Genomic DNA, 57,671 nt, shown 5'->3' on the forward strand with positions numbered 1-57,671 from the left:
GCTGTATGGTGACAAGGTAATTGAGCATACTCTTTTGGGAATTCAAAGTGACCGTAACAGTAGAGGACACCGTTTCCATCATCCACAACACGTCGTAATTAACTCGGCACAAAGTTATGAATCACAAATGAAGGAAGCTTTTGTTATTGCTGATTTTGCAACCAGAAAGCAAATGATTAAAAAACAAATTGAAGAGTTAGCAGCGTCCATTCAGGCTACAGTAATCATGCCCGAAGATTTGCTTGATGAAGTGACTTCAATTGTCGAATGGCCTCAGGCTTTAATGGCTGATTTTGAAAAAGAATTTCTTGAGGTTCCTGCTGAATCTTTAATTGCTTCAATGCAATCACATCAAAAATGTTTTGCTTTAAAGGATAACCAAGGGAAATTGCTACCCCATTTTATTACGGTTTCGAACATTGTCAGTAGCAATCCAAAACAAGTTATTTTAGGGAATGAAAAAGTGATGCGAGCGCGTTTAAGTGATGCAGCATTCTTTTTTCGACAAGATAAAAAACTGCCTTTAAGTCAGCGTATTTCGGGTACAGAACACGTTGTTTTTCAAGCCAAACTAGGAAGTTTACAGGATAAAGCGTTACGGATTGAGGCGTTAATGACTTATTTAAGCCCTGCTATGCATTTGAACATACAACAGGCACAACGTGCAGCGCAGTTAAGCAAATGTGATTTGTTGACAGGAATGGTTGGTGAATTTCCTGAGTTGCAGGGATTAATGGGATATTATTACGCCCTCAATGATGGCGAGGATCAAATTGTTGCCCAAGCTTTAAATGAACAATATATGCCGCGTTTTGCTGCGGACAGTTTACCTGAGTCTGATTTGGGGTTGGCATTATCTTTAGCAGACCGGATCGATACTTTGGTTGGTATTTTTGGTATAGGGCAAAAGCCTTCAGGGGTAAAAGATCCGTTTAAGTTACGTCGTCATGCTTTAGCTGTTGTCCGTTTACTTATTGCAACACCAGCACAACTCAATTTAAGCACATTAATTGAACAAGCAATTATTCATTATGGCAACCTGATAACTATTGAGCCTAATTTACAGAGTGAATTGAAATCTTTTATTCTGGAGCGTTTGCAATCTCATTACCAAAGCCAAGGACTGAGTATTGATTTGGTACATGCGGTACGAGCTCGCCAAGAGGATTGGCTGTATGATTTGGACAAGCGTTTGAGTGCGCTGCAATTGTTTGTGAAACTGCCGGAAGCAGCTTCTCTTTCTGCTGCATGCAAGCGCGTGAATAATCTGCTTTCTCAAGCAGGCAGACAAAGTTTGTCAGCTGTTAATGAACAACTTTTTGAAGAGGAACCGGAGAAGTTTTTATATGTTCATATTAATCAAATTGCACGAGCGGTAGAACCTTTGTATCGCTCTGCTGATTATGGACTACTACTTAAATTACTTGCCAGCCTGAAAGAACCGGTAGATCTTTTCTTTGATAAAGTAATGGTCATGGTGGAGAATCCAGCAATAAAAGCTAATCGTTTAGCACTTCTGGCACGATTGCAGGAGTTGTTGCAAGGAGTTGCGGATATTTCTTTATTACAGATTGGGTAATACAGTACGTAGCCTGGGTGCAGCGCAGCGGAACCCGGGATTTATGGGGATGGATAAAACGCTCAACCCCGGGTTCCGCTGCGCTGCACCCAGGCTACAATTCTACAATTTTATATTTTTTGTGGTTTAAATATGTTGAATATTTCAGCTGTAGGTTATGAGCATGAAGACCTACACGATAAAGCAAAGGCAATTGCAAAACAATTGAATTTTATTTTAGACAAAAATGCAAGTGCTTGTCTCTTTGTTACTGAAAATCAACTGTCATTAAAAATAGCTGGTTTTTCCCCAATCTCTGCTGAGTTCGGTGCCGCTTTTTGGAGTAAAAGAAAATCTGAGGGGAAAAAGCAAGGATTAGTCCGTGCCTGCAAACCTTCTCCCGGCCTTAAAATTATTGATGCAACTGCGGGTTGGGGGCGCGATTCCGCCATTTTAGCCAGTTTTGGTGCTGAAGTATTAATGTTTGAACGTCATCCTGTTATGGCTTCTTTATTGTCAGATGCTTTAATTCGCAGAAATGAGTTAGAGCAACATCCACTGCATTTGATACTTCATGCTGGGGATGCTTATTCCTATTTGAGCTCCTTAGCAGAACAAGACTACCCTGACGTTATTTACATTGATCCCATGCACCCGGAACGTAGTAAATCGGCATTGGTAAAAAAAGAAATGCAAGCATTACAACAAATAATCGGTGCTGATGAAGACGCACTCGAACTCATTCAATTGGCGATAACTCGGACGAAGCAAAAAGTAGTAGTAAAATGGCCGCAAAAAATAAAACCTTTATTGCCTGAAAATGCAGCTATAGAGGGAAAAACAGTACGGTTTGATATTTATTTTTCTAATTTGCGGCAATTGTAGCCTGGGTGCAGCGCAGCGAAACCCGGGATTCAGGACTATTTCTCCCGGGTTTCGCTGCGCTGCACCCAGGCTACAATACTAACCAAATTCCGCGAGTTCTTCTCGGAGGCGTTTTTCTTCAAATAAGTCTTCTATTCTTCTTCTTCGTTCCAATTTAGTTGAAGGATTTGTTTCCGAAGGTAGGAGTGTATCAACACCCAACTCTTCCATGTCGTTCACGTCTTCTTCAAATTCACGAGTATCCATAGCTATCTCCTTAGCCTAACCCGTAGTTAATCTTATAAAATAACAGAAATTAAGTTGGGGGAATAGTGGAATTTTTTGACCATGTTTTGAGAAGTGATCGAAGCGTGAATACCTGGTTTAATTTAAAAAATCAAAAAACCAGGATTTGTAGTTAACCGGTAATACCCTTTACCACTTGTTCGTGCTCAGCTTCTTGTTTATGTACTTTTTCTTGTTCATCTTCTATTTCTTTCTGCGTTTTACCTGCCATTCTTGCCAGAACCCTGCCATCATCGATTTCTTTGCGATATTGCTGAGTGAGTTTTTCTGAAGGTTCTTGTCGAGGCGCATCTTTAAGTAAGTTACTAATTTTTTGACGTTTTTCAGCTGCTTTTTCATGAAGTAACCTCAACTCGCTAGCAGAGAAGATTTCTTCGGGCTTAATTTCCTTGCCAGATCCATCTTTTAGATGAATACCTCTTACTTGCTCTTTTTCATCTTTCTTTTCTTCTCCAGGTAGTGGACCTGGCTCAAAGCCTGCTTCGAGTGCCGCTTCATAAGCTTGTCTTGCTCTTTGTTTTCGAGTCTTCTCATCTTCGAAATTAATAGTCATGGTGATTGAATCAAAGCCAGAGGCTCTTACTGCTTGAGCCATAGTCAACATGTCTACCTTGGGCAATTCTTTATTACTTAAATAGTAAAAGGGAGATAAGATGCGGGATGGCATAGTTGCAGTCCAAAGACCGGGTTCGCCATCTTTCCCTTTGGTATGGTGCAGCTTTTTACCTGATAAGGAAATGATAAAATTTAAATCTTCTGGATTTATGGCGGAGATTGTACCTTTTTCACAATCTACATAAGCGCGTGTATTTCTAGTTGGCGCTTCCATACCTCGTCTTTTAAGACTCTCCGCCCTTGCCAGTGCCATTTCCCGCTCCATTTCATCTCTTTGGGAGGAGCTGAGTTGATCTTGCCAACTTTCCAATTGACCAGTGAAGATAAGACGTTTTTTTTCAAGAGCAGAGGCTTTATCGAGTATAGTCAGGTTTGCTTTTGCCGAGTCGTTAAATGCAGTAAGTTGATCTGTATGGTTTTTTTCCATCTCTGCTATTAAATCTTTTTTTATTTTTTCTACTTCATCAGGAGTTTTGCCTAAGGCTTTTTCGATTTTTTTTGAAAATTCAGGGGTATTAAGTTCAGCTTTAAAATCTTCTAGTTCTTTTTTTTGCTGAGCTTCTATCGCTTTTCTACCCCTCTGATTAATTTGTTCAAGATAGCCTCGAATTTGCTCTACGGAAAGCTCAGGGATTTGGTTGACCCGTTTTTTAAAGAACTCCATTGAATCTTTATATGTTTCTTGAGCGTCTGTATAAAACTTTTGAGGTTTCAATAGTCCTTCGAGTTTTGTTCTAACTTCTTTTTTCTCAGCAGGATCATCTCCTTGGATTAGTTTTGCAAAGGTATCTTCCTTTTCTGAACCTACTTGTGTTTTAAAACCTGAAAAATCTTGGATTCGCTTATCAGCATGAGCCTTAAAAGCCCCAGCCCCCATGTCTTTAGCTACGTCTTGAGTTAACCCAATAGAGTCGCGGTATTTTTGATAAATTCTTTCCTGTTCTTCGGGACTAAATTGATCCAAAAATCTTCTAGATTTTAATATATTATAAAATGCTTGTCTAAATGAAGGCATAGAATGGTACCTCAGGAGCTCTTTTTTATAAAGTATAACACTTTTATGAAGTATAACACTTATTCATTAAGATAGGATTAGGCCTAAATGGTAAGGATTGTTAAGATTGGGTAAACAAATCGCTCTTTTTTACCGCTTATTGTGCTTTATGCATGACATGAACAGATAAATGCTCGGCTAATCTTGCTTAAAACAAGCGCAGGCTGAGCTGTATGCTATGGCTGTCAAGCTAAGAGCATTTACTATTTCATTTTACTCAATTTGCAAGTAATTCTGTCATCCTCGAGTAGGGGATCCGTTTTTATATTGGCAATGTGCTTCATCATGGATGAGTTCTTGCCCTCACAGGAATGACAATGTCTTCTTTCTGTTAATTTGATGGTCACCCAATATATGTTGATGTTCGCGAGAGCGGTACGATGAGGATTGGAACAAAGGAAACCTATTTTAAAACCCCGGGTGACGGCTTTGCCTTCACCCGGGTTATATAAAAAATCTAAATAGATTCTACCAGGCAGGAATAGCGGAGTCTCCAAATAAAGTTTTAGCTTTTTCTTTAACCTCTTCAGAGTTTAATGCCTTAACAAAAAGCTCCAGTTGTTCTTTTTTAGGAGTGTTACTGCGAATGACGATGATATTGGCATAAGGTGAGTTCTTATCTTCAGTAAATAAAGCATCACGTGAAGGATTCAGACCTGCAGGCAAGGCAAAGGTTGTATTGATTACTGCTGCATCCACATCGGGTAAAACTCTTGGCAATTGTGCGGCATCCATTTCCTTGAATTGCAGGTGATGTGGATTTGTTGCAATATCTTTTAGACCCGTATTTTCAGTCGGTTTTAAGGTAATCAATTGTGCTTTTTCCAATAATTGCAGTGCTCGCATTTCATTGCTGGGGTCATTGGGGAGGGCGATTACTGCCTTTTCCGGCAATTGTTGTAGCGAAGTATATTTTTTGGAATAAATTCCCATGGGGTAAACAAATGTTCTACCTATCGCCTCTAAAGTATATCCATGGGCTTTAATAGCTGCATTAAGATAAGGCAAGTGTTGGTAGACATTCGCATCCAAGCTTCCATCTTGTAATGCTTCATTGGGTAAATTGTAATCATTGAAGGTTACAATTTTTATATTTAAGTCGTATTTGTTCTTTGCTACTTCTTTTGCTGTTTCAACCAGTTCAGTTTCAGGACCTGCAATGGTTCCTATTACCAAAGTATTTGGTGAGGGTTTGTTGCATGCAACAAGACTCAATAATAAGACGCAATAAGCTAAAATACGCATTTAATACTCCAAAAAATAATACAGGGTCTGTTTCCATTTCTACTATCTTGGCCAAACTGTTCTGATTTTCTGCGTTTCGATGCTCACATACTCTGTGTATGCTGCGCATCAGTACTCGAAAATCAGACCATTTTAGCTCAAGCTAGCGAAATGGAAACAGACCGACCCTAGTTATGTAAAAAACGTTTTGCTAAATAATCTCCGGCCATTTGAATCAGTTGTACCATCACAATCAAAATAATTACTGTGGATATCATGACTCCGGCATCAAAACGTTGGTAACCATAGTTAATTGCTAAAGTACCCAAGCCGCCAGCACCGACGGTTCCTGCCATTGCTGAATAATTGACTAAAGTAATCGCTGTAACAGTAATAGCATGAATTAACCCGGGCTTCGCTTCGGGTAATAAAATGTGCATGATAATTTGTTGGGTGTTTGCACCCATTGCATAACCCGTTTCGATAAGGCCTGAAGGCAAGCTACGATAAACATTATCTACCAATCTAGCAAAAAAGGGTGTTGCACCTAGAGTAAGAGGTACTATCGCTGCATTCATTCCAATTGAAGTACCCACTATAAGCCGGGTGAATGGAATAATTGCTACTAATAAAATAATAAAAGGTATGGAGCGTGCCATGTTAATGAAGGCAGATAATGCCTTATACACTTTAGGCATTGGTTTAATATGACTGGACGAATAAAGCCAGGTTCCTAAAGGTAAGCCGAGTATAATTGCAAATAAAGTACTGATGGCTACCATATACAGTGTTTCGTATGTTGCAATGAATAAATCATATGCCATTGGGAAGGACATAACCTAAAACCTCCACAGTTAAATTGGCTTGTTCACAGCGTTCAATGAATGCTTCAAGTAAAAATTGATGTGCAGTTAACTCAACAACTACAACGCCACAGGTTACTGTATCATAACGATCTATATTGGCGAGCAAGATGTTAATGTCTAGATTTAACTCACGACTTGTTTGACTAATAAACGGTACTGTTGCTTCTTCACCCTGGAAGAATAAGCGCAGTAAAGGTTTATCAGTTATGTAATCTGCGAGTCTTTTAGTAAGACATTCAGGTAATTGTGGACTGAGCTGCGCATAAAGCATATTTCGAGCCAGACTATCTTTTTTATTAAATACATTAGCAAGGGCGGTAGTTTCAACCAACTCGCCATCAACCATTACCGCCAACCGGTTACAAATTCGTTTCACTACATCCATTTCATGAGTGATAAGGATTATAGTGATGCCATAAAGCGCATTAATTTTTTTTAGCAGCGCTAAAATAGAATCGGTTGTTTCGGGGTCTAATGCTGAGGTTGCCTCATCGCAAAGCAGAATTTTAGGAGAGCAGCTTAAGGCACGAGCAATAGCAACTCTTTGTTTTTGTCCCCCGCTGAGTTGTGCGGGGTATGCCAGCTTTTTATCGGTTAATTCGACAATTGGCAGTAATTCTTCAATTTTATTCCGAATGGCTTCTTCATCAATTCCTTGAATGCGCATGGGAAGGGCAATGTTGTCATAAACATTTTTCGAGTTGAGTAAATTGAACTGTTGAAAAATCATTGCCATTTTGTGCCGGGCTAAAGCCAAATCTTTTCTTGAAAGACTTGTCAAATATTGGTTATCAATGATGACATGACCTTCATCAGGCCGTTCTAGAAGATTAATACATCTTAATAAGGTTGATTTACCTGCACCACTTTTACCAATGATTCCGAAAATTTCACCTTCTTGGATAAATAGATTAATGTCACGCAGAACAGATTTACCCGAAAAGGATTTGGATAATCCACTTAATTCAATCATTATTATAACCTGAGATTATGCGTGCGGGCGGAGACTTAGAGGAATGTAATCATATCCGCTTTAGCCGTATTTTCAAAAAAGAGCCCCTTTTTTGAGCGTCCGCAAGCTGAATTTCAAATCGACGCCATTGCAACATTATACACAAATTGTTGGCATAAACAACGTAACGTCTTCTGATTTTAGTGATATTTTGATGTTTTTAAGGAATAAAGTAGTCTGGGTGCAGCGCAGCGGAACCCGGGTTTCTAAATCTGAATAAAATTTCTAAACACGGGTTCCGCTGCACCCAGATTATTTTTTATTTTTGTAATTCTTCGCGATTTTTAAAATAATCTAATGCCTTAGGGTTTGCCAGAGATTGCAAATTATTTACAGGTAAACCATGAACAACTTGTCTGACCGCTACCTCTACTATTTTGCCGCTAATTGTTCTTGGAATATCTTCAACTTGCAGTATTTTCGCTGGTACGTGTCTTGGTGAGGCGTTCTGACGAATCGTTAAACGTATTTTATTGATTAACTCTTCCGTAAGCTGCATGTTGTCACGCAGTTTAACAAACAAAACGATACGCACATCATCTTGCCAATCTTGACCAATTACAATGCTGTCGACCACTTCATCTATTTTTTCTACTTGTCTATAAATTTCAGCGGTACCAATACGCACACCTCCAGGATTTAAAACAGCATCGGAGCGCCCATAAATGATTAATCCATTGTGAGCGGTAATTTCTGCAAAATCACCATGAGCCCATACTCCAGGAAACCGTTCGAAATAAGCGCGTTGATATGTGGTTCTTTCGGGATCATTCCAAAAACCTACAGGCATGGACGGGAAGGGAGCTGTACAGACTAATTCTCCGCGCTCTTCACGAACGGGATGTCCTTCCTCATCAAATACATCAACAGCCATACCAAGACCAAGGCATTGCAATTCGCCTCTGTAAATTGGAAGCATTGGATTACCTAAGGCAAAACAAGAAATGATGTCTGTACCGCCTGAAATAGAACAAAGCTGCACATCCTCTTTGATTTGTTCGTACACGTAATCATAGTTTTTAGGTAGAAGTGGTGAGCCTGTAGAGAGAATGCAGCGTAAGTGAGTTAAATCAAACTCTTCTTTGGGTTTAACTCCTGCTTTTTCTACAGAAGAGATAAATTTGGCACTGGTGCCAAAAACAGTGACCTGTTCTTCCTCAATTAATTCGAATAAACGATTACTTTCAGGGTAAGTCGGGGAGCCTTCATATAAAGTAAGTGTTGCTCCTAAGGCAAGTGCAGAAACAGTCCAGTTCCACATCATCCATCCACAAGTAGTATAAAAGCATAAGTTGTCCTTAGCTTGCAGATCGGTATGTAATCCTAATTCTTTAATGTGCTGTAATAGGGTTCCACCTGCTCCATGAACGATGCATTTAGGTTTGCCAGTAGTTCCTGATGAGAACATAATGTAAACTGGATGTTCAAAAGGCATGGCAACAAATTCACAGTGATTTGCTGGACGAAGAAAATCCTTCCAATATTGTGCCTTAGGCAGCGCAGAACTATCTATGGACTCGTTTATATTAGGACAAATTACAATTTGGATGAGCGAGCTAATGGCATCATTCAATTGTTTGATTTTTTCCGTCCCGCTATGTTTTTTTCCTTGATATTGATGTCCATCACAGATAAACAATACTTTGGGATCAATTTGTCCTAATCGATCGATTGCAGCTTGAGCGCCAAAATCAGGTGAACAAGAAGACCAGATCGCCCCTAATGAGGTAGTAGCGAGCATAGCAATAATTGTATATGCGGTATTTGGCATCAAAGCAGCTACTCTATCGCCGGCAGTAACTCCAATTGCTTTTAAACCCGCAGCGCATTGTGCGACCAAATCATGTAATTGTTCGTAGCTAATTACTTGTTTTTGGTTGTCTTCATTAAGACTAATTAAAGCTGGATGCTTATCTTTGCGTGATAATAGTTTTTCAGCGAAATTAAATTGCGCCCCAGCAAACCAATGTGCATTTATCATTTCATCATTATGATAGTGATTCAGGATTTGGTATGGTGCAGTATCAAACTGGACATGAAAGAAATCGCAAAGTGTTGGCCAAAATGAGTCAGGATGTTTAATAGACCAGGTATGCAAATCTTGATAATTTTCAAAAACCTGACCGTTTTGTTTGGCAGCGAATTCCATAAATTGCCACATTTTACTTTTTTTAGGATTTTTGGGTTTCCATAAGATGTCATTCATTTCATTCTCTCTTATTTATTACTTTATTTCAGCCAGACTCTATGTAATAGAGGCAGTCTGGGAGAAGACACTTGATAAATGTTCTAATTACAGGGATTTGCTAACATGGCATTCGCGACTTTTGATTGATTTTTACGCCCTAAAATTTTACAGATCATGTCGCCAGCCGTCACAATTTTAAATATATCTACACCTGTATTTATTCCTAAACCATGCATTAAGTATAGGACGTCTTCGGTAGCTACATTACCACTTGCTCCACGTGCATAAGGACAACCACCAAGCCCAGCAACTGAACTATCAAAACGGTGGACACCGTGTTGTAAGGAGGTATAGATATTTGCTATGGCCTGACCATAAGTATCATGAAAATGCATTGCTAATTGGTTCAGTGGCAATAGTTTAAGTACTTGTTCGAGTAATAGATGGGTTTGATATGGCGTCCCAACACCGATAGTATCTCCTAATGAAATTTCATCTACACCCAAATCCAATAGCTTTTTAGTTACTTCAACTACTTTTTCGGGAGCTACACTTCCTTCATAAGGACACCCAAGGACACAGGAAATATATCCTCGCACCTTAATGTTTTTTTCTTTTGCTAAAATGAGGACGGGTTTAAAACGAGAAATACTTTCATCGATGGAACACTTTATGTTTCGTTGGTTAAATTGTTCACTTGCTGCAGTAAATACGGCAATTTCTTTAACTCCAGCCTCCAATGCTTTGAGCATGCCGTGCTCATTAGGAACTAATGCAGAATAGTGTATGGATGGGACTTTATCTATGGTACGGAATACTTCATTATGGTCTGCCAGTTGTGGAATTGCTTTTGCAGATACAAAACTCGTTACTTCGATATATTGCAAGCCAGATTCACTGAGTAAATTAATTAATTCAATTTTGTGTTTGCTGGATACAAAAGAAGACTCATTTTGCAAGCCATCACGCGGGCCTACTTCTATAATGGTTACGTTTTGCGGATAGTCCATAATTATCTCTTTTAATTTTCCAGGGTGGCCATATTTTGTTGGTAAAGTGAAAACATGCAATCATGTCCTCTTCTAGGTTAGTTTCGCTTCACACAGCAATTTACTCTAATGACCAAACCTATATTTTAAGAATCTTCTTCACTTAATGACAGTAGTTCTTCTCCTTCATTCACTTGTGCGCCCACAGTATAGAATATATCCAATAAAGTGCCGTCAGTGGGGGCATGAATGGTATGTTCCATTTTCATTGCTTCTAAAATAATTAAACGTTCCCCCGCTTTTACCTTTTCACCGATGTTTTTTAAAATTGCGACTACAGTGGCTGGCATTGGTGCTGTAAGCTGTCCCTTATGGACGTTGGTTTGTGCCCCAATGGTTCCCCAGTTAAACCGTTCAATAGTAATTTGCCCTTGATTCGTATACAAGGTCAACGATTGTTTTTTATTTTCAACTGTAGCATGATGTTTTTGTATCTTTGTTTCAACATAGATTTTATTACCAGTTAAATGAGCATAAATCAAATGCTCCTCTGTGTTGAGTCGAACCTTAAAGTAATTTTTATCAATTGGAGTGATAAATGCTTCAATCAATTCATTTTGATCCTTATAGCGCCATATCCAATGGCTTGATATTTGAGATTGCCAGGCAAAAGCTTCTTGCAATAAGGGATCTCGAAGTGTATTGATGTTGTTTAAATAATCAAAACTCACAGCCATGACTAAAGCTATTTCTTTGTCTGCTGTAGGGAGTTTGATTTCTTCCTGGCTTAAAAAATCGGTACTGATTTTTGCCTGCCTGAATTTAGGATGACGACAAATAGCTTGTAAAAATGGAATGTTCGTCTTGACTCCGCCGATAAAATAGTTGGATAAAGCATGCTCTAATCTGGATAAGGCTTCATTGCGATTATCCCCCCATACGATAAGCTTGGCGATCATGGGGTCATAATACATCGTTATTTGCGATGAAAGTTGCACCCCTGTATCAATGCGTACTCCATCACCAGAAGGTTCTTGCAAAAAGTGAATTTGTCCTATTGATGGAATAAAATCATGATGCGGATCCTCTGCATAGATACGACATTCGATTGCATGACCATGTGCTTGAATTCTATCTTGTGCCATGGGTAACGTTTCATTAGCAGCAATTTTCAACTGCCATGCGACTAAATCAAGTCCAGTGATCATTTCAGTCACTGGATGTTCTACCTGCAATCGAGTGTTCATTTCCATAAAATAGAAGTGTTCTGCATCATCTACTAAAAACTCAACAGTACCTGCGCCACTGTATTTTATAGATCGGGCTACTTCACACGCTGCCTCAGCAAGTTTTTGTCGTAAAGAAACAGATAAATTGGGTGCTGGAGCTTCTTCAATAATTTTTTGGTGTCGCCGTTGAATAGAGCAATCGCGTTCAAATAAATGAACAACATTGCCATGATTGTCTGCCATGATTTGTAATTCAACATGACGCGGATGCAGTACCAGCTTTTCTATAATCATTGTGTCATCGGCAAAACTTGCCATTGATTCACGTTTTGCTCCTGCTAGGGCAGCACTAAACTCTGATTCTTGATGAACAGCACGCATCCCTTTCCCACCGCCTCCATTGGCCGCTTTGAGTAGGACAGGAAATCCTATTTTTTTTGCTTCAGCCAGTAATTTATCTTCCGCTTGTTCGCTGCCATGATAGCCTGGGGTTAATGGAACTTTGGTTTTTTCCAGTAATTGTTTGGCTATTTGTTTGGAGGCCATTGCTTCCATTGCTTCAACTGAAGGACCAATAAAAACAATATCCGCCTCTTTACATGCCTTGGCAAATTCAGGGTTTTCAGATAAAAATCCATAACCGGGATGAATGGCTTGTGCTCCACACTCCTTGGCAATATGAATAATGTTAGCGATATTCAGATAGCTGTCTTTAGCAGGCGCATCGCCAACAAAATATGCACTGTCAGCACTGCGTACATGCAGACTGTCTTTATCAACCGAGGAATAAATAGCCACCGTATGGATGCCCATTGAGCGAGCAGTTTTGATAATTCTGCATGCAATTTCACCGCGGTTGGCAATAAGAATTTTATTAAACATTAGTGCCTCATTAATTTTTACTTTTATAACCACTTATACTCATCTAATGGAGCCCAAGTGCTTTGTAGCCTGGGTGCAGCGCAGCGGAACCCGGGTTTTCCTATCAAAAATTCCCCGGGTTCCGCTGTGCTGCACCCAGGCTACTATTACTCAGGGGGGTAAAAGCTTTAATCCCAGTTTGGTGTTTCTTTCTTTAAAAATGCATTAAGCCCTTGTTGGCCTTCAGCCGATACTCTTTTTTGAGCGATTAAGGAAGCAGTGTAATAAACAAGCTCTTCATTTATTTTTTTATTTACTACATAGCTTGCCAGTTGTTTTGATGCTCTGACTGCGTTGGGTGCGTTGTTACTGATTTGTTTTGCATAATTCAGTGTAAATTCCAACAAGCTTTCTTCAGGGACACAGTGTTGTACTAAATGTAATGACAATGCCTTAGCTGCATCAAAAACCTCAGCACTCATAAATAACGCTTTAGCACTGCGTTCGCCAATGGCTTGCACCACGTATGGGCTAATTACTGCCGGTATAAGGCCCAATTTAACTTCTGAAAAACAAAAACGTGCTGATTGGGAAGCTATAGTAATATCACATGCTGCTGCAAGTCCTGCTCCACCACCAAAAGCAGAGCCATGCACCATAGCTACAGTGGGTTTAGGGCTTTTATTGAGAGCGTACATCAGATTACCAAGCACCATGGCATCCTTTAAATTTTCTTCTTCATTATAATGCGCCATGCTTTGCATCCAGGCTAAATCAGCGCCTGCAGAAAAATGTTTGCCATTTGCTTTGAGCACTATGACACGAACATTAGAATTGGCAATAGCAGCATCAAGCTGATGGTGTATCTCACTTAAAAGCTGATTGTCAAAAGCATTGTGTTTACTCACACGATTTAAAGTGAGTAAGCACAAGTGATCCTGAATTTCATACAACAAATCACTCACTGCGTGCTCCTTACATGCGAAATACGCCAAAGCGCGTTGATTCAATAGGGGCATTTAATGCGGCTGATAACCCTAGTCCTAATACTTTACGTGTATCCTGAGGGGCAATAACTCCATCATCCCACAATCGGGCACTGGCATAATAAGGATTTCCTTGCGCTTCATATTGGGAACGTAATTGCTCTTTAAAACGCTCTTCCTCTTCCACAGGCCAATCACTTCCTTGCTTTGCCAGTTTCTCTCTATTAACTTGTGCCAAAACATTAGCAGCCTGTTCTCCTCCCATGACTGAAATGCGCGCGTTAGGCCAAGACCAGAGAAAATTAGGATTATAGGCACGCCCGCACATAGCATAGTTCCCTGCACCAAAACTACCACCAACGATCACTGTAAATTTAGGAACATTGGCATTGGCAACAGCGGTTACCATTTTGGCACCATTTTTGGCAATGCCGGAGGCTTCATATTTAGAACCAACCATAAAACCAGTAATATTTTGCAGAAACAACAAAGGAATTTTACGTTGGCAACAAAGTTCTATAAAGTGGGTTCCTTTCAAGGCACTTTCGCTAAATAAAATGCCATTATTTGCAATAATTCCTATGGGATAACCGTATAAACGTGCGAAGCCACAAACCAATGTTGTGCCAAAGAGTGCTTTAAACTCATCAAACTCAGAACCGTCAACGATGCGTGCAATAATTTCTCGAATATCAAAAGGTTTCCGGTGGTCAGTAGGTACTATGCCATTTAATTCTTTACTGTCGTAGAGTGGTTCTACAGTTTCAATCCGGGTTAATTGCTGCGGTTTTTTACGATTTAAATTACTAATAGTGGTTCGTGCTATATGAAGTGCATGAGCATCATGTTCGGCATAGTGATCTGCTACGCCTGAATGCCGGCAATGGACCTCTGCACCGCCTAATTCTTCAGCGCTGATGACTTCACCTGTTGCCGCTTTGACAAGAGGTGGGCCACCAAGAAAAATCGTGGCTTGATTTTTAACCATAATGGATTCGTCGGCCATTGCCGGAACATAAGCACCACCAGCAGTGCAAGAGCCCATAACTACTGCAATTTGTGGAATATTTTGCGCAGATAATCGCGCTTGATTGTAAAAGACGCGTCCAAAATGATTGTGATCAGGAAATACTTCATCCTGAAGGGGCAAGAAGGCTCCTCCGGAATCTACGAGGTAAATGCAGGGCAAATGATTTATTAGTGCGATTTCTTGTGCTCTTAGGTGTTTTTTTACGGTTAATGGATAGTAAGTCCCACCTTTTACTGTAGCATCATTTACAACAATAACACACTCAATACCCGAAACCCAGCCGATCCCTGTAATAATCCCTGCGGCAGGGACTACATCATCATATACTTGATACGCTGCAAGTTGTGATAACTCAAGGAAAGGACTTCCAGGATCAAGTAATTGCTGCAATCGTTCTCTTGGCAATAATTTACCATGTTTTAAATGACGGACACGTGCTTTTTCATCGCCACCTAAAGCAATGCATTGAATTCGATTGTGTAACTCATCCACTAAGGCTTGCATGGCTGTTTGGTTTTCTTTGAATTCTTGACTACTTGTATTGATTTGACTAATTAATTTTGCCATGCCTGTTCCTTATCGTAGTACTAAAATATCGCTTAAAACAATGATTGTCCAAATAATCCAAGTAATGGCAATAAAGTGAGGCATATTGCCTCCTTTGATGAACTTGTAAATAAGCGCTGGGACAGCAGTAATCATTACAGGTAATATGACAAGAACCAAAATTTTGCGAACTACAAGCCCCCAGCCCGTTTGGCTGAATATAGGGGTCAATTTTAAATTAACGTAGGTGAAAAACATATCAACATAAACAATAACAAGATGCGCGTATTTTGCGAATAATACTACCAAAATACTCAGTAACAGGTAGATAAGACTGTGTCGTAGCATGAACTTCCTTTTTTGTAAGTGCTCAGCCCCTCAGGGAACGGCTGTATTTGGCACAACTTGCGCTCAAACCCAACCGTTCGAGTAAACATTAGCATAAGGACCTGAGCTATTACCTTTATTTATATGAAGATCCCCTATTCTATTTATGGAAGAGGGGGGCTTTGTGTTTTAAATTAATTCAATTGCCATAGCAGTTGCTTCACCACCACCAATACACAATGAAGCGACACCGCGTTTTTTTCCTTGATGCTTTAGAGCGTGTATTAAAGTTACTAAAATACGCGCACCGGATGCACCAATTGGATGGCCCAAAGCACAAGCTCCGCCGTGAATATTAACTTGTTCCGGGTTTAATTCAAGTTGTGTCATAGCTGCCATTGTTACTACAGCAAATGCTTCATTTATTTCATAAAGATCCACATCATTTTGTTTCCAGGATGCTTTATTCATGACTTTGCGAATGGCATCTACTGGCGCTGTAGTAAACCACTCTGGCGCTTGTGAATGACTTGCATGAGCAACAATGCGGGCAATAGGTTGAATACCGCGTTTTTCAGCCTGGCCAGCACTCATTAAAATCAAACTTGCTGCACCATCAGATATAGAGCTTGAATTGGCTGCAGTAACGGTTCCGTCTGCTTTAAAAGCGGGTTTTAATTGGGATATTTTAGCGATTTTTGCAGCATCAGGACCTTCATCCACATTCACTGTAATATCACCCTTACGTGTATTAATCGTTACCGGAGTAATTTCTTCTTTAAAAGCCCCATTTTCTATTGCTTCAAGTGCTCTGCTCATGGAGCGAGTAGCAAATTCATCCTGCTGATCCCTGCTAAAATGAAAGTGATTCGCTGTGGCTTCTGCGAAAACCCCCATTAATTTTCCTCTATCATAGGCATCTTCTAATCCATCAAGGAACATATGATCCTTCAATTCACCATGTCCTAGTCGGTACCCTGAGCGTGCCTTACTCAATAGATAAGGTGCATTACTCATGCTTTCCATACCACTTGCAAGGATAATATTTGCAGTGCCTGCTCGAATTAAGTCATGGGCTAACATAACCGCTTTCATTCCTGAACCACACATTTTATTTATTGTGGTTGCTCCAGAAGAGCTGGGCAATCCTGCCTTAATTGCTGCTTGTCGTGCTGGAGCTTGACCAATTCCTGCTTGCAAGACACAACCACTGATTACTTCATCTATTTCTGCGGGGCTAATTCCTGCTTGAGATAGGGCAGCCATATGTGCAATTGCACCTAACTCTGGAGCTGAAAGAGTTGATAAATTTCCCAACATGGCTCCCATAGGAGTTCTTTTTGCCGCAACGATTACTATGTCATTCTGTTCCATTTTCATTTTTCCTTATGCTGTTTCTTTAAAAAGTTCTCGTCCAATAAGCATTCTTCTGATTTCAGAAGTACCAGCCCCTATTTCATATAATTTTGCATCTCGCAGTAAACGTCCTGTGGGATACTCATTAATATATCCATTACCACCAAGAATTTGAATTGCTTGTAATGCCATTTGTGTTGCTCTTTCAGCCGTATATAAAATGACGCTTGCAGCATCTTTACGACTTACTATACCTTGATCACAAGCTCTGGCAATAGCATATAAATATGCTCTTGAGGCGCCCAGATCAGTGTACATATCTGCTAATTTACCCTGGATGAATTGAAATTCACCTATGGGTTGTTCAAATTGTTTTCGTTCATGTACATAAGGTAAAACAACATCCATACACGCTTGCATAATTCCTACTGGGCCTGACGCCAGAATGGTCCGTTCATAATCCAGTCCACTCATTAATACTTTAACACCTCGATTAACTTCACCCAAAACCTGTTCTGCTGGAACCTCACATTGTTCAAATACCAATTCGCAGGTATTTGAGCCACGCATTCCTAGCTTGTCGAGTTTTTGAGCTGTCTTGAAGCCTGGCATTCCTTTTTCAATTAGAAAGGCAGTGATTCCCTTGCTTGCAGCGTGTTTGTCTGTTTTGGCGTAAACAACCAGGACATCCGCATCAGGTCCATTGGTGATCCACATTTTGGTGCCGTTGAGAATATATTTGTTGCCTTCTGGACGAGCATGTAATTGCATACTGACTACATCGGATCCTGAATTGGACTCACTCATAGCCAGAGCTCCAACATATTCTCCACTAATAAGTTTAGGCAGATATTTTTGTTTTTGCGAATGCGTACCATTTAAATAAATCTGGTTGACACATAAATTGGAGTGAGCACCATAACTTAGGCCTACAGAGGCAGATGCTCGAGAAATTTCTTCCATCGCAATGACATGGGCAAGGTACCCCATATTGGCACCGCCATACTCTTCACTTACTGTAATTCCCAGTAAACCCATTGCCCCTAATTTTTTCCATAAATGATTGGGAAAACTATTGCTTTCGTCGATTTGAGCAGCAAGTGGAGCAATTTCAGCACGAGCAAATTGGTGGACACTGTCGCGCAACATGTCGTAAGTTTCCCCGAGTTGATAGTTCGGTCCTGTGTACATAGCTGGCTTCCTGTTGTTATAGCTACTTACCTGAACAAGAATTCTGAAGGCGCTTGAATTTAGCGTATCGTGATGTAGGGTAAGTAGTCTGTTGATTTTTACAAATGTGTTAGACTATACCCAATCAAATTAAAGATGCAAATAGAATTTCTCAGATCTTTTTTCGTATCAGGAAAATTAGGGGAATGATTTTATAATACTTCTTGACGGCAGAGTTCATAATTCGATTTTTAGTGAAGGCTAATTTTTATTCAATGGCGCTCAAATAGATAGATCTTTGTTTAATTTGAAAATATTTATTCCGTTTTTTTATATGGATCAACATTCGGCATCCAAAAAAACTCTTCTAAACTACTTATAATTAAGTTGATTGACTCATATGCTTTATTTATTTCATAATTCTTAAATCCTAATGCTATGCTCTTCTGAGCTTTTTTATTCATTTTAAACCCATAGGTAAGTGATCCAAAATTATTAATGTTTTTTTCAATTATTCGAAGATATTGTTGAATGCACGGCTGATGAAGTGGCCGATTTTATTAATTACATTGATCATAAAAGATGGTTAGATAAAGTCGTTATTGTTGTAACTGGGCATCATTTGGTTATGGGGAATCCGCTCTGTAACCAATTAAATGCAGAGCTGTCTTGCTCTATATAACACTCTATGGACAAGTCGCCGCACTACCTCTTAATTGAGTATTGCTCAACTATATTTTGCAAAAATACGTCCACTATTTCAAAGTGATTATTCCAGGTGGGAATTTTAAATGATTTCATACGTTCTAATTGCGCAACTCTCATCATGCTATGAGTTTGACTGTATTCTTCAATTAACTCCATCCATTTGAGAGTATCTAAAGGATCTATATATTCTGGAATATCCCCGGCAATTTCGCGAAAAACCGGAATATCGCTGGCAATGACCGGTGTTGCATAGGAAAGTGCCTCGATAAGGGGTAAACCGTAACCTTCAGTGAAGGATGGAAAAAGTAACGCTTGTGCATGATAAAGATAGGTTACCAACTTTTGATCTGGACAAGAGGGTTCCTCGATAATAAAAGGCTTTATTTGTTTACAGTGATCTAATAAATCAAGCACTTGCCCACATCTCCAGCCTCTTTTCCCAAGAATGACGAGTTTTGGGGTGCGTATTGAAAAACGTTCTACTAAACGTCGCCAAATATGTAACAGTGCTAAATGATTTTTTCTGCCTTCTATAGTTGAAATCACTACAAAATAAGGTTCATGAATAAATCGAGCTTCAGGTGAAATATTGAGTGGTAAACCTGAAGCAAGAGGCGCAGCAATGGTTGGAGGTATCTGTTTTTGCATACCTAAATAGTAGGAGCATAAATTATCTAATGTATTTTTAGAGTTGGTAATGATGCCAGCACTCTGCATGGAATTGTGTAGGTACTGAACATGTCTATTTATTTTTTTGGTATCACTATACTCTGCATAGTAGAGGGGAATAAGGTCATGTACCATAGATACAATAGGTATGTTTAAATGGTGAAAAAGATTAAAATTGTGAGGATATTGGTCTATATGTAAGAAAATACTTCCGTCCAAGTCCTGATGTTTGCGTTGAAAAAGCATAAATTTTGTTATGATTGACTGCTTGATTGTCGATGAATGTTCAGCGCAATGAAGCAAATAATCAAATAAAAAATTTGAAGCTTTTTGAGAATAAATACAATTAATACCTGGATATCGCACAAATGCCCGAGCGCTCTCTTTATAATATTTCATATAGGCTAACAGAACACGATCTACTCCAGTCCCTGAGTAGCGTCCAGTTATTAATGTGCCCAACATTCTTGTTATATCGAGAATTAATTTCATCTATATCTGCAATAAATTAAGATTGGCTCGCAAGAAATCGAGAGTATTTTGCCCATTTTTCTTGATTTCCATGTTCATCGAGTATTTGGTCATAGTACTTTTTTCTAATACGAATAAAATTATCCAAAGTGGATAATCCCATCCCGTTACAGACTTCAATTCGAATATCAAATAGGTTATAAATTTTATCCCACGAGAGGTCAAATGGATTCAGCGGATAATAACTTACTGCGTATTCCGAATCGCAAGCGGATTTCATGAGATTTAACGTATGCTGAGAGGGAATATTATTGCCAATAAATAATAGGCGTTTGCAATCCCGCTTATGATATCTAGAAATTATCATGCTGTTAGAAGTAAAGCGTGCAAAGTTAGATGAATGAGTTAATGTTTGGAGCCAAGCTTTATGCTTTTTATGAAATAGGATAATATTTTTTTCATATAAGGTGCGGGCGTATCCTTTTTTAGTTGCGCTGCCTCCTTCAATGTGACCAACAACGATTCGTGGCTCATAGATTACTTTGAATCCGGCCTGATTTACCATTAAACCATAATCACAGTCTTCGCAGTAAGCGGGTGAATAGATTACATCAAACCCCCCTAGACTTTGAAATAAATGTCTTGGAGTGAGTAAAAATAAACCGGAACAGTAGTCCACATGTCTTTGAAAGTTAACCTCAAAAATATCAGGTTTTTTACCACGCCCATATTGCAGAATCCCTTTTTGCGTTATAACCACGCCTGCTTCTTGGAGTAACCCATCGGGAAGAATGATTTTACCTCCGACAACTCCAATTTTTTTGTCACGATTCAGTGTCTTTAATGCAATAGCAAAAGCATCTGTATTTAATTGCCAGATGTCATTGTTAAGAAATAACAAGTTCTTGCCCTTTGCGATTTGGGCTCCTTGATTAGCGGCCTGGAGAAATCCAAGATTTTGAGAGTTTTTTACAACTAAAACATTACTACAACACTCTAAAAGTTGATGGGTTGAATCACTGGAAGCATTATCAATAATAATCACTTCAAACGTTATATTTTTTTGCTGTTGCAATAAACGCAGACACTCCAGAGTAAATTGCGCTTGATTGTAAAGGACTAAAATAACGGAAATTTCGGGTTCGTTAGCTAATGGAAATTCGATTTTTTCGTTTCTTAAAAAGAATAGGTTTAAATGATCATGTAATTTTGAGATTAATTTTTTTCTTTTATAGGAGTCAACATACTTTTGAGAAATTTTTTTAAAAATAAAATTTTTTTCTATAAATTTTAAAAATCGTTCCATGTGATTGGTCTTATCCTTTAATCACTATATAGTGATATTTCTTAAAAATATAATCTTTTAAAATTATAAAGCATTTTGCTTCCAGCGAATATATGTTAGTTAATATAAGATTCAAAGCGATTTAAAATTGCATCTACTGGTTTTGAGGGAAGTAAATGCGAGCATTTGATTAGCATGTGTAAAGGCCAGGGAAAGACAATGTACGTTTTATTTTTTAGTAATCCTTTTTGGATGATTTTAGCCGCTTTCTCGCTTGATATTAAAAAGGGCTTAGGTCCTGTGAGTTTGTCAGACATATCTGTTTTAATGTAGCCAGGACAAATTACATTGACATGAATTTGATATCGAATAAGCCAAGCTCGTAAAGACTGACCGTATACATGAAGTGCTGCTTTGCTCGCACAATAGCTTGGGGACTGGGGTAATCCTCGTAAACCGGCAATTGAACCCATCATGGCTATTTGCCCTTTTTTTCTTTCTATCATTCTATGAATTAATGGATTAACTGTATTCATAGTCCCTTGCAAGTTAATGGCAAAAACTTGATTGATATCTTCTTCCTTTTCTGGTTGCCAATTCGCTTGCAATGTTGAAGAGACTCCTGCATTGGCAATCAGCAAATCAATAGGCATTTTACTGTCAACATCAATAATAAATTCCTTTAACGAGTTTGCATCGCGGACATCAATGCTTTCATAAATCGTATTTGCTCCTTGTTCTTGGCAATGTTGGGCAACATGCGTTAGTTTTTTGAGATCTCTTGCGATTAAAATTAAATTTACATTAGGCATTGCATAACGAAATGCTATTTGTTCTCCTATACCACGACTCGCACCTGTAATTAATATTGTTTTTTTATTCATTTGAGTTATGTCCTTGTACATATATTCGATTCTGCAAGGTGCAGAGACAATCCGATTTTGCAATTATTTAATCCTAAATATTTAGGAAATTACAATAGATGTATATGATCGATGAATAACATACAAGCTTAACAAATCAGTGCTACTCAATTAGATGACGGTTTTATAATTGTTTGTTATTATCTTACCCTAATAGGATCGTCATTGCTTATTGTTACAAAATCGAATCATTTTATATGTTTAACTGGATTTAATCATGATAAAAGAAAAATCTCGGACCTGGCAAAAAGTTTCAATGCTTCTGGGCAGTTTTTTTGCAACGTATAGTCCATTTCCTGCGGGATTTTATACAATAAATTCTTTAGTGTTAGCAATGATCGCAATTTTTTGCTCTTATTGTCATTACTATGTTGCAGCTATTTTACTATTTCTCTTAGCTGGTATTTTTGATGTGATAGATGGCTCTGTAGCACGGGCTCGTAACAAGGCATCGAGTTTAGGTGCATTTGTTGATGGAACAATTGATAGGTTCGTGGATTTTGCTATTATTTTTTCCTATTTCTTTTGTGAAATTAAAGCCTTCTATTTAAGCTTGGATCAATTAATCTGTATTACTTCTTTTGTGGTCATTTTACCATCATTTATAGTTGCTTACGCTAATCATCGCGGTGCAGTATCCGATGATAATGAGACCTTAATTTGGCGTGTTATGAATCGTGGAGAAATGCTGTTTTTTATGATAGGTATTTTGATTACTTCTTTGTTTAGTGCTTATTGGGCAGGAGTTTTACTGATTTTTTTAATTTTCCTCTCAACACTTACAATAATACAAACGATTTTTTTGACTATTTATCATGCTAATAAACATACATCGATGTGAGTAATTTGCAAATAACACACCAAGAATTCTAGATTATTACCTTAGGATTAAATCATGTTAGCAGTAAATTCATTGGTTATTATATATGTCATTATTTCGACCTTTCTTTTAGTAATATCTAACCCTAAACAAAAGAAATTACGTCTCTTTTATATATATGCGAATTGCCTCATTATATTATGGGAAGCTTTGCCCTTTTTAAAACAGATCGATTCAAACCCTTTAAAAATCTTATATGATTGGTCTCCTTTATTGCTTTTAATCCTGTTGCACCGGGAAACTGAGATATTAACGTCTGCACTTAATAAAGTGCATTATGATGAAAAAATCATAGATTTTGAAAAAAGACATTTCAAATGGGTGATGAGTTTTCATCATAATAATCGAGCAAACTCACTCTTTCTCTCTGAGTTTCTCCATTTATGTTATTTAAGCTTTTATTTACTGATTTATGGGGTACCCCTATTTTTTTATCTTAGACAAGAATTTGTGTCATTCTATGAATGTCAATTTGTTATCTTATTATTACTTTTTTCTTGTTTTTTAACCCATAGTATCATTCCAGCTTGTGGTCCTCGTAATATTTTTGAGAAAATTAAAGATCATCGTAGCCAAGGCTTATTTTTTCGAATAACTCATAAATTATTGCAAGATGGTTCAACCACAGGTACTGCGTTTCCAAGTGGTCATACAGGGTTATCTTCTGCTATTTTATTAACAACATGGTCTATAAATCCTCTGCTTTTTTATTTCATTTTACCCTTTGGAGTAGGGCTAATAATTAGTACAATTTATGGAAGATTTCATTATGTTATTGATATGATATTTGGATTTTTGTATGCATTAATTGCTTTTTTTATAACAACATCACTAGTATCATTTTATTAATCTATCTAATAAATTCAATATAAACGCAGCACGGGGATGCGTTATCCCGCCGTGAATGTTAGTGTATTCTGTATCAAAGCATTCTATTTTCATTAGGAACAATTTGCTAATTGAGCCGACTTATAAAAGTGCCATTGCATGAGCTTTGTGTAGTAGTAAACTTTAGATAATTTCAATTCTTCTTCATTTTCTAAGTCTCGTCCCTTTCCAACTAATGTTTTTGAGCTATCTTGCCAAGGATAAAATACATAATGGTTATTTTGAAATAAAGCGATTCCTTCAGGAAACATAATAGCAGAAACGTTATAGCCAAATTCTAAATCAACAGGAGTTAATGATAATAAATTATTACCCGCGTTAAGGTAACTCGCTTCTGATAAGGACAGTTCATATAAGGTTGGAAAAATGTCTTTATGAGAACCGATTCGCTTAGGATCATATTTAATATTGATTCGATACTCTTGGGGAATGTGTAAATAAAATGGCACCGTGAATTTTAGTCCTAATGTTGCTTCATCTTTATAATGGCCGCTGATTTCTCTTTGATTATGATCCCCTGAAGCAGCAATTATGGTTTTAGTGGCGAGAGTACTCTTGTCAATGTTTTGAATAAAATCACCTAAAGCATCGTTTGCATAGCGATAAGTTGAAGCGATTTGATTAAGCACTTCCGGGTTAATATCTACATAGTTGTGTATGCTCTTCGATAGTTTAATTGGTTTAAGTTTATAATGAGAAGGTAATGTATATGGTGGATGATTGGTTACTGTATTCATATAGATAAAAATAGGTTTGTGTTCACTATCTGCCTTTTTTAATAAGTAAAAGGCATATTGATACATATACTCATCATAAACCCCCCAATCTTCTTGTTCTGCATTAGGATATTTTTTCAATATTGACTCATAGCCAATAACATGTTGAAAGCCCTGTTCAGGTAAAAAATTTTTGAGATTGAGAAAGTTTTCTGAACCAGAAGTTAAAAAAACTGTTTCATATCCTGCTTCTCTAAATGGTTTTGCTACGGAGGAAGAGACTAAATTTGGACAGTTTAGTGCTGAGAAAGAGGAGTTGAATGAATTAAACATTAAATAGAGTAGCGATTGAGAAGTAGAATTTCCCCCTTGTAAAAAATTTTTAAAAACAAAATCTTGTTGAAAATATGGTGAAAGTTTGCCTAATAATTCGTTGTTTTTATTATCAAATTGTAAAAAATGCCGACCAAAGCTTTCCATTTGCACAAAAATAACATTGGGTTGCGGATGTGTTACTGAAAACTGTTTTTTTGTCGTTTTGGTATATAAATCATTAATTGAAAACTGCGATAATGAGGTATTTTGGTTAAACAAAGCATTATATAAGTCCAATGCTTCTTTATCATTTATTGTCGCTAAAATAGATTTTGAAGATTGTCGCTCTTTATATGCATCATATAAAGCAGCAACTCCATTTTCAATAAATTGATTGTTACCCAAGCCATCATGATAAAGGCCATATCCTCCAATGGAACAACGCATAGCGGAAATGTAAATTAAAAGGGATAAAAAAATAAAAATTATTTTTTTGAAAAAGCCATAATTTAAATTTATTTTTCGAATGTGTTTTTCTATTTTTAATAAGCATAAGTAAATAAGGATTGCGGATATCCCAAGTAAGACAGTGATTATTAAAATTGGGTATGCTTTTTTAATGTATGCTAATGTTGCATTAGCTTGTCCATCCAAAATAAGAAAAAAATTAGTTCCTATACGGGTCCCAAAATATTGGTAATAAAAAAAATTAAGTACATTGATTATTAATACCAACTCAATAAGCACTGCTCCCAAAATGCAATTGATTGTAATTTGTCGTTTCTTAAAATATAAAAAAATTAATCCAATAAAAATAAACGGGCAAAATAAAAATGCCGATGCTTGCAAATCATATAAAAAGCCCAGTCCATATAATATACCAATATCTTGAGGAGAATATGAAGCAGATATAGATGAATCAAAAGAATAAAAAAACATGGTTGTTCGAGTCAACATGCAGATTAAAATACATAATGCAATGTAACTCCAAACCCGTGCATATAATTTTACATAATTTAGAAACCAAGAGTCATTCAAATTTTGCATTTCCATCTTGTCTCGATAAATGAGAGATGCTAGTTCGTAATCGCTTACAATTTTATTCTGAGCATTATATTTTATCATCGGCTCCTAGCTGGGATCCCTCCCTAGGTTCGAATGATGTATCCCGCGAACAATAATTTAGACTTCTTGTTCTTCTAAACTAGGTATGTGGCTTTTACTATTTATATTGAGTTCTCGCTTAACTTTTTTCTCAAAAAGGACATTATTTCTCAATAAATTAACAATGCTATAGATTTGTTCTTTTGTATGTAAACAATTCATAAATAATCTTACTCTTGCTAAATTTTTTTCTACTGCAGGATAAATAATAGGCAAAGCTAAAATGTGATTTTCTTTTAAGTAATGGCTAAGTTGAATTGCTGCTGAGTCTTCGCCGACCACAATTGGAATAATTGGCGTGTTATTGCTTAATCCTGTTGGAATGTTTTGCTCTTTTAATAAAGACAATAACAGTGTATGCCTATCACGCAGCGTACTTACTCGGTGCGGTTCTTTCTTCATTACCTCAATCGCTGCTAATGCAGCGGCAGTATTTGCCGGTGATATGCCTGCTGAATAAACAAAACCAGCAGAAGTATACCTAAGATTTTCAATTAATTCATGAGTGCCCGCTATGTAACCTCCACAGCTTGCAAATGCTTTACTTAATGTTCCCATCCAAATATCTATATCTTTGGAATCTAAATTATAATATTCACGAATGCCTTTGCCTGTTTCTCCTAACACACCTATAGAATGTGCTTCATCTATCATTAAAAAAGCATTAAATTTCTTTTTAATGGTAATAAGATTGGGAACATCAGCAATATCTCCATCCATGCTAAAAATCCCTTCTGTCACAATTAATACTTTTCTATATTGATCGCGATATTTTTCAAGAAAATCAGCGAGGAATTGATGATTATTATGTAGAAAGGCAACACGTTCAGCTCCTGAAAACACAGCAGCTTGAATAATACTATTATGTGCGAGTTCATCATGAATAATAAGATCATTTTTGCCAAACAAATGAGTAATAATAGTAATGTTGGTTGAATATCCGGCAGGGAACACGAGACAATCTTCTGTACCGATTAAACCAGCAATTGCTTTTTCTAATTCTCCATGAAGTGATTTTTCACCTGAAACGAGACGGCTGGCAGAAACAGAAGTCCCCAGTTTTTTTACTGCAGCAATGACTGCCTCGGTAACACTCGGCTCTCCAGATAAACCTAAATAATTATAACTGGAATAATTAACATAGGATTTGCCATCAATTACGGTCGTATTACTGGATATACCTTCATTAATATTAAAATAAATGCTTTTTAACTTTTTAATAAAATCATTGTCTAATTTGGGGTCAGTATTTTGTGCTAGGCTTTGCAACCCAAATGTTAATGGGGGATCAAGAAGCTTAATTGGCTCATTAGTCTTTGAGAGCTTATTAACTACTGAGTTGTTGACTAAGAGTCCTGTAATTTTAGTGTTTTTGTTCCATTTTAAATCTTCGGTAGGGGTAGTTTCCGATAAAAAAGTGATGAGTTGATTTAAAGTATATTGTTCAAATAAAGGCAATAATTCGAATTGCTTACCTATTGTGCTCTGCAAATCATTTGACAATTCGACTGCTGCAATTGAATTAATACCCAGAGTAGTGATTGATTTTTCATAATCGTACTCAGATAGTGTCATGTTGAGGCGTCGCATTAACCAATCGCTAAGCCATTTTTTTATCTCCGTTGACGTTGAATTTAAAGAAATGGTATTGGTTTTATTTTCGGAATTGTTATTCCAGTGTGCAACACTTTGCAGCGTTTTTTCAAGGAAAGCCTTACGCGCAAGCCAGCGTTGGATTTTTCCACTTGACGTTTTAGGTAAAGTATAAGGTTTAATTAAAACGATGGAATAAGGCACCAATCCAAATTGGTCTAAGAGAATGGCGCGAATATCAGAAAACAGTAAGTCGTGTTCACCACGATTTATCGCTTCACGTTTGACCTCTTGTAACACAATTAATTCTTGTCTGTTTTCCACTTCTATGGTGAATGCAGCTGCACCTAGAGATTCAAATTTTTCATGATTTAGGGTAATTGCTTGTTCAATATCTTGTGGATAATAATTCTTACCCTGCATGATCATCAAATCTTTGATTCGACCTGTAACGTATAAATTGCCATGGTTCATAAAACCTAGATCACCTGTTCTTAAATATAAGCTATCTGAAATATTAGGTAACTGGTTTTCAAAAGTGGCTTTAGAGAGTTCCGCTTTATTCCAATAGCCTTTTGCGATACTTGGTCCACTTGCCCAGATTTCACCTACAGTTCCCTCAGGTAGCTCATTTAATGAATTAGGCTCGACAATGCGAATAGAATGATTTGTGAGACAATTACCACAGTTTATTATATGCACACTAGGAGTATCTACTGATTCTGATGCAATAGATATTTTTCCTAATTCAAAATCTAATTTGTTTAACTTTAAGGAAGTATTAGGCGCATTATATTGTTTTGCGGTTAGCATTAAGGTTGCTTCAGCAAGACCATAACATGGATAGATCGCTTGCGGAGATAGGCCTGCAATAGCAAATTTATTAATAAATTTCTGAATAGAATCAAATTGAATAGGCTCAGAACCATTGTATATACAACGCAGAGAACTCAGATCTAATTGAGTTATTTGAACAGGCGAAATTTTCTTGACACAAAAATCAAAAGCAAAATTGGGGACACATGTAAGTGTAATTCGTTCTTGAGAAATAATTTCTAACCAGCGTATTGGAGAATGCAAAAAGTAAGCTGGTGGCATTAAGATGAGCTCAAACCTTTTATATAATGAAGTAAGTATACAACCAATTAAGCCCATATCATGATATGGCGGCAACCATGAGCAAACTTTGTCTCGCTCGCTTTCCATAGATGGAGTAAAACTAAGTATTCCCTTAATGTTTGCAATAAGATTTAAATGGCTGATTAATACACCCTTGGGGGTGCTTGTAGATCCCGATGTATATTGCAAAAAAGCGATTTTGCTTGGGGTAATAGGAAAGCAGTGCTTCCCAATTACTTCTTTGCCTATTGAGTCAATGTCAATAACAGTGTAATCCGTAAACTCTGGGGCGAGAGTTTGGTTAGTAATTACAAATTTTGCCTGCGAATCATCAAGAATAGAAAGAACTCGATTTTTATGCTGATTTTTTCTAGGTGGATAGACAGGAACAGCAATTACACCCGCATACAGACACGCAAAAAAGGCAACAATATAGTCTAATCCTGGTGGCAACAAAATGACAGCACGTTCATCGTAATAAGAATCATGTTGTTGCAATATCTGAGCTAATCGACATGCTTGTTGATCAAATTCTTTATAAGTCAGTGTTTCACAACTTTTTTGTGTCATAAATTTAATAGCGATACTATCAGGATAATCTTTTGCATGTCCTTGTAGAGCATCAACGATTGAAATAAAGTCTTGCATTAAATGTTATCCGTTTTTAAAATTTTTTTTCATAAACTCGATAAGTTTTATAATGGGTGGCATTAACGAGCCTGAGTCCTGCTTGCATCGCATGATTGTTTTCTAATATCCATGAGCATTCAGCTCCAAAAAACTGTGCCTGTGGTGTGATTCTTTTAATATATTCATAATATAATAGGGCGCCAATTGGAAGATGCTTGTATTTTTTCGATACTCCAAGTAGTGGAATACGAAATTGATTTATTGATTTTTTCACTTTAATTTGCCAAATTAAATTCAGAAGATTAAAAGTTAATAATTTTCCGTTACGATTCGTTAATAATATCTGATTTAGGTTAGGTATTCCTACGGAAAATCCACAAGGTTCTCCCGCTATTTCTGCTATATAAACCAAGTTAGGATCAATAATGGGTTTTAAATCGGATATTAAATAATTAAACTCATCTAAATCCAGTGGCAAATATCCCCAATTATCACACCAAGCATCATTATAGATTTTTGAAATCAATTTTATCTCATTTGCCAAGTATTTCTTATTTACCAGCCTAATCTGTATGTCATATTTTTTTTGGACTGCTTGTAGTGTGCGAAGCTTTTTAGGTTCAATCTTCGCTTGGTCGACATTAATACTCCATGCTTGAAGATCTTGAATTTTTTTATAACCCTGATTTTCAATTAATGACCTATAATATTCAGGATTTTGTGGCATCATAAAAAAAGGCTGGGTATCAAAAGCGGAAATTTGTAAGCCGCACTCGTAGTTAATCGATGGATTCATTGGACCACGAATTGTGCTGATCTTATGAGTTAGTGCCCATTCCTCTATTTTTTTAAATAAAGCAGTTGTCACTTCGTTATTTTCTTCAGATTCAAAAAATCCCCAAAAAGCAATATTTTCTTCATAATAGTTATTATGGGTTTGATTAATGATACAAGCAATTCTGCCGACTGGCGCATTGTCTTTATAGGCAACCCATAAGCTAATTTTGGCATTTTTATAAAAAGGGTTTTTTTTGTTTAAAATACGCTTTGTTACAATCTGGAGAGGGGGAACCCAATTTTGATCCTGTTTATGTAATATAAAAGGGACATTTAAAAAATCGCGAAAATGTTTGGATTTTTCACAATATATGACATCCAATGACATGAAATCTCCATATTTATCTAATAATACCTTTTAATAATAATTCTGATATAAGCCCAGAGTAGAAAAGCATAAATTATATTGAAATTTGTTTCAATGAAAACTGAGACTTAATCAAGAATTATCTGTTTCTAATCCATAGTTTTACAATAACTGCAACTTAGTTTTATCCCTCTGATAAGTTAAAATTTTTGATTTTAAATAAGCACAAACAGATAACCCATTACCCTTAAGTACTTCATTAAAGAAGATTGGATTTTCAATTAAAAAACGATTGGCTTCATACAAGGATTTTCCCGAGTTATAATAACCAGGCCAGGTAGTTGTTGCTCCGAGGTACCCTGCATATTTTACTGTTTCAACAACAGCTGCATTATAACCGCCATAGGGGTAGCAGAATGTTTCAATGGCTATTCCCAACTCATCTTCCAAATATTTTTTGGAATCAGAAATTTCATACCCCAGCTTTTTTGGATCAATTTGATGAAGTTTGGGATGAGAAAAACTGTGTGAGCCAATTTCCATGCCGGAATCAAGCAATGCTTTTCGATGATTTTTTTGCATGTTTTTAAAAGGTATTGTATAGCCTTTTTTTTGAACATTACTCCATTTTCTTTTGCCTGGATGCACCCAGCGTATCATTTTATCAAATCCAGGAACTACAAAAAAGGTTGCAACGAAACCATATCGATTTAACAAGGGCAATGCATTCTCATAATTATCCAATAAGCCATCATCAAATGTTAAAACAGCATTTTGTTTTGCAGGATCATAATTTTCTTTAAATAAATCGGCGAGAGTGATTGTAGTATAAGATTGGGCCTTCAAGGCATCCAAATGCGCTATAAAGTGTTGCAAGGCTAATGTTTCGGGCTCCGGGCCACCAATGGAATGATAATAAAAAATAGGAATTTTCTTTTTCATTATTCGCTACCGTTCAAATAAATAGTGAAAGACCCGATTAAAATTGTTCTTATCTTTATTTTCATGCATACATAATCCCATAGAGCGCTTATTCCCAAGGATAATACTTTGCCATCCTGGTAATGAAGGGATTAGAACTCTTCGTATATTCTTTTTCTGCAAATGTCCACTTACCCAAACATCATCCTCAAAAAAAGCTTCGGGTAGGTTGGGTGGATAATGGAAAATATCTTCTGAAAAGAAGGTTGGCTTCACAAGCATGCCATTATATGCCAGGAGTACGTCAACTAAAGCCATTTTTTTAGTTGCGGCATGTTCATTGCGCATAGCACCGTGCATCACTGTTCCTGCTATTCCGAGTGCTGCAGCAGGATCTGCTTGCTCGTATTTCAATAGATCATGAATGAAATGAGGTGGATAAATTCTATCGTCATCAATAATGATTATTTTTGTATCTTGTCCGGCAAATAATTGTAAACACGGCAATAATTTTGAGGCAGGTCCATAATCCTGCTCAATATGCTGAATAAGAACATTGGGATAGTTTTTAATAAAATCTGGTGGTTGGGAAATAGATTGGTTTGAAAAACGTTTAAATTGCTTTGGAATCCACAACAGGATATTTTCAGGTTGTTGCGATTGCAATGCAATAGAGTTTAAAGTCGGCCATATTTTATTGATTCGTTTCGGTGTCGTAGTCATAGTAACAACGACGTTTTTTTGAATATTTGTGTTACTAATCTGAGGCGGTTTTTTTATATGGCATCTTAAAAAATGAAAATAATTGGCAAATCGTGATATCAACTTTGAGCTTCCTTATAATTGTTTTTCCTTCTATAAGTGATATCCATTAGGGACTGTTTCGTTTTAGGCTATCTTGGCCAACATCGTTGACTCCCTGTGCTCCGATGCTTAACATACTTCAATATATGTTGCGCTTCACTGCTCGAAAATCAAGCGATTTTGACTCAAGTTAGAGAATGTTAACAGACCCTAGTTACAAATGAGGATGAGAAGAAATCAATAATGTATAGTAAACAGATAATGTCTCTTTCGCAACATCTTCCCATTTAAATTTATTGATTAATGGATGGGCATTGTTCCCTAACTCTAAGCGAAGTGCTTTATTATGAATAAGTTGGATTATTTTTTCGATCATTTCATCTATTGAGGAAACCAAAAAACCCGTTTTTTCAGAAGAAATAATATCAGAAATTCCATTATTGGCATAAGCAACAACGGGGACCTTATGATAAATAGCTTCTAATATAACCATCCCAAAGGCTTCATGTGGTGAGGTTAAAACAAAGATATCCGTTTGCTGTATTAAATTAAATACAGAAGAACGTGAAATATTACCTGTAAAAAAAAGATATTCTGAAAGGCCTAATTGATTTGCCATTCGTTGAAGTTTTTTGTTTTGTGGTCCATCTCCAACTATAAAAAATTTGAGTTTCTTATATTTTTTAAGTAGTTCGTGAGCAATCAAAATAAAATCAGCAACCTTTTTTTTACTCGATAATCTAGATACTGTCGTTATTATTAATTCATCAGCGTTTTTTACTACAGTGTAAATTTTTTCTACATCTTTTGGATTCGGTGAAATGGTATCGAACCCATTTGGAATATAATAAGTGGTTGCAGTTTTCTTTAATGATTTCATATTCTCTGCAATAGCATGGCTAACACAGATGACATGATTAACTAATAGTGCAAAACATTTAATTAAACGTTTGTCCAAATCTCTATATAAGGAATGGCTCGTCAAAACATGCGCTTTTTTTATTTTTTTTGCCAGTAGAAGAGCTTGTACTGCTAAAATGGATCCCAAACTGTGGGCATGTATAATATCAAATTGAGCAAAAAACTCATTATACTGACGAGAAAAGCCTGAGAGGGCAATATACATCTCGGAATATGAAATGCGTTTAATCAATAGGGACCCTTTTGATTCTTCAGTAGGTAGATTCTTTCGTTTTCGCGTTATAATACAAACTTGATGGCCAAGTTCAGCTAAATATCTTCCTAAAGCATCAACACAATATTCTACACCGCCTATTTGCGGGTAGTAATTATCAGTAATTAATGCAATCTTCAATAATTGTGGTGGCATTGGATAACTCAATTTTTTAACTTGTTTTTTTTGTATTCATATTGTGGGCAGATATTATCTTAGGAGAGATTATATTTCCTCCTAACGCTTTATAAAGGTTAATTTGAGTCGTCTGAAGTCGAACTATATTTTGCAAATAAGCAAACTCTATGGAATTCAATTCTTCTTCCGCACGAAGCACTGTATTAAAATCAGAAGAGGCTTTGTGATAAGCAGCTCGAGCTAATTTTAAAGCAAGACGTTTTTGTTCCACTGCACGCTTAAGGTGACTGAGACTTTTTTTATAATGCTGAAAATAATCATATTGAGTTGCAACTTCATGCAATGCACGCATTACAGCGATTTGATATTGGATGACCGCAATAATTTTTTCACGTTTTCGTAACTCAATGCTATTGAATAAACTGACATTGAATAAGGGCGCTCCAAAGGTCCCAAAGAACCTGGATTCGGGATTTTGTACTGTGAAAAAATTACGTGCAGTAATAATACTGCCTGCAATAGTTTGTGTTTGCCATCCTAATAACCATCCTACAGTGACTTGAGGTAATAAATTTGCCATAGCTACGCGAATATTAGCATGAGAAGTCGCTATCCGTCGTTCCGCCGCTCTAATATCTGGTCGTCTACGTAAAAGTTCAGCAGGAATTCCCAGATTAATATTTTGAGTGATTTGAGGAATTGGTTTAGGAGGTAATAATTTTTTTGCCAATACTCCTGGATTATTTCCCGTTAATAATTCTATTTTGTGCAGTAGGGCGGTAATGTATGCTTTATTTTGTTCTAATTCAGCTGATTGCGTTTCGACCAGTCCATCTTGTTGCGATACATTCAAGTAACTGGCATATCCTGCTTTATAGCGTGACTTGATAAATTGCAGTGTTTGTTTGTTGCCTGAAATATTATTGAGCAATACAGCATTTCTTGTCTGTGCTTCACGTAACTCCAAGTAGGAGGAGGCAATTTCTGCGTATAAATTAATCAAGGCAAAATCTAGGTCTGCTTGCTCAGCTTGTAAATTTGCTTTAGCCATTTCTTTCATTTGGCGGTGTTTCCCAAAAAAATCAGGATCTAAAGAACCGCTTAAGGCAATAAGTTGATTGATATCAAATCCTGTTCCAGTAGGAGGGGATGCAGTAAGACCCAATGAGGGCAATAATTGTGCTACAGCTACAGCGTGTTGGGCTTTTGCTACGTTTACTCTAGCTTGTGCCATTTTTAAACTTAAACTATAGACTGCTTGTTGTTCAATAAGATCGTTTAATAAGGGATCGTGAAAATTACGCCACCAAGCCTCTTCGTTTTTTACTAAACTTGCATGTTGCACATTGTGACCCCAGCTGGATGGCATAGGGGTGCTAGGCGGAACATATTTTGGTCCTATGGAACATCCATTCAGAATTAGAGCAACAACTAATGTAAAATAAAAAGTATAATATTTCATGGAATGATCATGTCTTTTGAACAGCAATATGGGCATCAAGTTGCCGACCTGCTGCAAGCTCAGGATAATCTTGTCGATTAAAAAAGTATAAAGCTTCTTGTACCCGCGCGTTGAGGCGATCATTGGTAATGATGTAACGATCAAGCTGAATAAATGTTAAAGGGATGTTTAGTCCGTCTGCAGTTAAATAAACGGAGGCTTCAGGAGAATATTTTTTCGCATCTCGCTCTTCTATAGAAACACGTACAATCACTTTTTGAGCATCTCCTAAGAGTATTACTTGACTTCCTGCTCCAACGAATTCATCAACATGCGCATTAATTTGTAAAACAATTCCATCTTTCGGCGATGCAATGTTAAATTGATTGAGTGCCAATTGTGCATTTCTAAGATTCGCTTTTGCAACATCTAAACTGTGCTGTAATTGTTTAATTTGAATTTTGCCCATTTTCACATCATATTCTTTTTCTCGTAATTCAGCTGGATTAATAGCACGCTTATCAATACTCTTTAAGCGCTTTAATTGCGATTGGACATGCTTTAGGTTTTTTATTTGAATCATGAAATTATTTTTTGCTTGTTGCAGAGCAATCTTATTGACGGTTACATTATGTAGTCCTATGGTGTCATCGAGTGAAAATAAAATCTCTCCCTTTTTTACCATCTGTCCCACGGCAACATTTATCTTTTTTACAATTCCACTTTGAATACTTGGAACATGAGTCATGTCGTTTCCAGAATCAAGAATCGCGGGGGCAATTATTTCTTCAATTGCAGCAACTGGAGCGGATATATTTTGAGGGATTATCATTTTACGACTCAATAAAAACGATGAGTATAGGCCAATGATCAAAAGTAGCAGCAAACTCCCGCCAATAATTTTTCTTTTCATACTGTTTCCTTTCGACAAGTTACTTGATAATCATTTAATCCTTTAAACTCAAGTATTTTATTCGCATGCGACATAATACGATAATCATGAGTAGAAATTAAAAAAGTACATCCATACATTTGAGCATATTCCCGTATCAGCGAAAAAACCAAGTCGCTACTATCCCTATCTAAATTGCTGGTAGGTTCATCGCAAAGAATTAAACGTGGGGCGCGAATTAATGCACGTCCCATCGCTATTCTTTGTTTTTGTCCACCCGATAGAGTATCTAATTTAGAATGAATATGGATTTCAAGCCCTAAACGAATCATCAATTGTTTTGCTTTTTGATGGGCTTTCTCAGGTGACTCCCCATCAATCAATAATGGCAATGCTAAATTTTCAAGAGCAGATAAAGCTGGAAATAAATGAAGATGTTGAAAAAGAAAGCTGATATGGGCGGCACGAAACGCAACTTTTTTTTTCGGTGACATCTTATAAAGATCATTCCCACATACCGCACAAATCCCTTGATCAGGAGAGAGAATCCCCCCAGCAATCATGAGCAACGTTGTTTTTCCACATCCAGATGCTCCCATTAACATACCTATTTCGCCTGGATTAAGTGCTAATGAAAAATTATCTAATACGGAAAGTGTTGTGGTACCCGTTTGGTAGGTTTTAGTAATACCCATACAATGTAAGACAGGAGATTCACCAGTGTCCATTAATTTGAGTCGCGACATAATTCTACCGTATCCAAACGTAAGACTTTTAAGATAGCAAAATAAGATGAAAAAACAATGACTATTGTTGATCCTAATGCGCCTAATAAAATGATCTGCCAGGTAAGATGGAACGCAACAGTAGAATCATGAAAAATAAATCCAAATAGGGCTGTTAAAGCAAGTCCAAGAATATAACCCAATCCACCGGTAATAGACGCTTGAAATAATACCATGTGAGTTAATGATGAGCTGGATACTCCTAACATTTTCAACATGCCAAATTGATGAAGATGGGTTAAAACAAAATTAGTAAAAATCTGCCACATCATAACAAGTCCAATAATAAACCCAACAATAGCTATAGCAATAAACGCGATAACAATAGGTGTTTTTTCACGAAAAAATTTATTGGCACGATCGATGAATTGAGAGGGTGTTAATGGGAGAAATCCCGTTGCTTTGCGAATTTCATAGGCGACCTGATAAGGATTAGATGAAGGTTTTACTTTGACTAAAATAAAAGAAGACTTATGAGAGATATCAGGGATATGATTACTCGTTATATAAGCTTTAGGCTCGTACATATAAGTACGTAGAGGTTTTGTAATCCCTGTTATTACCCACTTATTTTGTCCTTCAATCAATTTGTCGCCAAGTCGGAGTGATTTTTTATTCGGTGTTTCAAACTGTTTTAACGCATAACCATCAATTATAATTGAATTGGCACGGTGAATTGCGGAGCGGGCGCCTGCAATCATTGTTTCAGGTAGGCCAAGTAGCGTGTCAGGATCTACACCAACTAGCTCCCATGTTGTAATTTTCGAAGTTTCACGATGAATCATTGTTTGCCAAGTTCGATATATTTGTTTCGCCCAAAGTACTCCGGGAATACTACGAACACGATAGATATCTATAGGCCTAAAACGCACAGGATCAGCAAATGTAAATGAACTGTCTGTCATAACCCATAAATCCACTCCGGTGACTGCTCGAATTGGTGCTATAATGCGCTCAGTTACTCCTTGGTAAATAGCCGGTTGTTGCATGATAATGAAGGCAGAAAACGTAGCGCCGATCACCATGCCAATAAACTTGCGTTTACTGTTTACGAGCATTTTAAAAGCGACTGAAAACAAATTGATATGTCTTACATTAAATAATGAGCCAGCTATTCTACGAATCATTTCTCTAAACTTGGTGCGCTGTGGCAACCCTAATATGTTTATCCTTAACCATAACAGCATTCAGTAGTTTAAACATACCCTTTAGATAGCACAAGATAATTTGAAACATTTAATGGGGTGTTTTTCATAAACATTATAGTATACAACGAGTTAACATGATTTATTTGTACGATAACTTAGGCTTTGTATGTATTTCCATTGAATGTTGTTGTATAGTTCCAATCTGGATGTGTACTTGTTAGGGAATGAAATGGGTCGGTCTTTATCAAAAAATCACCCTGCACAGATGTTTTTAATGTTGTGGCGTCACCATGATCTTATTTTTCAACTCATTAAGCGAGATATCTTAATGAGATATCGTGGTTCTTTTGCCGGAGTATTGTGGCTAATACTCGCCCCTTTACTGATGCTAGGTCTTTATACGCTTGTGTTTAGTGTTTTTATGCGTATTCAATGGCCAGGTGTCACTAATAATCTGATGTATTCATTACTAATCTATGTAGGTTTAATCATTTTGAATTTTTTTTCTGAATGTATGAATCGTTCGCCTATTATGATTGTAAATAATGCAAATTTTGTAAAAAAAGTGGTTTTTCCTATTGAAGTTTTTCCATGGGTGATAGTCGGAACAACTCTTTTTCATGCAATGATTAATACGTTAATATTAGTAGCATTTTCTTTCTTTTTACTAGGAAAGATTAATATAACGATTTTGTTACTTCCTTTTTTATTTGTCCCTTTAATTTTGTTTACTTTAGGCCTGAGTTGGTTTCTTTGTTCGGCAGGGGTTTATATAAGAGATATTGCTCATCTGATGGCTTTTCTTTTACAAATTGTGATGTATCTTTCGCCTGTTTTCTATTCAATTAGTATGTTACCTGAGATGTTTCAAAAGATTTTACTCCTCAACCCATTAACTTTTATAATTGAACAAGCTCGAAGTCTTGTTATTTTTGGAAAATTTCCCCAATGGACTACTCTGGGTGCCTTTTTTGTAATTAGTATGTGTGTTGCCTATATAGGATTTCTTGGATTTCAGAAAACAAAGGATGGTTTTGCGGATGTATTGTAGGCTTATAGCAGCGCTCCTTTTTAAGGGAGGCTAATTTTCAAATAATTATTTTAGGCTCTGTTACATTTCTATTATCTTGGTCAAACTAGCGAAATGTAAACAGAGCCTACTATCGAAAAATTTACGCGGGAATTTTGTTGTGACATGTTTGATACTTTTCATTGCGCAAAAAATCATGGTAAGTTTTTACAATCCCTTCTCGTAAAGGAGTCTGAGCCACCCAGCCAAGTTCTTTCATACGTTCGATATTTAATAGTTTCCGTGGCGTGCCATCAGGTTTCTCTGGATCAAATGCGATAGTTCCAGTAAAACCAATCACATCCATGATGAGTTCAGCCAACATGTGTATACTCACATCCATTCCACTACCAATATTAAAGATGCCTTGCGCAGCAGGATGTTCCATAAGAAAAACACAAGCATCTGCCATATCATCTACATAAAGGAATTCTCGTTTAGGCCTACCTGTACCCCAAATTAAAAGGTGTTTATCCTTCCGCAATTTTGCTTCATGTGTTTTGCGGATTAATGCGGGTAACACGTGACTATTATGCAAATCGTAATTATCATTGGGGCCATAGAGGTTCGTTGGCATGGTACATACATATTGTGTCCCATACTGGCGGTTATAACTTTCACAGAGCTTTATCCCGGCAATTTTAGCTATGGCATAAGGTTCATTTGTTTGTTCTAAAGAATCTGTTAATAAATAGTCTTCGCAAATCGGCTGAGGACAGTCTCGTGGATAAATACAACTAGAACCCAAAAACAATAATCGCTTAACGCCAGCTTGCCAAGCAGCATGAATTACATTGGTTTGTATCATTAAATTTTGATAAATAAATTCAGCACGATAATAATTATTGGCATGAATTCCACCGACTTTCGCAGCTGCTAAAAAAACATAATCTGGCTTTTCTTGATTAAAGAATGCCATGACATCTGCTTGATTCGTAAGATCCAATTCAGCACGGCTACGAAGCAGTAAATGCTTATATCCTTTTGCGTGCAATTGTCGAACAATAGCTGATCCCACCATACCGTGGTGACCAGCTACATAAATTTTTGATGAAGTATTTATCGTCGTATCTTTATTCGTGATAGTCATAAGCTGCAAATCCATGTTGTTTTACTAACTCATCTCGTTGCGCTATTTTGAGATCTTCAAGCATCATTTCAGAGACTAATGATTGGAAGCTGGTTTTGGGGATCCAACCCAATTTTTCTCTTGCTTTAGTAGCATCCCCTAACAAATTATCTACTTCAGAAGGACGGAAATAACGTGGATCCACGCATACAATCTTATTACCATTTTGATCACAACCAATCTCTTTATCACCTTCACCATGCCAAGTGATATTAATATTGACAACTTGTGCAGCTGCTTCTACAAACTCTCTAACACTAAATTGTTGGCCCGTAGCAATTACGAAATCCTCTGGTTGTTCCTGCTGTAACATGAGCCATTGCATTTCTACATAATCGCGTGCATGTCCCCAGTCCCGCATTGCATCCAAGTTTCCTAAATAGAGGCATTTTTGTAAACCCAGCTTAATTCTTGCCAGAGCTCGTGTAATTTTACGAGTTACAAAAGTTTCACCGCGAATTGGACTTTCATGATTAAATAAAATTCCATTACATGCATAGATACCATAGGCTTCCCGGTAATTAACAGTGATCCAATAAGCATAAAGCTTGGCAACAGCATAAGGACTGCGCGGATAAAATGGTGTGCTTTCTTTTTGCGGCACTTCTTGCACTAAACCATAAAGTTCTGATGTAGATGCTTGATAGAAACGAGTTTTGTCATTCAGTTTAAGCAAACGAATGGCCTCCAGGATTCTTAATGTGCCAATACCATCCGCATTAGCTGTATATTCTGGTGTTTCAAAACTGACGGCTACATGACTCATGGCAGCAAGATTATAAATTTCATCTGGCTGACTCTCCTGAATAATGCGAATCAAATTCGTAGAATCGGTGAGATCGCCATGATGCAAAATAAATCTTCGATCTTCTAGATGAACATCTTGATAGAGATGATCAATTCTATCGGTATTAAATAAAGAAGAACGACGTTTAATTCCATGAACTTCGTAGCCTTTACGGAGTAAAAGCTCTGCCAAGTAGGTTCCATCTTGCCCTGTAATTCCAGTAATTAATGCTTTTTTCATTTTTTCCCTTATGAAATACTTTTCCTTAAAGTAACGTTATATCCCATTGCCTTTATTAATTTTAAGCACGTCCATAATTATCTTGAAAACGAACAATATCATCTTCACCCAGATATTCACCGCTTTGTATTTCAATCATTACCAAATCAATCACACCTGGATTCTCCAAGCGATGTTGATGACCTGCCGGAATGTAGGTAGATTCGTTGGTATTGACAAAAAAAGTCTGCTCACCATTTACTACCTTGGCCATACCGCTTACCACTACCCAATGTTCGCTGCGGTGATGATGCATTTGCAGACTTAGGCTGGCTCCTGGTTTTACTTCAATACGTTTAATTTTGAAGCGATGGCTTTCTTCCAACACCGTATAAGTACCCCATGGGCGATGAACAGTACGATGTAGCTTATGTGCTTCATGCCCTTGCATTTTGAGTTGTGTATAAATGTGTTTGACATCTTGTGCGCGGGATTTATCCGCCACCAACAATGCATCAGGAGTATCAATGATAATGAGATTCTCAACCCCGACTGCACCCACAAGACGCTCATCACTTTGAATATAACAATTAGCAACATCATGCAAAAAAGCCTCGCCTTCGATTCGGTTGCCTTGATTATCTGCTTCAACCAGATCACCTAATGTGGCCCATGATCCTACATCTGTCCAGTTGATATCACATGGAACTACGGCAATTTCTGACGATTTTTCCATCAAAGCATAGTCAATTGAAATATCAGGTACTAAATTAAAACTCGTTGCATCCAGTTCAAGTTGACTAAATCCTTTTCCTTCCGCATGGCTGGATTGCTCAATACAATGTTTGGCTGCAGATAAAATAGCGGGGCAATATTTTTCCATTAAATGTAACACGCTCTCTACAGTAAAAAGAAACATGCCGGAGTTCCATAGAAATCGATTCGTTGCCAAATAAGTTTGCGCTTTCTCGAATGAAGGTTTTTCAATGAAACGAAGTACTTGAGAGCCTTCTGCTTCGATATAACCATAAGCAGTGCTTGGTGCATCGGGTTGAATACCGAAAGTGACTAATTGACCTTGCATTGCCAATTCACTGGCTTGTGCTACTGCCTTTTGAAAAGCATCTTGATCATGAATTAAATGATCTGCCGCCAAGACCAGCATCAAAATATTTTCACCATATATTTTGTTAATTTGCAAAGCTGCAATAGCAATCGCGGCTGCTGTGTTCCGACCAAAAGGTTCTAGAATAAAAGAAGTTGAAACAGCATTTTTATTAATCGCCCGATATTCGTCTTCTATCTTAAAAAATAACTCGCGATGAGTTACTGTCATTATCTCTTTGACTTCGGGCAATAGAGATGCACGTAAAAAAGCTTTTTGTAATAAGCTCTGCCCATCATGTATTCGGATAAAAGGTTTGGGATGTAACTCTCGAGAAACCGGCCAAAGGCGCGAACCTGCACCACCACAAAGAATTATAGGTATTAACTGCATAAACTTCCCCTGTATTTTTGATGACATGCCTTTGTTCTTACTAAATGGTAAATTTAGCTTGCTCGTTAATGTAATTTAATTTTACTAAATTGTCGATGGATCAAGGGACGTTTCTTCTTTAAAAATTTTAAATTGCATAAAAGAATCAAGTACATTAGAATTTGCAACCATAAGTTAAAGGGACTTAAAGAAACTTAACTCGTTGTACAACTCGAGTCTAAATAAGGGAAACTATGTCCTCCAAGACAAAAAGCTAGAAAGCTTTTTTACTATTTGTCTTTCTTTAACCAAGCATTTCTCATGTATTGCGCGACACAATGCATTGAAGAGGTAAGTTTGTTGCCAAATGAGAGTTAAAAAACTATAGGTGGAATCAGTAATTAGCCGAAGCGTTAACTGCTTTGCTTTAGATTGAACGAAGAAAGGATGTCGAGTTAAGGATAAATAGCCGAATCAACATATTACATAAGAAAGAAACATTGCATTGAGGGAAACTTGTGTTGATTAGATGGGAATAAGGAGTGATGCCCATGTACTTGTTGCCTTTTGAACAAGCGCTTGCTGGAAAAAAATATTAGTTACAGGACATACTGGGTTTACAGGTAGAAAACTTATTTTGCATCAATTTACTTAAGACTATTAAAGGGATGTTATTTATGTTGTTTACCACCCCAATATTTTTATTTTTCTTTTTACCTATTTTTATCTCTCTATATTATCTATGTCCAGCTTATGGGGAATGGCGCAATTTATTTGCCCTGATGGGTAGCATTGTTTTTTTTTCCTGGGGGGAACCTGTATATGTGTTTCTTTTGTTGGCTTTTGTTTATTTTGATTATCTTTTATCAAAAGCGATATCAGAAACATCGGCTCTATCCCTTGCGAGAAAAAAAACGCTTTTATGTTTGGGTATCTTTCTTAATGTAATCATATTGATTGCATTCAAATATACTACGTTTATTCTCACGGATATTTTGTATCCATTGAAATTATATCAGGGAGAGCTGCCTCAAGGCACTGAGCCTTTATTATTAGGAATTTCTTTTATCACATTCCATAAAATCAGTTATTTGGTAGATAGTTTTAAGGGAAGGGCTACGCCTCCGAGAAGTTTTTACGATTGCGCACTGTATATTTTTTTATTTCCTCAACTAATTGCAGGACCCATTATTAGATATCATGATATTGGGAACCAGATTCAAAAAAGAACCTATCATAGTTCATTGTTTTTAGTAGGTTTTTTTCGTTTTTGTGTTGGATTTTCTAAAAAAATATTAATTGCTGATCAATTAGGTTTCGTTGCTGACCGTGTTTTTTCTCTCCCTATACATGAGTTGTCTTTGGGGGCGGCATGGGCAGGGGCATTTTCTTATATGCTGCAAATTTATTTTGATTTTTCTGGATACTCTGATATGGCTATTGGTTTAGGTGCCATGATGGGTTTTCGTTTTCCCGAAAATTTTAATCAACCTTATTTATCTAAAAGTATCAGTGAATTTTGGCGACGATGGCATATTAGTTTATCCAGCTGGATGCGTTTGTATTTGTATATTCCTCTTGGGGGCAATCGAACTTCTAAATTCAGAGCGTTTATTAATTTATGGATTGTTTTTCTGATTTCTGGTTTTTGGCACGGAGCGAATTGGACTTTCATCGCATGGGGGGCTTATTATGGTTTTTTCCTTTGCTTGGAAAAATATTGTTCAGAGCTCTATCCCAATCTAAAGGATTATTTTCCTGATTTGCTGCGTTTTGCTATGACCATGGTCATTATTTTATTTGGTTGGGTACTTTTTAGATCACCTACATTTACCTATGCTCTTGGTTTTATAAAAGTGATGTTGGGTATTACTACGTTGAAATTTAATCCTCCCCCTTGGGGTCTATTGATTGGCAATCGTGATTTGTTTTTATTATTTCTTGGTTCAATTATCGTATTTTTTAAAGTTCCTGGAACTACATTACGCTTACCCACATGGTGGCATAGTGCTTGGAGTGAGACTATGGTAATACAAGGTATTAGGCAGCAATCATTTCTATTTGCTGCAACTGTGGTTTTGTTCGTATTGGCAACTATGGGGATGTTTAGTTCAGATTACACTCCTTTTCTTTATTTTAGGTTTTAGATCATGAACAACAAAGAAAAGGTATTTACCCGGATATTTTCAATTATCATCGTCTTATTGTTATGTCTCCCTCTTCTTCAATCAGTTTTTCATATTGTATATGAAAAACCCTTGTATGGTTATGTGGAAAAAAATTTGGATAAACCTCATGGCTTAGCAATGAATTGGTTTGATAGAAAATGGCAAAAATATTGGGAGAACCTGTTTAATGAAAAATTAGGATTAAGAACAATTCTCATTCGCGGTTTTAATGAATTATCTTTTCGTCTTTTTTCAGAAATGCCACGCCTAAATCTTTATTCGACCAAAGAACATGGGTTATACAGCAAAATGTCGATTGAGCAATTAAATTATGAATACACTCATCGTAAGAATTTAAAAAAGTCTTATAATGAATTTGCTAAAAAAATTCAGGAACTTCAACAATTGCTAGAAGCCAATAATAAGCATTTTGTCGTTGTTATCAGTAGCTCCAAAGCTTATGTTCATCCCCAAGGCCTAGGCAAAAAATTATTGGTTTCTACAGATAAAAATCTATTTCGAAAAATAGCTAGTCTTGGTCATGCGTTGAAAAAACAAGGAGTGAATGTTGTTGATTCTGGACCATTTTTGCGCAAATTTTATCGGGAGAAGGCTATTGAAACCCATGCTAATACAGGATTTCATTGGAACTATTATGCCGGATGCATGGTTGCTCAGCAGTTATTTTATAATGCCAAGAAGACATTAACCGATATTCCTAAGCTTGAGTGCGGCAAACCAATTTACAAAAAACCAGAACTGGTTGATTTGGATGGTATATGGCTGTTGAATGCATTTTCCAGTGTTAATTTAGCAAAACTCAGTCCATACCCTCAACCATCAGCGAGATTTTCTGCGAATTACCAACCTAAAATCCTTCTCGTAGGCGATAGTTTTATGGATCAAATCATATATGCACTGGATCGTTCAAAAGCTTATAATGATTTAGTTTCTTCACGCTACTTCCAAACCCGGACAGTGCATAAACCGGGGCGCATTTTCTCTTTTAATGATTTTCCTTCATTGACCGCAAAACAGATCCAAGGGGATATTTTAGGCGATGTGATGAAGAGTGATTTAATTGTATTACAAATGGTGGATTACAATATTAATCATTTCGGGTATGGGTTTGTAGATGCTTTGTTGGAGCGATTAAATACCGAGATTCAGCCCCATTCCATACCTCCTATAACCGAGATAAAAATTACTAAGGTTAATAATGCATATCCTCAAGAAAAGAGCGGGGGAAATTGGTGGTATTGGGTCAAAGATAAAATTATCTTCCAACTAAAACCTCCGGATGTATTTTTAGAAATGAAAAATACAAGATTATATTTTGAGTACGATCTTCATGGTGCGCAACAGTTAATCGTTTATTTGAAAGGAAAGAGTATCAAACATAAAATTATTATTGAACATCCTGCAAACGGAAAGAGGGCGGTCTATGATCAAATACTTGATATCCCTCCTGCATTGTTAACTAAAATTATCATTACGACAAATGGGAAAGCAACGCGTTTAGGTGAAGCTGACTCCAGAGTTGCTGCTTATGCAATCTTTAATTTAAAAATTACTCCAAGGAGTGGTAATACGATTATTTAATTTTTGAGGATAAAAACAATATCTTTTCCTTGTCATTTCTATTGAGAGATAATTCTCAATAATCTCGCGACTTGTACATCTACCATTTTTTGAATCATATCTCGAACATTTACCGTTGGCTGCCAATTTAAAACTCGCCGTGCTTTGGAGGCATCCGCAACGGTCTGCGATGTTTCTAAAGGCCGAATCAGGGCAGGATCGCTGATTACATGAGCTTGCCACTCTTTGTTCACGTGTTGATATGCGATTGCACAAACTTCAGCTAATGTGTGTAACGTTCCTGTGCCAATCACAAAATCCTCGGGTTTATCTTGCTGCAGCATGAGCCACATTGCGTGCACAAAATCTGGTGCATAACCCCAATCACGTGCAATGCTTAAATTACCTAGTGCTAATTTACCTTGTGATACTAGTGCACAACCTCTTTCGTTCACATCAGGTGAATTATTAATCCCGAGCTTAGCGCAGGCAGCACCATATGCTATCTTTTGCGTCAGAAAATGAAGTGGGCGACGCTCGCTTTCATGATTGAACAAAATACCATTAACAATAAATAATCCATAGCTTTCGCGATAGATACGCATCATCTGATGGCTAAATACTTTGGAAGCAGCATAAGGATTGCTTGGATTAAAAGGTGTTTCCTCATTTTGAGGGGATATTTTAGTGTGTCCAAACATGTCTGAAGATGACGCGTGGTAGCATCGTGCTTCAGAGCAAAATCGACGCAAAGCTTCTAAGAGATGAATCGTGCCCATGCCATTCGCATTCAAAGTCTGATGTACTTGTGTCCAAGATTGGCCAGGGCGTGATTGTGAGGCGAGATGGTAGATCTCATCGGGTCTTGAAGCCTCAACTGCGGCAGAAATATCCGCTTCATTGGCAATATCTCCATAGAGCATCTGTACGTTATTTAATGGCTCTGGTCTCTCTGAAGAACTGGCTTGAGATGTTTTACGAGCAAAGCCAAATACTTGATACCCTTTTTTTAACAACAACTCTTTGAGAAAAAAACCATCTTGACCATTAATCCCTGTGATCAAAGCACGTCGCATAAAGACCTCATCCACTTAAACTATTTCAGCATCCCATTAAAAACTTTTGTCTTATCTTTTGCACAGTTATTTTGTAAAGCCGCAATAGAGTCTCTTATTGAAATTAAGAAGTCAATCTTTCTATGAGTCTTATTGTGATTACCTTTTGATTTTATTGATTCTTAATGAACTTTATATTATCTTAAAAAGTGGTTGAAATCTGGCGTATGTTGGGTTTTAAAAGTGGGAAAAGGATTTGCGGATGTACTTAAATGATTTATTACTTTGTAACCATTAAAGGTAATTGTCACGATCCTCAAATAATAAGAAATCATAATACATTGAGCATATACCCGTGACTTCTGAAATTGTTATTGATGTTGTTAACGTTAGCAAACGCTATGAATCTTACTCAAAACCTCAAGATAGATTGAAGCAGGCTCTAATGTCTGGACTGTGTCAAACAGGTGCATCTTTAGGTATTGTTAAAAATAAAAAACCAACTTACTACCAAGAGTTCTGGGCATTGCAAAATGTATCAGTTCAAGTGCGGAAAGGGGAAACCCTCGGAATTATTGGCCGTAATGGAAGCGGCAAAAGCACGTTATTGCAAATTATTGCGGGAATTCTAACTCCTACAAGTGGAAACGTTATCGCTAAGGGTCGGCTCGCGGCGCTCTTGGAGTTAGGCAGCGGCTTTAATCCAGAATTCACAGGAAAAGAGAATATTTTCCTCAATGGGTATATATTAGGGCTCAATCAAACAGAAATTCAGCAACGGTATGAGCAGATTGTCGAGTTTGCTGATATTGGTGACTTCATTAATCAACCTGTAAAAACATATTCGAGCGGAATGTTTGTGCGGCTTGCTTTCGCAGTTCAAGCACATGTTAATGCAGATATCGTTATCATTGATGAAGCACTCGCTGTTGGCGACATATTTTTCCGTCAGAAATGTTATGCCCATTTAGAAAAGCTAAAAGAATCGGGTACCGTCATTTTATTAGTATCTCATTCTATGAATGAAATAGAGCAGCATTGTGAACGTGCTATTTTATTGGAAAATGGTAAGTCATTTTTTCTTGGGAATGCTGTCGAGGCTACAAAACACTATTATTTATTGCATCAGCCTACGCGGCAAGAAGCGCAACAACCTACAGTAAATCAATTAGTTTCAGAACAGCACATACAAAAGGTTAATACGAATAAAACCGATATTTGGGATGACAATTCTATATTTATAGATGCTTCGCAACTAAGCCAAGTTACCAATCATATGGCCAAATGCACACGATATGTTCTATGCGACAATTCAGGTAATCCGTGTACCCGATTTTCTCAAGGCGACATAGCAGTTTTTTATTACGAATTTCTTTTATTACAGGCTATAGCTATTCCTCTGGGGGGTATTGTCATTCGAAATGATAAAGGCATCATTGTTCATGGTAAAGGTTCTTTAGAGCACGATGTTGATGTTTCTTTGGAACAATTCAAAGCTGGAACGCTGATTCGTTGCCAGCAAAAGATTACCTTAAAATTACAACCCGGTGAGTATAGCTTTGAGTTAGGATTGGCCAGCGTCAATCCTAAAAGCTATAAGGATAAGTCTTTTTTAAACCACGATGAGTTATTCAGCAAAATTATGAGAATCTGTCATTTACCTGATGTTGGCATTTTGAGTATAAAGATGCGTACTGGCGATCGTGTTGGTTCCCAATTAACTCACCATGGAATTGCTGATTTACCCGGAGAATTTATGTTTACTTTTTCGAAATGCGATGCAGAATTATTCTTACCCCAACGCACTGAGACAACCGCTATTTAATAACATAGGAACTATTAATATGAGGATCCACCAATGAATTTTGTATCCTATGCTCAGAATTTTGAAGATGTGATGCTATGGCGAGCCCTAAAGCATATTAAAAATGGATTTTACGTAGATGTTGGGGCTAATGATCCTACGCATGATTCTGTTACAAGAGCGTTTTATGAAAAGGGGTGGGCAGGAATTAATATAGAGCCTGTTTCCGAATGGTTTCAAAAGCTAAAAAAGGAAAGACATCGAGATATTAATCTTCAGGTTGCTGCAGGGGAAAGACAAGGTGAGATATTTTTTTATGAATTGCCTAATACTGGTCTTTCTACCACCAACAAAGCAATCGCTGAGAAACATGAAATTGAACAGGGATACACAAAGATAGAAAGAAAAGTTCCTGTCATGACGCTTACTGAAATTATTTGTGAACATCAAATAAAACAAATTCATTTTCTTAAAATTGATGTTGAAGGAGCCGAAAAAAAGGTATTGGAAGGATTGGACTTTGCAAAGATCCGTCCATGGATAGTTTTAGTGGAATCAACACTTCCTAATACCCAAATAGAAGATTTTATAGAATGGGAAACTCTTTTACTTAATGCTGAGTATGACTATGTATATTTTGATGGGTTGAATCGTTTTTATATTGCTAAAGAACACGATGATTTGTCACATCATTTCAAAACCCCACCCAATTACTTCGATGGGTTTTTAATGAGTGAAACACAATCCTTTTGCCGCAATATGGTGAATGAAAAAAACCAATTAAAAGCTGAAATTATAGAAACAATTGAATTAAAAGAATATAAATCAAATGCCGAGAAACAAATTCACTCATTGACCACATGGCTTACTGATGCTCGTCAAGAGGTAGAGGCATATAAAACCAATGCAGATGCCCAAGTTCAATTATTGACTACATGGCTTGCTGATGCTCGTCAAGAAGTAGAGGTTCTTCAAAAGTATAAAATAAATGCAGATGCTCAAGTCCACTCATTAACCACATGGCTCACTGATGCTCGCCAAAAAGTTGAAGTCCTTGAAGAGTATAAAACCAATGCAGATGCCCAAGTTCAATTATTGACTACATGGCTTACTGATGCCCGTCAAGAAGTAAAGGTTCTTGAAGAGTATAAAATAAATGCTGAAGCCCAAATTCAATCATTGACAGCCCAGCTTACTGAAGCACAGAGTTTGCTGTCCTTACCGCTAATAAAAATTGCTCTTAAGGTTATCAATACATGTAATAACCTTTTTACTAAAGTACAGTTTTTTAAGGGAATTAAAAATGAAGCAAGAAAATAATTTGCCAAAAATTTCTATTGTGACCCCCTCATTTAACCAAGGCCCTTTTCTTCGACAATGTATTGAGTCTGTACTCTCTCAAAATTATCCAAACCTGGAATATATTATTATTGATGGTGGCTCCCATGATGATTCATTATCAATTATTCATGAATTTGAGCCTTATCTTACTTATTGGGTAAGTGAGCCAGATAAAGGGCAAAGCGATGCAATAAATAAAGGATTCATGAAGGCATCAGGGGAATTGGTTGCCTGGCTTAATTCTGATGATTACTATCTCCCTGGCGCGTTTGCAAAAGTGATCAACGCTTATCAAATCAATCCACACGCTCCCTTTTTTTTCGGAGATGGATTTCGAGTTTCGAAAACAGGGGAAGTACTGACTCATTTCTTCCCTAAAAACAGTTTGACCTTCGACCGTCATGCATTAGTTATGGGTTTGAACTATATCTTGCAACCTTCAACATTCATGAATCGTCATTGTTTAGAACAAATAGGATATCTTAATGTTGAATTAGAGTATGGAATGGACTCTGATTTGTGGATGCGGCTTTCAACTCTGGGTGAACCTCAGCCTGTCGATGGGGTTTTATCTGCAAGTCGAGAATATGCTACTACTAAAACTTCTACAGGCCTATTCAAACGTATAGAAGAACTTCGATGTATCTCAAAGCAACATTCCGGATTAGAAATAACCCCAGGTGTTCTGTGCTATATGCTTGATACCCTGCATAAATTTGCAAAAAATAACGAAAATATCTTTCCTAGATGGTATCAAAGAGATGTCATCAAACTTTGGAAAAGAACAGGACGGCTGTTGGCACAATTTAATGTAAAAAGTGATGGTTTTCCACGAAAATCATCATTAGTAAGCTTTCTCAAAAACAAGATAAAATAAATACACGGAATTACGTTATGATTATTGGAATTGAACTACGCCAATTAGTAATTGGTGCATCTGGGGGAATTTCTCAGTTAGTAAAGGGAGTTTGTGAACCGATGTTTACTCTTTACCCCGAACATCAATTTTTAGTATTTTGTACTCCGTTTAACAGAGCCATGCTTGAATGCCATGCTGATAATGTCCGTTATTTTACTTTATCCAGTGCAACATTTTTCTCTGATTTGGATCGAATTGCGACTGAAAATAATCTTGATGTTCTTTTTCGTACTTATCCTATGGAAGATACATTACAGTTTCCATTAAATAAGCAAATTTTTTTAATTCCAGATATTCAACACGAAGCTTATCCCGAATTTTTCTCTGAACAAACACTCCGATCGAGAAGAGCAGCATTTTCAAAAGCACTGACTAAAGCAGGTGCTATTGGCACTATCTCAGAATTTGCAAAAAAAACTCTTTATGATTTTTCCGAAACAAAATGTAACGATATTTTTCTTATGGAACCCTCTTTACAAAAGGTCCACAGCCTAACAACAACGGAAGATTGTTTGACTGATAAAGAAAAGGCATTGATTCCTAAAACCCCATTTTTTATGTTTCCAGCAAATATCTGGAAACATAAAAATCATATTAGATTGCTGCAAGCTTTTCGTCTCCTTTTAAAAAATAATCCTGATTTAGCTGTATCTCTTGTTTTAACAGGTAATAGGGAAGGGTGGAAAGAACTTCATAAAAATAACAAGGACTTACCGGTTGTTCATCTGGGCTTTATTAGGCCTGAATTTTTTCGAATACTTATGGAACGAGCACAAGCTTTGGTTTTTTTCACACTCTATGAAGGATTTGGAATACCTTTATTAGAAGCTTTTAATACAGGTACCCCCGTTTTATGCAGCAATACTACCAGTCTTCCTGAAGTAGGGGGAAATGCTGTGATTACTTGTTCTCCTTTAGATATCTCAGCAATGGCTAATGCTATGGGAGAGATTCTGCAAAATAATGAGTTGCGTGAAACACTGATTCAACGTGGTAAAGCACGATTAAATGCCTACTCTTGGGAACGATCGGCACATAATTTATTCGCTGCTTGTACTCGAGTTGCAGAGAAGGCAAGACAAAAAGTACTGTACGAAGAATCGACATCAAAAAACGTGCCCTTAGTATCTATCATAACTCCTTCTTTTAATCAAGGAAGGTTTCTCAAGCGCACTATTGATAGTGTGCTTAGCCAAGATTATCCTCATATTGAATATATTGTGATTGATGGCGGCTCTACCGATGATTCTGTAGATATTCTTAGTTCTTATACCGATCGTTTTTTTTGGATTTCAGAACCAGACAACGGACAAACGCATGCCATTAATAAAGGTATTAAGCGGGCAAAGGGAGAAATTCTTGCTTATTTGAACTCTGATGATGTATTAACTCCCGGCGCTATTCGGAAAGTTGTTGATTTTTTTCTGAATCATCCACACTGTGATATGGTCTATGGTCAGGCCGATTATATTGATGAACATGATAATATCATTGGTACTTATAAGACAGATGAGTATTCATTTAATAGATTATCTCAAGACTGTATGATATGTCAGCCCGCTGCTTTTTGGCGACGTCGTGTAGTAGAAAAAATTGGGTTTTTTGATGAACAACTCCATTTTGTTATGGATTATGACTACTGGTTACGTATCGCGAAAGCCAGAATGGATATCCAGTTTTTGCACGAAAAACTTTCCTGTTCACGTTTATATCCGGAAACGAAGACCCTTTCAGGGCGTATCAAAATCTATCAAGAAATATTTAGCATATGCAAACATCACATTGGTTATACACATCTCAATTATTACCAGGGATACTGGCACCATTTGATTTATGAGAAAAAAAATGCAATCAGTCAGATAGTTCGCTTATTATCCATTAAAAGCTTACATCTTCCTGTGAGCAAGTTACATTACCACTGGTCACGTCGGACTCAGGGCTTTTCAAATCTGGCTAAAAAAATTAAAGAATTTGGAACATCTGCTCTCAAAAAAATTCTTTTTATCAATAAAACTAGTTCATCCCCAAAATCTAATATTAGTGGTTTTTTTTCAGATAATTGGCTATCAAAAGAATTTTCCTGTAACTCGAGCAAGAGAGCCGTTGGAGAAATTCTCTATATCGGTGGAGTGACACCAATGAATTCAACCATGCTCATTATGGCTGGTAAAAAAAGAGTAGGTCAGTTTCAATTTACTGCCCATCAGTACCAACAAGTATCTATTCCCAATGAGTTAGTAGATAACAAACGAATTTATATACAATTTACTGAGTCCTTAATCGATGCAGCTGGTCGAGAGCTCGCATTTTTACTTCATGATACGAATTTTTTTTCCGAACAAGATACCTGGGTAACTTAAGTATGGTGAGTTGCCGTAAGAGATAAACTGCTTTTTAAATATTGTTCTCTTTATTATGAATGTGATATCTTGAGCAAACGAACATGCTTTATAAGGTATAGGATTTATAAGGATTAATTATGAAAAAAAGGGATTTTTTTGGAGGATTTTTTTTAGGTATCATCGTGGGGGTGACGAGCTTTTCTGCTCTGCAATACTCGGGAAGTGCCCAAAAGACTGAGGTTGATGCCGTGCAGGGTATGCAAAAGATCCCTAATGATAAAACGATTAAAGTATCTTCAGAAGATGCGCGTTTGCACAAGCTATCTCAAGCCGAGATAAAAATTACTCATGTGAGCAATCCATATCCCGAAGAAAAAAGTGGTGATAATTGGTGGTATTGGGTTAAAGATGAGATTGTTTTCCAACTGGAACCCTTCGATGTATCTTCAGAAATGAAAAAAACAAGGTTGTTTTTTGAGTATGGTATACATGGGAATCAGCAATTAACAATTTATTTATGGGAGAAAAATGAACCCCATAAAATTGTGCTTAATACAAAAAACGGAGAACGATCCGTTTATAACAAAGTACTTGATATTTCTCCTGCATCACTGACTAAACTTATTATTGTGACTAATGGAGCGGCTAAGCCTTTAAGCAAAACCGATTCCAGGCGTGCTGCCTATACTATTTCTAATTTAAAAGTTACCCCAGTATAAGTCGACGAAGAGTTGAGGAGCATTGCCTTGCAAAAACAATTAAATTAAAAAAATATAAATCAAGTGCGAATAACTAAATTTTTTAAGGAATTAAAAATGGGGCAAGAAAACAATCTGCCAAAAATTTCTATTGTGACCCCCTCATTTAACCAAGGCCCTTTTCTTCGACAATGTATTGAGTCTGTACTCTCTCAAAATTATCCAAACCTGGAATATATTATTATTGATGGTGGCTCCCATGATGATTCATTATCAATTATTCATGAATTTGAGCCTTATCTTACTTATTGGGTAAGTGAGCCAGATAAAGGGCAAAGCGATGCAATAAATAAAGGATTCATGAAGGCATCAGGGGAATTGGTTGCCTGGCTTAATTCCGATGATTACTATCTCCCTGGCGCATTTGCAAAAGTGATCAACGCTTATCAAATCAATCCACACGCTCCCTTTTTTTTCGGAGATGGATTTCGAGTTTCGAAAACAGGGGAAGTACTGACTCATTTCTTCCCTAAAAACAGTTTGACTTTCGACCGCCATGCATTAGTTATGGGTTTGAACTATATCCTGCAACCTTCAACGTTCATGAATCGCCATTGTTTAGAACAAATAGGATATCTTAATGTTGATTTAGAGTATGGAATGGACTCTGATTTGTGGATGCGGCTTTCAGCGTTGGGTGAACCTCAGCCTGTCGATGGCGTTTTATCAGCAAGCCGAGAATATGCTGCGACTAAAACTTCTATAGGTTCATTTAAACGTATAGAAGAACTCCGACGAATCTCAATGCAACATTCTGGATTAGAGATGACTCCTGGTGTTTTGTGTTATATGTTTGATACCTTGTATAAATTTGCAAAAAATAACGAAAATATCTTTCCTGAATGGTATCAAGAAGACATTATCAAATTTTGGGAAAAAACAGGACAGTTGATGGCTCAATTTAATGCAAGAAGTGATGGTTTCCCACAAAGATCGCCATAAGCCTTTCCTCCAACATAAAGTAAATCAATACTGAACATAGCGATAGTTAATGAATATATTAGATACAAAAATATCTGAAGTGAAAATTATAGAGCCTCGTGTTTATGGCGATGAACGTGGTTTTTTTTATGAATCATTTCAAGCTGCCCGATATGCAGCATTACTTGGCATACGAGATACTTTTGTTCAAGATAATTTATCGAGGTCGCGTAGAGGAGTTTTGCGAGGCTTACATTACCAATATCAGCATACTCAGGGAAAATTGGTTTCTGTTTTGGCTGGAGAAGTCTTTGATGTGGCTGTTGATGTCAGGTTGGGCTCACCCACTTTTGGATTGTGGGTGGGGGTAATTCTTTCTGGGGAGAATAAACGTCAGCTTTGGATTCCTAAAGGTTTTGCCCATGGATTTTATGTTTTAAGCCCTACAGCTGATTTTTTTTATAAATGTACGGACTTTTATCATCCAGAAAGTGAGTTGTCGATTAATTATCGAGATCCAAAATTAGCTATCGATTGGCCTCTAACTGATGAGGTGCAACTCTCAGCAAAAGATATGCAAGCAAGCTCTTTGGATTTAATTGATCACCAATTTTTGCCGAGATTTCTATGAAAATATTAGTTATAGGGGCTAATGGTCAAGTGGGGTCAGAAATTATTCGGCTGTTTATGTCAACAGAACATCAAATCATTACGTTGACGAGAAAAGAATTTGACTGTGTTCATGTCAGTGAAGTGCGCTCGACTCTTTCTTCGCTTCAACCTGAACTGATTATTAATGCATCTGCATATACGGCTGTAGATAAAGCTGAAGATGAAGTGCTGTTAGCTCATAGGATTAATGCAGAATTTGTGCGCCAGTTAGCCCTATATTGTGCACAAAAGAAAATAGCCTTGATTCATTTGTCCACGGATTATGTTTTTGATGGTACTAAAAAAGGTGCTTATAGCGAAACAGATAGTACCAGTCCTCAAGGTGTTTATGCTCAATCCAAATTAGCAGGGGAACAAGCGATTATAGCACTGCACAAAGAGCATATTATTTTACGGGTGAGTTGGGTATTCGGGATTTATGGGGCTAATTTTGTAAAAACAATTTTAAAATTGGCTTCATCTAGAGAGGAGCTCAGTGTTGTTGCTGATCAATGGGGTAGGCCAACTGCAGCGCAAGATATTGCCAGAGTACTACTAACGATTGTAGCGAAAATAAGTACGCCACCTTTTAATGATTGGGGGGTTTACCATTATGCTGGGACAGGTGTAACTAGCTGGTATGAATTTTCACGTTTTTTTATTGATCTTGCTAAGAAAAAGGGAGTGAGTTTGGCGCTTACCCATTTAAAACCCATAAAATCGGAAGAGTATGTAACTAAAGCAGTAAGGCCAAAAAATTCAGTTTTAGATACAACAAAAATCGAACAAATATTAAATATTCAATGCCAGAGTTGGAAGGATTATTTGCCGGAAGTAGTGGAGTGTTTCATGGAACAAAACATCTCATAACGAAGCACTTGATATAATCCTGTTTTATGGGGTTAATAACATCAGATTTGTCTCTTATCATTTTTGCTCAATTAACTGAAGTAAATAAGTTCCATAATTATTTTTACTTAGTTTAAGAGCAATTTCTCTAAGCGTTTCTGCGCTTATCCAATTGTTTTTATAAGCAATTTCTTCTAAACAAGCGATTTTCAATCCTTGACGATGCTCAATAGTTTGTACAAAAGAACTTGCGGCTAAAAGACTTTCAGGAGTGCCAGTATCTAGCCAGGCAAACCCACGTCCAAGTAGTTCTACGTGGAGATCCCCGCATTCAAGATAGAACTGATTAATACACGATATTTCCAATTCACCTCGATGGGATGGGCGTACTTGTTTGGCAATGTTTATAACTTGATTATCATAAAAATAAAGTCCGGTTATAGCATAATTTGATTTAGGATCGGTTGGCTTTTCTTCAATTGATATCGCTTTCATTTGCTCGTCAAAAGAGACGACGCCAAAGTGCTCGGGGTCTTTTACTGGATAGGCAAAAATAGTGGCCCCTGTTTGACGCGCAGCAATTTCTTGTAATTTCTTTGTAAATCCAAGACC

At 37.0% G+C, this 57,671-nt stretch carries 47 protein-coding genes (2 of these 47 cut by a window edge); 15 read left to right on the forward strand and 32 right to left on the reverse strand.

Translation table 11 applies throughout. The features are described from left to right. Positions 1-1,579 carry the 3' portion of a glycine--tRNA ligase subunit beta gene (glyS, locus tag DY223_RS06225; protein WP_058459113.1) on the forward strand. 494 nt of this gene lie to the left of the window's left edge, so 1,579 of the gene's 2,073 nt are visible here — the last part of the coding sequence; the start codon falls outside the window, past its left edge; it ends in the stop codon at positions 1,577-1,579. A 132-nt stretch (positions 1,580-1,711) separates the two neighbouring features. After that, a complete protein-coding gene (locus DY223_RS06230; RefSeq protein ID WP_058459114.1) occupies positions 1,712-2,443 on the forward strand; it encodes a class I SAM-dependent methyltransferase in 732 nt (243 codons plus the stop codon). A 78-nt stretch (positions 2,444-2,521) separates the two neighbouring features. On the opposite strand, the gene DY223_RS19225 is transcribed toward DY223_RS06230, so the two are convergent. From DY223_RS19225 to DY223_RS06305, 17 genes are all read right to left on the reverse strand, one after another. Then, positions 2,522-2,689: a PA3496 family putative envelope integrity protein gene (locus tag DY223_RS19225; RefSeq protein WP_165483270.1), complete on the reverse strand. Its 168-nt coding sequence runs from the start codon at positions 2,687-2,689 to the stop codon at positions 2,522-2,524. Between the two features lie 151 nt (positions 2,690-2,840). Beyond that, complete coding sequence (locus DY223_RS06235; protein ID WP_058459115.1) at positions 2,841-4,358, reverse strand: hypothetical protein; 1,518 nt, start codon at positions 4,356-4,358, stop codon at positions 2,841-2,843. Between the two features lie 507 nt (positions 4,359-4,865). Next, positions 4,866-5,642 carry a MetQ/NlpA family ABC transporter substrate-binding protein gene (locus tag DY223_RS06240; protein WP_058459116.1) on the reverse strand — a complete coding sequence of 259 codons (777 nt, stop codon included), beginning with the start codon at positions 5,640-5,642 and terminating at the stop codon, positions 4,866-4,868. 167 nt (positions 5,643-5,809) lie between these two features. Beyond that, a complete protein-coding gene (locus tag DY223_RS06245) occupies positions 5,810-6,457 on the reverse strand; it encodes a methionine ABC transporter permease (protein ID WP_058459117.1) in 648 nt (215 codons plus the stop codon). Further along, a complete protein-coding gene (locus tag DY223_RS06250; RefSeq protein ID WP_058459118.1) occupies positions 6,435-7,460 on the reverse strand; it encodes a methionine ABC transporter ATP-binding protein in 1,026 nt (341 codons plus the stop codon). The genes DY223_RS06245 and DY223_RS06250 overlap by 23 nt, the downstream gene beginning before the upstream one ends. Before the next feature lie 298 nt (positions 7,461-7,758). Further along, a complete protein-coding gene (locus DY223_RS06255) occupies positions 7,759-9,705 on the reverse strand; it encodes an acetoacetate--CoA ligase (RefSeq protein ID WP_058459119.1) in 1,947 nt (648 codons plus the stop codon). 83 nt (positions 9,706-9,788) lie between these two features. Continuing rightward, complete coding sequence (locus DY223_RS06260; protein ID WP_058459120.1) at positions 9,789-10,697, reverse strand: hydroxymethylglutaryl-CoA lyase; 909 nt, start codon at positions 10,695-10,697, stop codon at positions 9,789-9,791. 125 nt (positions 10,698-10,822) lie between these two features. Further along, positions 10,823-12,787: an acetyl-CoA carboxylase biotin carboxylase subunit gene (locus DY223_RS06265; protein WP_058459121.1), complete on the reverse strand. Its 1,965-nt coding sequence runs from the start codon at positions 12,785-12,787 to the stop codon at positions 10,823-10,825. A 167-nt stretch (positions 12,788-12,954) separates the two neighbouring features. Next, entirely contained in the window at positions 12,955-13,731 is a 777-nt protein-coding gene (locus DY223_RS06270) for an enoyl-CoA hydratase-related protein (RefSeq protein WP_058459122.1), read from the reverse strand. A gap of 10 nt (positions 13,732-13,741) precedes the next feature. After that, the gene (locus DY223_RS06275) at positions 13,742-15,349 is read right to left on the reverse strand and encodes a carboxyl transferase domain-containing protein (protein ID WP_058459123.1); all 1,608 of its coding nucleotides are present in this window, start codon (positions 15,347-15,349) and stop codon (positions 13,742-13,744) included. A gap of 9 nt (positions 15,350-15,358) precedes the next feature. Further along, on the reverse strand, positions 15,359-15,676 hold the full coding sequence (locus tag DY223_RS06280; RefSeq protein WP_058459124.1) for a hypothetical protein: 318 nt from the start codon (positions 15,674-15,676) through the stop codon (positions 15,359-15,361). A 168-nt stretch (positions 15,677-15,844) separates the two neighbouring features. Continuing rightward, positions 15,845-17,029: an acetyl-CoA C-acyltransferase gene (locus tag DY223_RS06285; protein WP_058459125.1), complete on the reverse strand. Its 1,185-nt coding sequence runs from the start codon at positions 17,027-17,029 to the stop codon at positions 15,845-15,847. 12 nt (positions 17,030-17,041) lie between these two features. Beyond that, a complete protein-coding gene (locus tag DY223_RS06290) occupies positions 17,042-18,202 on the reverse strand; it encodes an isovaleryl-CoA dehydrogenase (protein WP_058459126.1) in 1,161 nt (386 codons plus the stop codon). Between the two features lie 296 nt (positions 18,203-18,498). Next, on the reverse strand, positions 18,499-18,645 hold the full coding sequence (locus DY223_RS19090) for a hypothetical protein (protein ID WP_154669244.1): 147 nt from the start codon (positions 18,643-18,645) through the stop codon (positions 18,499-18,501). 241 nt (positions 18,646-18,886) lie between these two features. Further along, positions 18,887-20,050, reverse strand: coding sequence for a glycosyltransferase family 4 protein (locus DY223_RS06295; RefSeq protein WP_058459127.1), 1,164 nt, complete (start codon positions 20,048-20,050; stop codon positions 18,887-18,889). Positions 20,051-20,066: 16 nt separating this feature from the next. Then, positions 20,067-21,335 carry a glycosyltransferase family 2 protein gene (locus tag DY223_RS06300; protein WP_058459128.1) on the reverse strand — a complete coding sequence of 423 codons (1,269 nt, stop codon included), beginning with the start codon at positions 21,333-21,335 and terminating at the stop codon, positions 20,067-20,069. 95 nt (positions 21,336-21,430) lie between these two features. Further along, positions 21,431-22,198: an SDR family NAD(P)-dependent oxidoreductase gene (locus DY223_RS06305; RefSeq protein WP_058459129.1), complete on the reverse strand. Its 768-nt coding sequence runs from the start codon at positions 22,196-22,198 to the stop codon at positions 21,431-21,433. 256 nt (positions 22,199-22,454) lie between these two features. On the opposite strand from DY223_RS06305, the gene DY223_RS06310 reads away from it, so the two are divergent. Together DY223_RS06310 and DY223_RS06315 are read left to right on the forward strand one after the other, a co-directional pair. Then, a complete protein-coding gene (locus DY223_RS06310; protein ID WP_058459130.1) occupies positions 22,455-23,078 on the forward strand; it encodes a CDP-alcohol phosphatidyltransferase family protein in 624 nt (207 codons plus the stop codon). Positions 23,079-23,132: 54 nt separating this feature from the next. Next, a complete protein-coding gene (locus tag DY223_RS06315; RefSeq protein WP_058459131.1) occupies positions 23,133-23,966 on the forward strand; it encodes a phosphatase PAP2 family protein in 834 nt (277 codons plus the stop codon). Between the two features lie 92 nt (positions 23,967-24,058). Here DY223_RS06315 and DY223_RS06320 read toward each other — a convergent pair whose 3' ends face one another. The 10 genes from DY223_RS06320 to DY223_RS06365 all read right to left on the reverse strand — a co-directional run bounded on the left by DY223_RS06320 (position 24,059) and on the right by DY223_RS06365 (position 38,028). Then, complete coding sequence (locus tag DY223_RS06320) at positions 24,059-26,161, reverse strand: LTA synthase family protein (RefSeq protein WP_058459132.1); 2,103 nt, start codon at positions 26,159-26,161, stop codon at positions 24,059-24,061. A 57-nt stretch (positions 26,162-26,218) separates the two neighbouring features. Then, complete coding sequence (locus DY223_RS06325; RefSeq protein ID WP_058459133.1) at positions 26,219-29,560, reverse strand: aminotransferase class I/II-fold pyridoxal phosphate-dependent enzyme; 3,342 nt, start codon at positions 29,558-29,560, stop codon at positions 26,219-26,221. A 16-nt stretch (positions 29,561-29,576) separates the two neighbouring features. Further along, positions 29,577-30,707: a hypothetical protein gene (locus DY223_RS06330; protein WP_058459134.1), complete on the reverse strand. Its 1,131-nt coding sequence runs from the start codon at positions 30,705-30,707 to the stop codon at positions 29,577-29,579. A gap of 141 nt (positions 30,708-30,848) precedes the next feature. Next, positions 30,849-31,628 carry a polysaccharide deacetylase family protein gene (locus tag DY223_RS06335; RefSeq protein ID WP_058459135.1) on the reverse strand — a complete coding sequence of 260 codons (780 nt, stop codon included), beginning with the start codon at positions 31,626-31,628 and terminating at the stop codon, positions 30,849-30,851. Positions 31,629-31,634: 6 nt separating this feature from the next. Further along, positions 31,635-32,432, reverse strand: a complete 798-nt coding sequence (locus tag DY223_RS06340; protein WP_058459136.1) for a hypothetical protein — start codon at positions 32,430-32,432, stop codon at positions 31,635-31,637. A gap of 193 nt (positions 32,433-32,625) precedes the next feature. After that, positions 32,626-33,741 (reverse strand): glycosyltransferase family 4 protein, encoded by a 1,116-nt coding sequence (locus DY223_RS06345; protein WP_058459137.1) that lies wholly within the window; start codon positions 33,739-33,741, stop codon positions 32,626-32,628. A 16-nt stretch (positions 33,742-33,757) separates the two neighbouring features. Continuing rightward, on the reverse strand, positions 33,758-35,185 hold the full coding sequence (locus tag DY223_RS06350; protein ID WP_058459138.1) for an efflux transporter outer membrane subunit: 1,428 nt from the start codon (positions 35,183-35,185) through the stop codon (positions 33,758-33,760). A 7-nt stretch (positions 35,186-35,192) separates the two neighbouring features. After that, the gene (locus DY223_RS06355; protein ID WP_058459139.1) at positions 35,193-36,077 is read right to left on the reverse strand and encodes an efflux RND transporter periplasmic adaptor subunit; all 885 of its coding nucleotides are present in this window, start codon (positions 36,075-36,077) and stop codon (positions 35,193-35,195) included. Further along, positions 36,074-36,802, reverse strand: a complete 729-nt coding sequence (locus tag DY223_RS06360; RefSeq protein WP_082642432.1) for an ABC transporter ATP-binding protein — start codon at positions 36,800-36,802, stop codon at positions 36,074-36,076. Before DY223_RS06360 ends, DY223_RS06355 begins: the two co-directional genes overlap by 4 nt. After that, entirely contained in the window at positions 36,784-38,028 is a 1,245-nt protein-coding gene (locus DY223_RS06365) for an ABC transporter permease (protein ID WP_064115096.1), read from the reverse strand. Before DY223_RS06365 ends, DY223_RS06360 begins: the two co-directional genes overlap by 19 nt. A gap of 190 nt (positions 38,029-38,218) precedes the next feature. Between DY223_RS06365 and DY223_RS06370 the strand changes: the two genes are divergently transcribed. Further along, positions 38,219-39,040 carry an ABC transporter permease gene (locus DY223_RS06370; protein ID WP_064115095.1) on the forward strand — a complete coding sequence of 274 codons (822 nt, stop codon included), beginning with the start codon at positions 38,219-38,221 and terminating at the stop codon, positions 39,038-39,040. A gap of 121 nt (positions 39,041-39,161) precedes the next feature. Here the strand turns inward: DY223_RS06370 and DY223_RS06375 are convergent, their stop codons facing one another. The 3 genes from DY223_RS06375 to DY223_RS06385 all read right to left on the reverse strand — a co-directional run bounded on the left by DY223_RS06375 (position 39,162) and on the right by DY223_RS06385 (position 42,691). Then, the gene (locus DY223_RS06375) at positions 39,162-40,148 is read right to left on the reverse strand and encodes a GDP-L-fucose synthase family protein (RefSeq protein ID WP_165483271.1); all 987 of its coding nucleotides are present in this window, start codon (positions 40,146-40,148) and stop codon (positions 39,162-39,164) included. Then, entirely contained in the window at positions 40,132-41,214 is a 1,083-nt protein-coding gene (gene gmd, locus DY223_RS06380) for a GDP-mannose 4,6-dehydratase (RefSeq protein WP_058459141.1), read from the reverse strand. Before gmd ends, DY223_RS06375 begins: the two co-directional genes overlap by 17 nt. Before the next feature lie 61 nt (positions 41,215-41,275). Beyond that, positions 41,276-42,691, reverse strand: coding sequence for a mannose-1-phosphate guanylyltransferase/mannose-6-phosphate isomerase (locus DY223_RS06385; RefSeq protein WP_058459142.1), 1,416 nt, complete (start codon positions 42,689-42,691; stop codon positions 41,276-41,278). 656 nt (positions 42,692-43,347) lie between these two features. Here DY223_RS06385 and DY223_RS06390 point away from each other — a divergent pair. Together DY223_RS06390 and DY223_RS06395 are read left to right on the forward strand one after the other, a co-directional pair. Continuing rightward, a complete protein-coding gene (locus DY223_RS06390; protein WP_058459143.1) occupies positions 43,348-44,817 on the forward strand; it encodes an MBOAT family O-acyltransferase in 1,470 nt (489 codons plus the stop codon). A 3-nt stretch (positions 44,818-44,820) separates the two neighbouring features. Then, a complete protein-coding gene (locus DY223_RS06395) occupies positions 44,821-46,440 on the forward strand; it encodes an alginate O-acetyltransferase AlgX-related protein (RefSeq protein WP_058459144.1) in 1,620 nt (539 codons plus the stop codon). 38 nt (positions 46,441-46,478) lie between these two features. Here the strand turns inward: DY223_RS06395 and DY223_RS06400 are convergent, their stop codons facing one another. Continuing rightward, on the reverse strand, positions 46,479-47,495 hold the full coding sequence (locus DY223_RS06400; RefSeq protein ID WP_058459145.1) for a GDP-mannose 4,6-dehydratase: 1,017 nt from the start codon (positions 47,493-47,495) through the stop codon (positions 46,479-46,481). Between the two features lie 334 nt (positions 47,496-47,829). Here DY223_RS06400 and DY223_RS06405 point away from each other — a divergent pair, with 334 nt between their 5' ends. The 8 genes from DY223_RS06405 to rfbD all read left to right on the forward strand — a co-directional run bounded on the left by DY223_RS06405 (position 47,830) and on the right by rfbD (position 57,080). After that, positions 47,830-49,299 carry an ABC transporter ATP-binding protein gene (locus DY223_RS06405; protein WP_064115094.1) on the forward strand — a complete coding sequence of 490 codons (1,470 nt, stop codon included), beginning with the start codon at positions 47,830-47,832 and terminating at the stop codon, positions 49,297-49,299. Between the two features lie 33 nt (positions 49,300-49,332). Further along, positions 49,333-50,598: an FkbM family methyltransferase gene (locus DY223_RS06410; protein ID WP_058459146.1), complete on the forward strand. Its 1,266-nt coding sequence runs from the start codon at positions 49,333-49,335 to the stop codon at positions 50,596-50,598. Next, positions 50,582-51,496, forward strand: coding sequence for a glycosyltransferase family 2 protein (locus DY223_RS19440; RefSeq protein ID WP_244944201.1), 915 nt, complete (start codon positions 50,582-50,584; stop codon positions 51,494-51,496). Before DY223_RS06410 ends, DY223_RS19440 begins: the two co-directional genes overlap by 17 nt. 17 nt (positions 51,497-51,513) lie before the next feature. Beyond that, positions 51,514-53,898, forward strand: a complete 2,385-nt coding sequence (locus DY223_RS06420) for a glycosyltransferase (RefSeq protein WP_058458328.1) — start codon at positions 51,514-51,516, stop codon at positions 53,896-53,898. Between the two features lie 119 nt (positions 53,899-54,017). Beyond that, positions 54,018-54,599, forward strand: coding sequence for a hypothetical protein (locus tag DY223_RS06425; protein ID WP_058458329.1), 582 nt, complete (start codon positions 54,018-54,020; stop codon positions 54,597-54,599). Between the two features lie 96 nt (positions 54,600-54,695). Continuing rightward, positions 54,696-55,580 carry a glycosyltransferase family 2 protein gene (locus DY223_RS19445; protein WP_244944202.1) on the forward strand — a complete coding sequence of 295 codons (885 nt, stop codon included), beginning with the start codon at positions 54,696-54,698 and terminating at the stop codon, positions 55,578-55,580. A 49-nt stretch (positions 55,581-55,629) separates the two neighbouring features. Then, complete coding sequence (gene rfbC / locus DY223_RS06435; protein WP_058459148.1) at positions 55,630-56,190, forward strand: dTDP-4-dehydrorhamnose 3,5-epimerase; 561 nt, start codon at positions 55,630-55,632, stop codon at positions 56,188-56,190. After that, positions 56,187-57,080, forward strand: a complete 894-nt coding sequence (gene rfbD / locus DY223_RS06440; protein ID WP_058459149.1) for a dTDP-4-dehydrorhamnose reductase — start codon at positions 56,187-56,189, stop codon at positions 57,078-57,080. Before rfbC ends, rfbD begins: the two co-directional genes overlap by 4 nt. Positions 57,081-57,137: 57 nt before the next feature. Here the strand turns inward: rfbD and rfbA are convergent, their stop codons facing one another. Next, positions 57,138-57,671: the 3' portion of a glucose-1-phosphate thymidylyltransferase RfbA gene (gene rfbA / locus DY223_RS06445; RefSeq protein ID WP_058459150.1), read on the reverse strand. 336 nt of this gene lie beyond the right edge of the window; 534 of the gene's 870 nt are visible here — the last part of the coding sequence; the start codon falls outside the window, past its right edge — the gene reads right to left on this strand; it ends in the stop codon at positions 57,138-57,140.

This window comes from Legionella bozemanae, from assembly GCF_900450575.1.
Taxonomy (GTDB): Bacteria; Pseudomonadota; Gammaproteobacteria; order Legionellales; family Legionellaceae; genus Legionella; species Legionella bozemanae.

What these genes read in the sequence shown, in the direction of transcription:
- DY223_RS06230 (WP_058459114.1), top strand. Translation starts at nt 1,712, where the DNA reads ATGTTGAATATTTCAGCTGTAGGTTATGAGCATGAAGACCTACACGAT.
- DY223_RS19225 (WP_165483270.1), bottom strand. Translation starts at nt 2,689, where the DNA reads ATGGATACTCGTGAATTTGAAGAAGACGTGAACGACATGGAAGAGTTG.
- DY223_RS06235 (WP_058459115.1), bottom strand. Translation starts at nt 4,358, where the DNA reads ATGCCTTCATTTAGACAAGCATTTTATAATATATTAAAATCTAGAAGA.
- DY223_RS06240 (WP_058459116.1), bottom strand. Translation starts at nt 5,642, where the DNA reads ATGCGTATTTTAGCTTATTGCGTCTTATTATTGAGTCTTGTTGCATGC.
- DY223_RS06245 (WP_058459117.1), bottom strand. Translation starts at nt 6,457, where the DNA reads ATGTCCTTCCCAATGGCATATGATTTATTCATTGCAACATACGAAACA.
- DY223_RS06250 (WP_058459118.1), bottom strand. Translation starts at nt 7,460, where the DNA reads ATGATTGAATTAAGTGGATTATCCAAATCCTTTTCGGGTAAATCTGTT.
- DY223_RS06255 (WP_058459119.1), bottom strand. Translation starts at nt 9,705, where the DNA reads ATGAATGACATCTTATGGAAACCCAAAAATCCTAAAAAAAGTAAAATG.
- DY223_RS06260 (WP_058459120.1), bottom strand. Translation starts at nt 10,697, where the DNA reads ATGGACTATCCGCAAAACGTAACCATTATAGAAGTAGGCCCGCGTGAT.
- DY223_RS06265 (WP_058459121.1), bottom strand. Translation starts at nt 12,787, where the DNA reads ATGTTTAATAAAATTCTTATTGCCAACCGCGGTGAAATTGCATGCAGA.
- DY223_RS06275 (WP_058459123.1), bottom strand. Translation starts at nt 15,349, where the DNA reads ATGGCAAAATTAATTAGTCAAATCAATACAAGTAGTCAAGAATTCAAA.
- DY223_RS06280 (WP_058459124.1), bottom strand. Translation starts at nt 15,676, where the DNA reads ATGCTACGACACAGTCTTATCTACCTGTTACTGAGTATTTTGGTAGTA.
- DY223_RS06285 (WP_058459125.1), bottom strand. Translation starts at nt 17,029, where the DNA reads ATGGAACAGAATGACATAGTAATCGTTGCGGCAAAAAGAACTCCTATG.
- DY223_RS06290 (WP_058459126.1), bottom strand. Translation starts at nt 18,202, where the DNA reads ATGTACACAGGACCGAACTATCAACTCGGGGAAACTTACGACATGTTG.
- DY223_RS19090 (WP_154669244.1), bottom strand. Translation starts at nt 18,645, where the DNA reads ATGAATAAAAAAGCTCAGAAGAGCATAGCATTAGGATTTAAGAATTAT.
- DY223_RS06295 (WP_058459127.1), bottom strand. Translation starts at nt 20,050, where the DNA reads ATGAAATTAATTCTCGATATAACAAGAATGTTGGGCACATTAATAACT.
- DY223_RS06300 (WP_058459128.1), bottom strand. Translation starts at nt 21,335, where the DNA reads ATGGAACGATTTTTAAAATTTATAGAAAAAAATTTTATTTTTAAAAAA.
- DY223_RS06305 (WP_058459129.1), bottom strand. Translation starts at nt 22,198, where the DNA reads ATGAATAAAAAAACAATATTAATTACAGGTGCGAGTCGTGGTATAGGA.
- DY223_RS06310 (WP_058459130.1), top strand. Translation starts at nt 22,455, where the DNA reads ATGATAAAAGAAAAATCTCGGACCTGGCAAAAAGTTTCAATGCTTCTG.
- DY223_RS06315 (WP_058459131.1), top strand. Translation starts at nt 23,133, where the DNA reads ATGTTAGCAGTAAATTCATTGGTTATTATATATGTCATTATTTCGACC.
- DY223_RS06320 (WP_058459132.1), bottom strand. Translation starts at nt 26,161, where the DNA reads ATGATAAAATATAATGCTCAGAATAAAATTGTAAGCGATTACGAACTA.
- DY223_RS06325 (WP_058459133.1), bottom strand. Translation starts at nt 29,560, where the DNA reads ATGCAAGACTTTATTTCAATCGTTGATGCTCTACAAGGACATGCAAAA.
- DY223_RS06330 (WP_058459134.1), bottom strand. Translation starts at nt 30,707, where the DNA reads ATGTCATTGGATGTCATATATTGTGAAAAATCCAAACATTTTCGCGAT.
- DY223_RS06335 (WP_058459135.1), bottom strand. Translation starts at nt 31,628, where the DNA reads ATGAAAAAGAAAATTCCTATTTTTTATTATCATTCCATTGGTGGCCCG.
- DY223_RS06345 (WP_058459137.1), bottom strand. Translation starts at nt 33,741, where the DNA reads ATGCCACCACAATTATTGAAGATTGCATTAATTACTGATAATTACTAC.
- DY223_RS06350 (WP_058459138.1), bottom strand. Translation starts at nt 35,185, where the DNA reads ATGAAATATTATACTTTTTATTTTACATTAGTTGTTGCTCTAATTCTG.
- DY223_RS06355 (WP_058459139.1), bottom strand. Translation starts at nt 36,077, where the DNA reads ATGAAAAGAAAAATTATTGGCGGGAGTTTGCTGCTACTTTTGATCATT.
- DY223_RS06360 (WP_082642432.1), bottom strand. Translation starts at nt 36,802, where the DNA reads ATGTCGCGACTCAAATTAATGGACACTGGTGAATCTCCTGTCTTACAT.
- DY223_RS06365 (WP_064115096.1), bottom strand. Translation starts at nt 38,028, where the DNA reads ATGCTGTTATGGTTAAGGATAAACATATTAGGGTTGCCACAGCGCACC.
- DY223_RS06370 (WP_064115095.1), top strand. Translation starts at nt 38,219, where the DNA reads ATGGGTCGGTCTTTATCAAAAAATCACCCTGCACAGATGTTTTTAATG.
- DY223_RS06375 (WP_165483271.1), bottom strand. Translation starts at nt 40,148, where the DNA reads ATGACTATCACGAATAAAGATACGACGATAAATACTTCATCAAAAATT.
- gmd (WP_058459141.1), bottom strand. Translation starts at nt 41,214, where the DNA reads ATGAAAAAAGCATTAATTACTGGAATTACAGGGCAAGATGGAACCTAC.
- DY223_RS06385 (WP_058459142.1), bottom strand. Translation starts at nt 42,691, where the DNA reads ATGCAGTTAATACCTATAATTCTTTGTGGTGGTGCAGGTTCGCGCCTT.
- DY223_RS06390 (WP_058459143.1), top strand. Translation starts at nt 43,348, where the DNA reads ATGTTGTTTACCACCCCAATATTTTTATTTTTCTTTTTACCTATTTTT.
- DY223_RS06395 (WP_058459144.1), top strand. Translation starts at nt 44,821, where the DNA reads ATGAACAACAAAGAAAAGGTATTTACCCGGATATTTTCAATTATCATC.
- DY223_RS06400 (WP_058459145.1), bottom strand. Translation starts at nt 47,495, where the DNA reads ATGCGACGTGCTTTGATCACAGGGATTAATGGTCAAGATGGTTTTTTT.
- DY223_RS06410 (WP_058459146.1), top strand. Translation starts at nt 49,333, where the DNA reads ATGAATTTTGTATCCTATGCTCAGAATTTTGAAGATGTGATGCTATGG.
- DY223_RS19440 (WP_244944201.1), top strand. Translation starts at nt 50,582, where the DNA reads ATGAAGCAAGAAAATAATTTGCCAAAAATTTCTATTGTGACCCCCTCA.
- DY223_RS06420 (WP_058458328.1), top strand. Translation starts at nt 51,514, where the DNA reads ATGATTATTGGAATTGAACTACGCCAATTAGTAATTGGTGCATCTGGG.
- DY223_RS06425 (WP_058458329.1), top strand. Translation starts at nt 54,018, where the DNA reads ATGAAAAAAAGGGATTTTTTTGGAGGATTTTTTTTAGGTATCATCGTG.
- DY223_RS19445 (WP_244944202.1), top strand. Translation starts at nt 54,696, where the DNA reads ATGGGGCAAGAAAACAATCTGCCAAAAATTTCTATTGTGACCCCCTCA.
- rfbC (WP_058459148.1), top strand. Translation starts at nt 55,630, where the DNA reads ATGAATATATTAGATACAAAAATATCTGAAGTGAAAATTATAGAGCCT.
- rfbD (WP_058459149.1), top strand. Translation starts at nt 56,187, where the DNA reads ATGAAAATATTAGTTATAGGGGCTAATGGTCAAGTGGGGTCAGAAATT.